62 protein-coding genes and 1 pseudogene (1 of these 63 only partly in view) are annotated in these 57345 nt (G+C 44.8%); 19 read left to right on the top strand and 44 right to left on the bottom strand.

Features of this window, described 5'->3' with window-relative positions; all coding sequences use genetic code 11:
• A protein-coding gene (locus CHL76_RS08635) for a GGDEF domain-containing protein (RefSeq protein WP_158219124.1) crosses the window boundary here: on the top strand, positions 1–464 show its 3' portion. The gene continues 361 nt to the left of window position 1, outside the view; 464 of the gene's 825 nt are visible here — the last part of the coding sequence; the start codon falls outside the window, past its left edge; the stop codon is at positions 462–464.
• A 192-nt stretch (positions 465–656) separates the two neighbouring features.
• Here CHL76_RS08635 and CHL76_RS08630 read toward each other — a convergent pair whose 3' ends face one another.
• From CHL76_RS08630 to fadX, 9 genes are all read right to left on the bottom strand, one after another.
• A complete protein-coding gene (locus CHL76_RS08630; protein ID WP_079476326.1) occupies positions 657–851 on the bottom strand; it encodes a hypothetical protein in 195 nt (64 codons plus the stop codon).
• A gap of 176 nt (positions 852–1027) precedes the next feature.
• On the bottom strand, positions 1028–1552 hold the full coding sequence (locus CHL76_RS08625) for a hypothetical protein (RefSeq protein ID WP_079476325.1): 525 nt from the start codon (positions 1550–1552) through the stop codon (positions 1028–1030).
• 109 nt (positions 1553–1661) lie between these two features.
• The gene (locus CHL76_RS08620; RefSeq protein ID WP_079476324.1) at positions 1662–2105 is read right to left on the bottom strand and encodes an Lrp/AsnC family transcriptional regulator; all 444 of its coding nucleotides are present in this window, start codon (positions 2103–2105) and stop codon (positions 1662–1664) included.
• 452 nt (positions 2106–2557) lie between these two features.
• Positions 2558–2752 (bottom strand): hypothetical protein, encoded by a 195-nt coding sequence (locus CHL76_RS08615; protein WP_079476323.1) that lies wholly within the window; start codon positions 2750–2752, stop codon positions 2558–2560.
• 181 nt (positions 2753–2933) lie between these two features.
• Complete coding sequence (locus tag CHL76_RS08610; protein ID WP_079476322.1) at positions 2934–4121, bottom strand: thiolase family protein; 1188 nt, start codon at positions 4119–4121, stop codon at positions 2934–2936.
• A 32-nt stretch (positions 4122–4153) separates the two neighbouring features.
• Positions 4154–6412 carry a 3-hydroxyacyl-CoA dehydrogenase/crotonase FadB gene (gene fadB / locus CHL76_RS08605; RefSeq protein WP_094908342.1) on the bottom strand — a complete coding sequence of 753 codons (2259 nt, stop codon included), beginning with the start codon at positions 6410–6412 and terminating at the stop codon, positions 4154–4156.
• Positions 6413–6458: 46 nt separating this feature from the next.
• Positions 6459–7664 carry an acyl-CoA dehydrogenase FadE gene (gene fadE / locus CHL76_RS08600; protein WP_094908341.1) on the bottom strand — a complete coding sequence of 402 codons (1206 nt, stop codon included), beginning with the start codon at positions 7662–7664 and terminating at the stop codon, positions 6459–6461.
• A 45-nt stretch (positions 7665–7709) separates the two neighbouring features.
• Positions 7710–9233, bottom strand: a complete 1524-nt coding sequence (gene fadD / locus CHL76_RS08595; RefSeq protein ID WP_094908340.1) for a long-chain-fatty-acid--CoA ligase FadD — start codon at positions 9231–9233, stop codon at positions 7710–7712.
• Complete coding sequence (fadX, locus tag CHL76_RS08590) at positions 9223–10821, bottom strand: fatty acid degradation protein FadX (RefSeq protein ID WP_094908339.1); 1599 nt, start codon at positions 10819–10821, stop codon at positions 9223–9225. Before fadX ends, fadD begins: the two co-directional genes overlap by 11 nt.
• Positions 10822–11100: 279 nt before the next feature.
• Here fadX and CHL76_RS08585 point away from each other — a divergent pair, with 279 nt between their 5' ends.
• The gene (locus tag CHL76_RS08585) at positions 11101–11304 is read left to right on the top strand and encodes a hypothetical protein (protein ID WP_094908338.1); all 204 of its coding nucleotides are present in this window, start codon (positions 11101–11103) and stop codon (positions 11302–11304) included.
• A 386-nt stretch (positions 11305–11690) separates the two neighbouring features.
• On the opposite strand, the gene CHL76_RS08575 is transcribed toward CHL76_RS08585, so the two are convergent.
• Positions 11691–12098, bottom strand: a complete 408-nt coding sequence (locus CHL76_RS08575; RefSeq protein ID WP_079476315.1) for a DUF4181 domain-containing protein — start codon at positions 12096–12098, stop codon at positions 11691–11693.
• Positions 12099–12488: 390 nt separating this feature from the next.
• Here CHL76_RS08575 and CHL76_RS08570 point away from each other — a divergent pair, with 390 nt between their 5' ends.
• Positions 12489–12896 (top strand): hypothetical protein, encoded by a 408-nt coding sequence (locus tag CHL76_RS08570; RefSeq protein WP_094908336.1) that lies wholly within the window; start codon positions 12489–12491, stop codon positions 12894–12896.
• A gap of 725 nt (positions 12897–13621) precedes the next feature.
• On the opposite strand, the gene CHL76_RS17375 is transcribed toward CHL76_RS08570, so the two are convergent.
• From CHL76_RS17375 to CHL76_RS08550, 3 genes are all read right to left on the bottom strand, one after another.
• Positions 13622–13744 (bottom strand): hypothetical protein, encoded by a 123-nt coding sequence (locus CHL76_RS17375; RefSeq protein WP_261763922.1) that lies wholly within the window; start codon positions 13742–13744, stop codon positions 13622–13624.
• 262 nt (positions 13745–14006) lie between these two features.
• A complete protein-coding gene (locus CHL76_RS08560; RefSeq protein WP_233133299.1) occupies positions 14007–14864 on the bottom strand; it encodes an alpha/beta fold hydrolase in 858 nt (285 codons plus the stop codon).
• Positions 14865–15085: 221 nt separating this feature from the next.
• Positions 15086–15634: a dihydrofolate reductase family protein gene (locus CHL76_RS08550; protein WP_094908334.1), complete on the bottom strand. Its 549-nt coding sequence runs from the start codon at positions 15632–15634 to the stop codon at positions 15086–15088.
• 181 nt (positions 15635–15815) lie between these two features.
• Between CHL76_RS08550 and CHL76_RS08545 the strand changes: the two genes are divergently transcribed.
• Both CHL76_RS08545 and CHL76_RS08540 read left to right on the top strand, forming a co-directional pair.
• On the top strand, positions 15816–16379 hold the full coding sequence (locus tag CHL76_RS08545) for a DNA-3-methyladenine glycosylase I (protein WP_094908333.1): 564 nt from the start codon (positions 15816–15818) through the stop codon (positions 16377–16379).
• A gap of 247 nt (positions 16380–16626) precedes the next feature.
• Positions 16627–17490: a hypothetical protein gene (locus CHL76_RS08540; protein WP_158219123.1), complete on the top strand. Its 864-nt coding sequence runs from the start codon at positions 16627–16629 to the stop codon at positions 17488–17490.
• A 617-nt stretch (positions 17491–18107) separates the two neighbouring features.
• On the opposite strand, the gene CHL76_RS08535 is transcribed toward CHL76_RS08540, so the two are convergent.
• The 4 genes from CHL76_RS08535 to CHL76_RS08520 form a co-directional block, all read right to left on the bottom strand.
• The gene (locus CHL76_RS08535; RefSeq protein ID WP_079476307.1) at positions 18108–18401 is read right to left on the bottom strand and encodes a hypothetical protein; all 294 of its coding nucleotides are present in this window, start codon (positions 18399–18401) and stop codon (positions 18108–18110) included.
• Between the two features lie 182 nt (positions 18402–18583).
• A complete protein-coding gene (locus CHL76_RS08530) occupies positions 18584–19633 on the bottom strand; it encodes a homocysteine S-methyltransferase family protein (RefSeq protein WP_094908330.1) in 1050 nt (349 codons plus the stop codon).
• A 268-nt stretch (positions 19634–19901) separates the two neighbouring features.
• Positions 19902–20135, bottom strand: a complete 234-nt coding sequence (locus CHL76_RS08525) for a hypothetical protein (protein WP_094908329.1) — start codon at positions 20133–20135, stop codon at positions 19902–19904.
• Complete coding sequence (locus tag CHL76_RS08520) at positions 20135–20365, bottom strand: hypothetical protein (protein ID WP_079476304.1); 231 nt, start codon at positions 20363–20365, stop codon at positions 20135–20137. Before CHL76_RS08520 ends, CHL76_RS08525 begins: the two co-directional genes overlap by 1 nt.
• Before the next feature lie 203 nt (positions 20366–20568).
• Between CHL76_RS08520 and CHL76_RS17010 the strand changes: the two genes are divergently transcribed.
• A complete protein-coding gene (locus CHL76_RS17010) occupies positions 20569–20721 on the top strand; it encodes a hypothetical protein (protein ID WP_158219122.1) in 153 nt (50 codons plus the stop codon).
• A gap of 334 nt (positions 20722–21055) precedes the next feature.
• On the opposite strand, the gene CHL76_RS08510 is transcribed toward CHL76_RS17010, so the two are convergent.
• From CHL76_RS08510 to CHL76_RS08475, 8 genes are all read right to left on the bottom strand, one after another.
• Positions 21056–21628, bottom strand: a complete 573-nt coding sequence (locus tag CHL76_RS08510) for a DJ-1/PfpI family protein (protein ID WP_094908327.1) — start codon at positions 21626–21628, stop codon at positions 21056–21058.
• Between the two features lie 37 nt (positions 21629–21665).
• Complete coding sequence (locus CHL76_RS08505) at positions 21666–22298, bottom strand: nucleoside/nucleotide kinase family protein (protein ID WP_094908326.1); 633 nt, start codon at positions 22296–22298, stop codon at positions 21666–21668.
• 117 nt (positions 22299–22415) lie between these two features.
• Complete coding sequence (locus CHL76_RS17005) at positions 22416–22721, bottom strand: hypothetical protein (protein ID WP_147041500.1); 306 nt, start codon at positions 22719–22721, stop codon at positions 22416–22418.
• A 54-nt stretch (positions 22722–22775) separates the two neighbouring features.
• Entirely contained in the window at positions 22776–23213 is a 438-nt protein-coding gene (gene fosM / locus CHL76_RS08495; RefSeq protein ID WP_094908324.1) for a FosM family fosfomycin resistance protein, read from the bottom strand.
• Between the two features lie 71 nt (positions 23214–23284).
• The gene (locus CHL76_RS08490; RefSeq protein WP_094908323.1) at positions 23285–23800 is read right to left on the bottom strand and encodes a hypothetical protein; all 516 of its coding nucleotides are present in this window, start codon (positions 23798–23800) and stop codon (positions 23285–23287) included.
• A 92-nt stretch (positions 23801–23892) separates the two neighbouring features.
• Entirely contained in the window at positions 23893–24792 is a 900-nt protein-coding gene (locus CHL76_RS08485; RefSeq protein ID WP_079476298.1) for a M23 family metallopeptidase, read from the bottom strand.
• Positions 24793–25048: 256 nt separating this feature from the next.
• Positions 25049–25306, bottom strand: coding sequence for a DUF3923 family protein (locus tag CHL76_RS08480; RefSeq protein WP_233133296.1), 258 nt, complete (start codon positions 25304–25306; stop codon positions 25049–25051).
• Between the two features lie 229 nt (positions 25307–25535).
• Complete coding sequence (locus CHL76_RS08475) at positions 25536–25793, bottom strand: hypothetical protein (protein ID WP_079476297.1); 258 nt, start codon at positions 25791–25793, stop codon at positions 25536–25538.
• A 49-nt stretch (positions 25794–25842) separates the two neighbouring features.
• On the opposite strand from CHL76_RS08475, the gene CHL76_RS08470 reads away from it, so the two are divergent.
• Positions 25843–26064 (top strand): hypothetical protein, encoded by a 222-nt coding sequence (locus CHL76_RS08470; RefSeq protein WP_079476296.1) that lies wholly within the window; start codon positions 25843–25845, stop codon positions 26062–26064.
• 12 nt (positions 26065–26076) lie between these two features.
• Here the strand turns inward: CHL76_RS08470 and CHL76_RS08465 are convergent, their stop codons facing one another.
• The gene (locus CHL76_RS08465) at positions 26077–26298 is read right to left on the bottom strand and encodes a hypothetical protein (protein ID WP_079476295.1); all 222 of its coding nucleotides are present in this window, start codon (positions 26296–26298) and stop codon (positions 26077–26079) included.
• A 161-nt stretch (positions 26299–26459) separates the two neighbouring features.
• Positions 26460–26684, bottom strand: a complete 225-nt coding sequence (locus CHL76_RS08460; protein WP_094908322.1) for a hypothetical protein — start codon at positions 26682–26684, stop codon at positions 26460–26462.
• 543 nt (positions 26685–27227) lie between these two features.
• Between CHL76_RS08460 and CHL76_RS08455 the strand changes: the two genes are divergently transcribed.
• Entirely contained in the window at positions 27228–27701 is a 474-nt protein-coding gene (locus tag CHL76_RS08455) for an NUDIX hydrolase (RefSeq protein ID WP_158219121.1), read from the top strand.
• A gap of 250 nt (positions 27702–27951) precedes the next feature.
• Here CHL76_RS08455 and CHL76_RS08450 read toward each other — a convergent pair whose 3' ends face one another.
• Positions 27952–28674: a Na-translocating system protein MpsC family protein gene (locus CHL76_RS08450; RefSeq protein ID WP_158219120.1), complete on the bottom strand. Its 723-nt coding sequence runs from the start codon at positions 28672–28674 to the stop codon at positions 27952–27954.
• Between the two features lie 288 nt (positions 28675–28962).
• On the opposite strand from CHL76_RS08450, the gene CHL76_RS08445 reads away from it, so the two are divergent.
• The 3 genes from CHL76_RS08445 (at position 28963) to CHL76_RS08440 (ending at position 30853) form a co-directional block, all read left to right on the top strand.
• A complete protein-coding gene (locus CHL76_RS08445) occupies positions 28963–29283 on the top strand; it encodes a DUF3243 family protein (protein WP_094908320.1) in 321 nt (106 codons plus the stop codon).
• Positions 29284–29948: 665 nt separating this feature from the next.
• Positions 29949–30077 carry a hypothetical protein gene (locus tag CHL76_RS17370; RefSeq protein ID WP_261763921.1) on the top strand — a complete coding sequence of 43 codons (129 nt, stop codon included), beginning with the start codon at positions 29949–29951 and terminating at the stop codon, positions 30075–30077.
• A 98-nt stretch (positions 30078–30175) separates the two neighbouring features.
• A complete protein-coding gene (locus CHL76_RS08440) occupies positions 30176–30853 on the top strand; it encodes a DUF421 domain-containing protein (protein ID WP_158219119.1) in 678 nt (225 codons plus the stop codon).
• A gap of 135 nt (positions 30854–30988) precedes the next feature.
• On the opposite strand, the gene CHL76_RS08435 is transcribed toward CHL76_RS08440, so the two are convergent.
• The 4 genes from CHL76_RS08435 to CHL76_RS08420 form a co-directional block, all read right to left on the bottom strand.
• Positions 30989–31564, bottom strand: a complete 576-nt coding sequence (locus tag CHL76_RS08435; protein ID WP_079476289.1) for a hypothetical protein — start codon at positions 31562–31564, stop codon at positions 30989–30991.
• A 12-nt stretch (positions 31565–31576) separates the two neighbouring features.
• The gene (locus CHL76_RS08430; RefSeq protein WP_094908318.1) at positions 31577–33199 is read right to left on the bottom strand and encodes a sodium:solute symporter family protein; all 1623 of its coding nucleotides are present in this window, start codon (positions 33197–33199) and stop codon (positions 31577–31579) included.
• 45 nt (positions 33200–33244) lie between these two features.
• Positions 33245–34975: an alpha-amylase family glycosyl hydrolase gene (locus CHL76_RS08425; protein ID WP_094908317.1), complete on the bottom strand. Its 1731-nt coding sequence runs from the start codon at positions 34973–34975 to the stop codon at positions 33245–33247.
• A gap of 64 nt (positions 34976–35039) precedes the next feature.
• The gene (locus tag CHL76_RS08420; RefSeq protein ID WP_158219118.1) at positions 35040–36068 is read right to left on the bottom strand and encodes a LacI family DNA-binding transcriptional regulator; all 1029 of its coding nucleotides are present in this window, start codon (positions 36066–36068) and stop codon (positions 35040–35042) included.
• Between the two features lie 314 nt (positions 36069–36382).
• On the opposite strand from CHL76_RS08420, the gene trxA reads away from it, so the two are divergent.
• Positions 36383–36697 (top strand): thioredoxin, encoded by a 315-nt coding sequence (trxA, locus tag CHL76_RS08415; protein ID WP_079476285.1) that lies wholly within the window; start codon positions 36383–36385, stop codon positions 36695–36697.
• A 21-nt stretch (positions 36698–36718) separates the two neighbouring features.
• Here trxA and CHL76_RS08410 read toward each other — a convergent pair whose 3' ends face one another.
• From CHL76_RS08410 to CHL76_RS08395, 4 genes are all read right to left on the bottom strand, one after another.
• Complete coding sequence (locus tag CHL76_RS08410; protein WP_094908315.1) at positions 36719–37093, bottom strand: MFS transporter; 375 nt, start codon at positions 37091–37093, stop codon at positions 36719–36721.
• Between the two features lie 246 nt (positions 37094–37339).
• On the bottom strand, positions 37340–37984 hold the full coding sequence (locus CHL76_RS08405) for a peroxiredoxin-like family protein (RefSeq protein WP_094908314.1): 645 nt from the start codon (positions 37982–37984) through the stop codon (positions 37340–37342).
• A gap of 68 nt (positions 37985–38052) precedes the next feature.
• Positions 38053–38820, bottom strand: a complete 768-nt coding sequence (locus tag CHL76_RS08400; protein ID WP_079476281.1) for an SDR family NAD(P)-dependent oxidoreductase — start codon at positions 38818–38820, stop codon at positions 38053–38055.
• 369 nt (positions 38821–39189) lie between these two features.
• Positions 39190–39993, bottom strand: a complete 804-nt coding sequence (locus CHL76_RS08395) for an alpha/beta fold hydrolase (protein ID WP_158219117.1) — start codon at positions 39991–39993, stop codon at positions 39190–39192.
• A gap of 339 nt (positions 39994–40332) precedes the next feature.
• Between CHL76_RS08395 and CHL76_RS08390 the strand changes: the two genes are divergently transcribed.
• Positions 40333–40530: a hypothetical protein gene (locus CHL76_RS08390; RefSeq protein ID WP_233133290.1), complete on the top strand. Its 198-nt coding sequence runs from the start codon at positions 40333–40335 to the stop codon at positions 40528–40530.
• A 13-nt stretch (positions 40531–40543) separates the two neighbouring features.
• Positions 40544–40849 carry a spore coat protein gene (locus CHL76_RS08385; protein WP_094908312.1) on the top strand — a complete coding sequence of 102 codons (306 nt, stop codon included), beginning with the start codon at positions 40544–40546 and terminating at the stop codon, positions 40847–40849.
• 76 nt (positions 40850–40925) lie between these two features.
• Here CHL76_RS08385 and pruA read toward each other — a convergent pair whose 3' ends face one another.
• The 5 genes from pruA to CHL76_RS08360 form a co-directional block, all read right to left on the bottom strand.
• Complete coding sequence (gene pruA / locus CHL76_RS08380; RefSeq protein WP_094908311.1) at positions 40926–42473, bottom strand: L-glutamate gamma-semialdehyde dehydrogenase; 1548 nt, start codon at positions 42471–42473, stop codon at positions 40926–40928.
• Positions 42474–42487: 14 nt separating this feature from the next.
• A complete protein-coding gene (locus tag CHL76_RS08375) occupies positions 42488–43696 on the bottom strand; it encodes an ornithine--oxo-acid transaminase (RefSeq protein WP_079476276.1) in 1209 nt (402 codons plus the stop codon).
• A gap of 140 nt (positions 43697–43836) precedes the next feature.
• A complete protein-coding gene (locus tag CHL76_RS08370; protein ID WP_094908310.1) occupies positions 43837–45228 on the bottom strand; it encodes a YjiH family protein in 1392 nt (463 codons plus the stop codon).
• A 45-nt stretch (positions 45229–45273) separates the two neighbouring features.
• Positions 45274–46167 (bottom strand): arginase, encoded by an 894-nt coding sequence (gene rocF, locus CHL76_RS08365; RefSeq protein WP_094908309.1) that lies wholly within the window; start codon positions 46165–46167, stop codon positions 45274–45276.
• Positions 46168–46277: 110 nt separating this feature from the next.
• Entirely contained in the window at positions 46278–47690 is a 1413-nt protein-coding gene (locus tag CHL76_RS08360; RefSeq protein WP_094908308.1) for a sigma-54 interaction domain-containing protein, read from the bottom strand.
• Between the two features lie 175 nt (positions 47691–47865).
• Here CHL76_RS08360 and CHL76_RS08355 point away from each other — a divergent pair, with 175 nt between their 5' ends.
• Positions 47866–49134, top strand: coding sequence for a Glu/Leu/Phe/Val family dehydrogenase (locus tag CHL76_RS08355; RefSeq protein WP_094908307.1), 1269 nt, complete (start codon positions 47866–47868; stop codon positions 49132–49134).
• A 274-nt stretch (positions 49135–49408) separates the two neighbouring features.
• On the opposite strand, the gene CHL76_RS08350 is transcribed toward CHL76_RS08355, so the two are convergent.
• Positions 49409–49735, bottom strand: coding sequence for a hypothetical protein (locus tag CHL76_RS08350; protein WP_094908306.1), 327 nt, complete (start codon positions 49733–49735; stop codon positions 49409–49411).
• Between the two features lie 342 nt (positions 49736–50077).
• On the opposite strand from CHL76_RS08350, the gene CHL76_RS08345 reads away from it, so the two are divergent.
• The 3 genes from CHL76_RS08345 (at position 50078) to CHL76_RS08335 (ending at position 54165) form a co-directional block, all read left to right on the top strand.
• Positions 50078–50488 carry a hypothetical protein gene (locus CHL76_RS08345; protein WP_094908305.1) on the top strand — a complete coding sequence of 137 codons (411 nt, stop codon included), beginning with the start codon at positions 50078–50080 and terminating at the stop codon, positions 50486–50488.
• A 641-nt stretch (positions 50489–51129) separates the two neighbouring features.
• Positions 51130–52623 carry a peptide MFS transporter gene (locus tag CHL76_RS08340; RefSeq protein ID WP_094908304.1) on the top strand — a complete coding sequence of 498 codons (1494 nt, stop codon included), beginning with the start codon at positions 51130–51132 and terminating at the stop codon, positions 52621–52623.
• A 186-nt stretch (positions 52624–52809) separates the two neighbouring features.
• Entirely contained in the window at positions 52810–54165 is a 1356-nt protein-coding gene (locus CHL76_RS08335) for a GntP family permease (protein ID WP_094908303.1), read from the top strand.
• Positions 54166–54308: 143 nt separating this feature from the next.
• Here CHL76_RS08335 and CHL76_RS08330 read toward each other — a convergent pair whose 3' ends face one another.
• Both CHL76_RS08330 and CHL76_RS08325 read right to left on the bottom strand, forming a co-directional pair.
• Entirely contained in the window at positions 54309–54749 is a 441-nt protein-coding gene (locus CHL76_RS08330) for a universal stress protein (RefSeq protein WP_158219116.1), read from the bottom strand.
• Between the two features lie 217 nt (positions 54750–54966).
• The gene (locus CHL76_RS08325) at positions 54967–55785 is read right to left on the bottom strand and encodes a hypothetical protein (RefSeq protein WP_094908302.1); all 819 of its coding nucleotides are present in this window, start codon (positions 55783–55785) and stop codon (positions 54967–54969) included.
• Positions 55786–55919: 134 nt separating this feature from the next.
• Here CHL76_RS08325 and CHL76_RS08320 point away from each other — a divergent pair.
• A pseudogene (locus tag CHL76_RS08320) lies at positions 55920–57099 on the top strand (IS701 family transposase).
• Positions 57100–57345: the final 246 nt, after the last annotated feature.

Genomic DNA, 57345 nt, shown 5'->3' with positions numbered 1-57345 from the left:
ACCTGACCCGCCTGCCAAATCGGGTAGCACTGCAGCAGGTGTTCCGGGACCACACATTTCTTCCGACCTCACGCTATGCCCTGTATTTTTTGGATGTTGATCAATTCAAAATTATCAACGATACATATGGTCATCTCACCGGCGATCGTGTACTCCGCTGTGTGGCCGACGCACTGCAGCATACAATTGAGAATGAGCAGACCGCCTACCGATTGAGCGGAGATGAGTTTATTGTCCTGGGGCCGGTTCCCTCACACGATCTGTCGAACGAGGAATGGGCAGAACGATTGCATAACCGTATCGACCAAACCTGTGCAGTAAGCATTGATACCTTTACCGTGCGGGTCAGTGTCGGCCGTTACGATTTCTGCCCACGGGAGACTGATTTTTTAACGGTACTGGCTCAGGCGGATGACACCATGTATCAGGCCAAACAGCAGCGTTCCCCTTCGGTTTTCACTTAAACAGCCGGCCTGTCCACAGCATTGCGGCAACAGTTTCTTTTTAACGAAACAGGCATCCTTTGACTTCGTAAAGCCACGGATGCCTGTTTTCTATTTTTTATGATAATGGCTTAAAAGATGGTTTTCCTTCATGCTGCTGTGAATAATGCATCTTATTGGCATATCTTTTAGCAACTATTTCCAGGAGTGCCTTTACTCTGCTTTTCTACGTTTTTGTGTTAAAAGAATACTGGCAACGATGCCTCCGCATACCCCGCCTATAACAGCTACATCAAAATTATGATCCCACGGCATGCTCGTTATCATGTTTCTAAGAATTCGAAAGCTTAAGCCTACAATGATGGATACAATAATGAGTCCTATAAAAATAGCCAGCGTTTTCATCATTCATATTCTCCTAGTTATAAGGGTAAAGTCAGAAATATTTCAGAGGCATTTGTCCTCTATGCTTTCCAACGGAATGCATCGACTATGTAAAAAATTGAAAAATAAACAAAGCACACATAAAACACAAAAGCCGTCTCCATTTTCACATGGAGACGGCCTTGCTTCGGGAGGTGTGATTATTCTTCCCACTGGCCGGTATTTCTCGCCCACCGGTTGTCTCCAAGGACCATTGGAGAGTCGTATGAAGAAGCGGCGTCTGTTTCGATATACATGTCCTGGACGTAATCAAGACTCTGGTGCAAAATGACTTCGATGTGGCGGTTGTTGCCATTTACTTCATTCGTGTAATTGGAAACGATATAATAATCGCCATTCGGCAAATGGTAAACAAGAGACTGTTCAAATGCATCAAACGTCAGAACATGGTCGGTTCGGTTAAAAATCTCATTCATACGGTCATGGTATTGCTCAAAAATCGTGCGGCATTCGGAGGTGCCACATGGCCGGCGTTGATCCTCCGAAATATAGCTTTCGGTACGCAGGGCGTGTCCGCCGTTAGTTGTTATTTCTTGCATCGATGGTTGATTCAGACTGGCGCCGCCAACAACGGCTACATGTGCGGCTTCGGCTGATGTTTCTAATGTGACCGAAACGACAGATGCAAGTAAGAGACTGGAAATTGTGGTAGTGAGCATCTTCATACGCTCTCTCCCCCCTTTTCGAAAAATGTTGCTTTAGTATAACGAAAAAGAAAGGAAATGAAAACCATATGTTGTAATAAAAGTAAATTTTTTTTACTATTTATCGTTTTTAGTAGGAAAAACTGTCTTTGTACTGCTTCAGTTCCACATTGACATCGACGTCTAATATGCCTTCAAGTGCGGCTAAGTCGGCATTAATGAACGAGACTAAATCATCGTTGGTCGAAAAATAGGCTTGAATCATTAGATCGTGATTACCGGAAAAGGCTCCGACAAAACGTACAGCTTCAAAGGTTTGTAGCTGAAGGGCAACGTGCTGTTGTTGGCCGAGCCGGGTGTTAATACCGATGATAGCCTGCACGTCCAAACCGATTTTTTTCGGATCGGTGTGAACAATAAAGTCAAAAACCCCGGTATCAAGCATTTTTCGAACCCGGGTTCGAATCGTTCCTTCACTTACCTCTAAGGTTCGGGCGATCATGGAATATGATTCTTTGGCGTTTTTCTGCAAGGCACGTAAAATAGCCCGGTCGGTAGCATCGAGTGTTGGCATGGTGGTGGGCCTCCTTATGATCATGTGCCTTCATGGCGGAATGAATTACTATAAAATAACTAAATTATACAAAAGAAAAAGGAAAAAATTCAACGATAAATTTCTAATTTTTCTTTAAATAAGGAATTATTGGTATAAAAAATGATTTAAGGCATATTAAAAACAGGAATGCTTTTCAAGCACTCCCTTAATCCTTTGTATTTTCCTGTTATATGTATTGCATTACCAACCTTTATGACCGGGTTTTTCTATTTGTTTGTTATGGAAGCTAACGTTTCTCCCGGTGGATCTATATCGTAAGAAAGAAAATAGATGTATCATAATGGAGGGAACACTCCTATCGAGGCTACGTTCTTTTCATTTATTACGCTTAATTTTACCTAGATAAAATAAAAAAGTTCCGGTACTTATTAATACCGCTAATACATAAAAAAGCTCCATTAATAATCACCTCAATTTCCATCATCAGTGGAAGCACTTGACTGTTTTCGTTGAAGGTAAAAGAAAACCCCAATCGAAATGGCCAGAATAAGGCATAATAGTATAAATAACCCTCCCGGTATATCAATAATATGGCGCAAGTCCATGAGAATCAAAGCAAATGATATAGTGCCAAATAATTTGTAAGCCAGTCTTAATACCTTCATGTTTCCCTCCCTGAATATTTTTTCTATGATTAAGCAATTTATTTCCTCCTAATGCTCCTGTCAGCGTGAAAACAAAAGTGGGGATGTCCCAAAAATAGGACAGCCCCCCTGGATATTTACGGATGCCTGGTAATTGTTCAGGCGGACAAAGATAACTAACACATTAAAACGCCGGAGTTAACTATCTGATGTATTCAAATATACCTGCAGCCCCCATGCCCCCTCCAATACACATGGTCACCATGCCATACTTGGAATCTGGTCTTTTTTTCATTTCAGCAAGCAGCTTTGCAGTCAGCATCGCTCCCGATGCCCCAAGAGGATGGCCTAATGAGATGGCGCCTCCATTAACATTCGTTTTGGTCATATCTAACCCTGTCTGTCTGATAGAGGCCACCGTTTGTGCTGCGAATGCTTCATTTAGTTCGATTAAATCCATATCATCAACCGACAGGTCAGTTAATTTTAACACATCCGGAATGGCATAAGCCGGACCAATCCCCATGATTTTTGGATCAACACCCGCTGCCTTGAAGCCCACGAATCGTGCAATCGGTGTGACGCCTAATTCTTTAACTTTGTCTCCCGACATTACAACCACAAATCCTGAGCCATCGGTAAGCGGGGCAGATGAACCGGCTGTTACGGTCCCATCGGCTTTGAACACAGTGGGCAGCTTCGCTAGATCCTCCATATTGGTATCAGGGCGCACCAGTTCGTCCGTGTCAAATATATCTTTTGTTACCACTGGGCCGTCATTATTGTACGTGACCTTAGTTACATTAATGGGAATAATCTCGTCATCGAACTTTCTTAAATCCTGGGCATTTTTAGCACGCTGATGACTTTGAACAGCATAAGCATCCTGATCTTCCCGGGAGACATTATATTTTTCGGCCACCATCTCGGCCGTCAGCCCCATTGGATAGGACACTCCGGCCTCTTCCTCCTGGAGTATTGGACTGTTGACCGGCTCATTTCCCCCCATCGGAACGGCACTCATCAGTTCAACTCCGCCGGCTGCTATAATATCTGCCTGGCCAGACACAATCTGATTAGCCGCCATCGCGATCGTTTGAAGTCCTGAAGAACAATAACGATTCACAGTCTGGGCCGGAACGTCTTCCGACAGCCCAGCAAGCAACGCAATCGAACGTGCGATATTTTGTCCCTGCAGCCCTTCAGGAAAAGCATTACCGACGATAACGTCCTGTACCATATTTGGATGGAATTGACCACCTACCCGGTCCAATACTCCTTTTAGTACCTGTGCTGCAACTTCATCAGGTCTTTCGTGAGCCATAGCACCACTTAACTTTCCTTTAGCTGAAGCAGAACGTCCATAAGCTACTATATACGCATCTTGCACTGATTTTCACCCTTTCTTTGCTGCCACAATTTTTAATTTCGTAAAGGCTCGCCTGTAGCCAGCATATGAGTAATTCGCTCGTACGTTTTTTCGTTTTGTAACAGCATCAAGAATTTTTGTTTTTCAAGCTTTTGAAGGTATTTTTGATTAATATAGGTGTTACGCGGAAGGTCTCCTCCGGATAAAACATCGGCAACACTTAAAGTGATTGTATAATCATGAGCACTTATGAAGTTTCCGACACGCTGGGCATCCAGCTGGCCTTGAGCGAGTGCTTTATAATCTCTGCCTAAAGCAAAATAGGTCAATTTCGGCCGGGGAACATAATTTGTCTCTACTTCAAACTGTGCTCGTTTCAATGCTATTTCTACTCTTTTCTCTGTATTCAGTATAATGGAATCGGTTTCTCTTAGATAACCATACCTGAGCGCTTCATAAGCATTCGTTGATACTTTTGCGAACCCTACATTCGTCAGTACCTTCGTCATCGATTCCTGTTTATCGTTGTGCTTATGGTTCGTTCCGAGAATCCGGTCCGCCATTTCAGCAAGGCCGCCACCGCTAGGAAGGAGTCCCACCCCTGCTTCCACAAGTCCCATGTATGTTTCACTTGCAGCTACTACGACCGGTGAATGAAGGACCAATTCACAACCGCCGCCTAAAGCTTTCCCGTGGACGGCTGTCACGACGGGCTTAAGTGCATATTTAAGGCGGCTGAAGCTTTCGTGCAGTTTTTCAATTGCAGGCCCAACGATGTCTTCCACTTTGTTTTCTTCATGTGCTTTTTTCATCAGATATAGGTTGGCACCTACACTGAAATTGTTTCCTTCTGCATAGATGACCATGCTCGAGTAATCTTCGTTTTCTAAAATATCGATAGACTCGATTAAATCATCAGCAAAGCCATCGGTAATAATATTATTATTACTTTGCAGCTTCAGTAACAGCTGGTCTCTATTTGCCACAGAAAGGCTGGAGTCTTCCCTGTTCCACAGTTCACTATCTGTAAACGCTGATACAGGAGTCACACGCTCAATTGACTCACCTTCAGAATAAAATGATGTGCTGCGTTTTTCTATCCATTCCGGTAATGGCCCCAGCTCCCGCTGCATGCGTTCCTTAACGCGTTCGAACCCCATCAGGTCCCATAGCTGGAAGGGCCCTTTTTTCCAGTTGAACCCCCACACCACGGCACGGTCTATATCTTTAAAATCCGTTGCCGCTTTTGGCACATTCAAAGCACAATAGTAGAAATTGTTTCTAAGGGTTTCCCATAAGAACCTGCCCGCTTCATCTTCAGCGTTGTAGATGATGTCCATATTTGACTTCAAGTCTTTACTGAAGCTGTTCAGCAGCTCAAAATCAGGCTGCTTTGGCTGTACATATTCATTGCTTTCAGGATCAAAAACCAGCAGTGATTTCTTGTCCTTCTTATAAAAACCCTGCTTGGTTTTCCTCCCCAACGCACCCTGTTCCATCAGTTTTCCTGCAGTACTTGTCTCGTGGAAAAATTCCTGTTCTTCCGGATCCTGCCGCAGGCCCTTGATGACGGTTGTCGCAATATCAAGCCCTACCAGATCAACAAGCCCGTACGTCCCGAGACTTGGCCTTCCGATACCGCGTCCCGTGAGTGCATCGACTTCTGCAATGGACAGGCCTGTATTCTCTGCACGATACATAACATCGTTCATTGTCTGTGTCCCTATCCGGTTAGCAACAAATGCAGGCACATCGTTTGCTATGATGACACCCTTGCCCAGCACATCTGCAGCAAAGGCCTGGACTTTATTTGTGACTTCAGGGGACGTATTAGATCCAGGGATCACTTCTACTAGCTTCATGACCCGGGGCGGGTTGAAGAAGTGCATGCCGAAAAATCTTTCCTGCTCCGAATCGTTAAAGACCTGGGCTATTGCCTTTATTGGAATACCTGAAGTATTTGTGGCAAATAACGCATCATCTTTGGCAACACGTCTCACCTGATCCCAGATGCTATGCTTTATTTCCACTTCTTCCTTTACAGCTTCAATAAAAATATCCGAGTCATCCTGCCCAGTTAAATCTTCTGTAAAATTGCCATAAGTCAAATTAGAGGCGAAGTTTAAATCAAATAACTGCGGCCGTTTTGGATCAGTAATCATATCATATGATTTTTTGGAAATCTTGTTTGGATCGCTCTCGTCAACTGCTATGTCCAGCAGTTTTACCTTTAAACCTGCATTAACCAAAAGGGCGGCAATTTGACTGCCCATTAACCCCGCGCCTAAAACGGTTGCTTTTCTCATCGTCATGAAATAACCTCCATATTTCTGAAATTTATTTAGCCGCTCCCTGCAGTTATATAAATGCAGAATCCCCTGTTAATGCTCTCCCAATAACTAAGGCATTAATTTCATGAGTGCCCTCGTAGGTGTAAATGGCTTCGGCATCAGAGAAAAACCTCGCGATATCATATTCGGCAAGAATACCGTTGCCACCTGTAACGGCTCGTCCCATTGCAACAGACTCCCTTAATCTTAAGGCGTTCATCATTTTTGCGGTTGAGGTTGCCACTTCATCATATTCCCCGTTCCCCTGCATCCGGGCAAGCTGCGCAGACAGACTCATTGCATGGGATAGATTTCCCTGTATCATTGCCAATTTCTCCTGAATTAACTGATATTTGCTGAGTTCTTTGCCAAATTGTTTACGTTCGGTCACATAATCCAGAGCTGCCCGAAGGGTCCCGGCTATCGCTCCTGTCGCCATATGGGCCACACCAGCACGTGTGGAGTACAGCACTTTCGCAATGTCTTTGAAGCCATTAATATTTTGCAGCCTGTCTTCCTCTTGGACGACAACGTTGTTTAAGTGAATATTAGCATTCGGGACAATTCTCAAAGCGATTTTATTTTCAATAACATCCATATCCACGCCGTCCTGACCAGGCCGAATAATAAATCCCTTTGGTTTACCTGTATCCACATCTGTAGCAAAAACTGGTATAACATCCGAAATATGGGCTCCGCCTATCCATTTTTTCACACCGTTTATTACCCATTTATCACCCTCGCGCTTAGCCGTCGTTGCTAAACCTCCAGCTACATCCGACCCGTGTTCAGGTTCGGTTAAAGCAAAGCAGGTCCTCAGTTCGTGAGATTGTAATTTCGGCACATAATACGCCACTTGTTCTTTGCTTCCGCCAAACAGGAACGCATTGTGTCCTAAACCCTGATGCACGCCCATCAAAGTAACTAATGAAACATCAAACCTTGCCACTGTATATAACATGAAAAACTGAAACAGCTGACTCGTAGCCCGTTCACCCTCCCGGCCTTCAAACAGCAATGGGTTATTGAAATAATTTAGTTTACCCATGTCATTAAAAAAGTCTTCAGGCACTGTTGCATTAGCCCAGTGATCATTAATTGAATCCCGGTATTTTTCTTCCAGCAGATCATTGAGTTGTTTTAAAAACTGAACTTCTCCTTCAGTTAACTCTTTAGAAATATTTAATAAATCTTCAGGATATAATTCTTTTATCAGTGCTTGTTTTTCAGCCATGGTATAGCCTCCAGTATATTCTGATAGCGCTTTCAAAAAAGTCGCTTAAAGCAATTCGTTTCTCTGATTTTCTTCCTGTGCTTTTTGATTCGCCATTTTTTGTAATGCTATTCTGTCAGGCTTCGCGGTTGAGTTTAATGGTATATCCTTCACTTTTAAATACATTCGCGGTATTTTGTAGCCTGCCAGGTGCTCTCTCACATGCTTGTCCAGTTTAGCTTCGAAATCCGGATCGTCCTCTTTTAATTGCACTATTGCAGAAACAGATTCTCCAAATTCAGGACTTTCATACCCCACTACCACCGTTTGCCTCACAAGCGAATGTTCTGATAATACACCTTCCACTTCAGAAGGAAGAACATTTTCACCCCCGGTAATAATGAGCTCCTTTTTCCGGTTGATGATAAAGATATCACCATCTTCATCCTGCCTCGCTAAATCACCTGTTAAGAAATACTTGCCTGCAAACGATTTTTTTGTTTCTTCCGGTTTGTTCCAATAACCCGGAGTAACGTTTTTACCGTTGATTGCCAATTCCCCGATTTCACCAGTTTCAACATCGTTATAATTTTCATCCAGCAGGCGCACATCCATATACATGACAGGCTTGCCAATACTCATTGGTTTTTTTATTGCATTATCAGGTGTATTAACCATAACAAGTGGAGCTTCAGTTAAACCGTAGCCATTGACTAATGTGTAACCCATACTCTCAAATTTTTTCTGTACAGCCGGGAGCGGTGCAGAGCCCCCCTGTATTAAGAACTCAATATTTTTGAAGCCCTGAATATCAAGATTACCAGCTGCCAGCATGCCATAATACATAGTTGGTATGAGCATTAAATAATCGGGCTGGTATTTTACCATCAGATCATTTAATTCCTTTCCGTCAAAATAGCGATGCAGAATCAATGTTCCGCCAGCCATTAATAACGGCAGCGACAAATCATTAAATCCCAGTACATGAAACATCGGAGTTGATACAATTGTTGTATAACCGGCATGTGTTTTATACGTCAATGCGGTATTGATCATGTTATTAACAAACGAATCGTAAGTGAACATAACCCCTTTAGGTAATCCTGTTGTCCCGCTCGTATATATTAAAGATGCAAGGTCATCGCTTTCTACATTGACACTTTTAAATGGGCGGTGGTTTTCAGGATTAACAATGTCATCATATTCCGACGAATCGACATCCATATGGATTAGCTCCTGGGGGATTCCTTTCAGGGACTCCAGATGATTGGAGGCGTAAAAAATCAGCCTGACATTAGAATCCGAAATGATGCTTTCAATCTCTAAAGATTTCAGCCGCCAATTAATAGGCAGGAAAACGGCTCCCAGTTTAAATGAGGCAAACAACACATCCAGTATCGCAACATCATTTGGTGCGAATATACCGATGACATCCCCGCGTTTTACTCCCTGATCCTGCAAATAATTCGCTAAATTCTCCGCACGGATGTTTAAATCCTGATATGACCATTCTGTGCCCTTACCCGGATCGATAATCGCTGCTTTCACTCTGTCAAAATCTGATCTTGTTTTAATCCAATCATAATTCATATTTATCTTCTCCTTTATCAATATGAGTCCGATGTTGGATCGATTGCTTCAATTCCCCCCAATCATTTTGATAAATATGTTGGTCTGTAATTTTCAACTCGTCAGAAATAATAGGATCAAAATCCATCTTTGATAAAACATCCCTCTGCAGATCCAGCCCCGGACTGATTTCAATTAATTTTAAGCCTTCCTCCACCAATTGGAATACAGCGCGTTCAGTTACATAAAAAACCTGTTGATTCAGCTCTCTCGAATACGCTGCGTTGAAATCTACACTTTGTACATTTTTTACAAATTTATGCGAGTGGCCTTCCTGTTCAATGATCAATTGGTTATTTTCACAACAAGACTGGCTGCCCGCAACCAGAGTTCCCGAAAAAATAATAGCCTTCACAGTTTGACTTATGTCTATAAACCCGCCACTTCCGCTCCTTTTATTGCCAAAACAGGAGACATTTACGTTTCCCAGCTGGTCGATTTCCGCAAAACTGAGATAGGCTATGTCATGGCCGCCATGATATATAAAGTCCCATGTCAGCTCATGGCGCATTCTTGCGTCGAGATTATAGTTCATTCCAAAGCGGTCTTTACTGCCAATAATTCCTCCGAATATGCCGGTATCAATATTAAGCTGAACCAAATTCTCCGCCTGCTCTTCTATTAATACATTTGGCAGCTCATTATTTATACCGAATCCAATACTGACTACATCCCCTTCACTTAAAAACTGGGCAGCCCGTCTTAGAATAATTTTACGGGAGCTAAGTTTCATAGGCTGCTCCTGTATATTGCTCACCCGGTAATGACCTGATAAAGCAGGATCATAATAAGTCTGCATCACCTGCTTATGATATTCAGGGTTTTCGTTTATAACAACGTAATCCACAAGTTCACCGGGAATAAACACATCATGAGGGGGAAAGCTGCCGCTTTGAACAATTTCTTTAACCTGAACAATCACCTTCCCGCCATTTTGATGGGTGGCAGCCGCTACACTGTATCCTTCTCCCAAATGGGACTCATGAGTCATAAAAATATTCCCTTTTTCGTCAGCGTAGGTCCCCCGTAAAAGAGCTGTATCAATGCCAGGAAAGTCATAGTGTAAATATTCTTCTCCCTTGATTTCTAATACAGAGACTAAGCGCTCGGTGGTGACATCATTAACCATTCCGCCTGAATTTCTAGGGTCAACACTTGTATTTAAACCTATTTTTGTAATCATCCCCGGGGAGGAAACGGACTGATTCCGATATTGTACGGCGAGAATTCCCTGTGGGAAAAAATACGCTTCAATTGCATTATTTTTAATCGCCTCAATAGTAGCTGGTGAGGCTGTGAGTAGACTCGTTATTAACCGTTTAATCATCCCCCGTTGAACGAAAGCATCAAGATCAATCCCGCCCTCGTAATCACTTATATCATTTGCCATGATAAACGTAAGGTTATCCGGGCTTCCCGTTTCATCGTATTCTTCAACTATATGTTTTAATATTTCTGCTGGTAAATTTCCGACAGATAAAGCTGCGACGGAAATAATATCTCCAGTGGTAATAATGTTTTTTAAATCATTGTATAAAATAACCTGCATGTCCCAACCTCCCTACAGTATTTACCCTGCTAAATCCTCACCATAATGTACCCCCTTCTTTATCCTCGTCCTACAGTTCTAAATTTATCATTTTATACAATAAATGTAAACGTTTTCAAAATATGCTTTATGGAAATAATTCAAAATTTGCTGTCTGATATGTCCATTTTGAGAAATAGTAGTGATCGAAAGATAACGATGGATAACCCCACCAAAGATTGGGTATGAAGACATTGAGGAATTTTTAGGAATTATGCCCATTAAAAAGGAGAAGTAACCATGGCCATGTCTCGAAGCGCTTTACCGAAACGAAAATTATACCCGCTTGTGACAACCGGGACGTTGCTGATGGCTGTCGTTCTTCTGCTAATAGCTCTTGATTATACCAGCCTTGGATTGCTGTTGTTAGGCTATAGCATAGGCATTCATGCTCTTATTCGAGGGGTTTTGGAATGGACGGAAAGCATTCGTACCTTCTACTGATGGTGGTTGGCAGGAGGTATTATTCTTTTGGTGATGATCTTTTTCCACTTGTTTCCCTGACAAGGCTGGGAAGAAGCATATGTAAGGAGGTGCAGAAATGAAAGTTTTCTGTATGATCATCGGGATCTGTGTACTGACGATGATCCTTCAAGTAGGGATTAATGGCATAAATAATCTGTTGGATGGCCAGAACTTTTGGACGCAATGGACCGATCGAATCGAAATAGCATCGGGGCTGGGAGTGATCCTCGGGATCGGGGCATGGGTTCGTCGAACATTTCCCCTGAAGGAACAATAGAAAACGTATTTCATATGTTCCAATTACTTTTATCTACAAGTAAAGAAGCAATATTATATTCTTTATTACTCTTCGTTCGTAAAGACTGCTACGTCATCCACCATTGATACGCTATCATGACAGGTGCCAGACATATGAACGTTCCTCCTGCGACCCTCCAGTCGTACCAATAATCATCTTTATTATCGCTTTCTTTCTTCCATAAGTACGTTCCGAACGTCATATACAACAAGAAAAGAGGAACAACAACGAATAGAAGGGTCAAATGAATCGGAACTCCTCCAAGGTTAGTAATGGAGAGCAAAAGAAAAACGATAATAATGGCAAACCACCGCGTTACTTTTTGATGAGTATTATTCGCATAGTGTTTGGAGCGCTCCTGCCCATTGCGTTTCACATACCATCGCCGTGTCATATTCATCATTAAGGACATAACGGCCCCTATCAACAATAAGCTCGAGAACAGTTCCACGATAAACCATAGGTTTTCATCCATTAGGCTTCTCCCCTGCTGTTTTTTTATAATAACAATTAATAATATGATCTCAAGGTGCTTTTACACCTAACAGAACATCTAAAGATTATTCCAAAATTAAAATCGTCTGAAAATCTTTAATTATGGACCACACACCAAACACCCCATTTTGCCTCTGGAAATGGAGTGGTATGGTGGTGCCCTCTCCTCCCTGTTAAAAATATGTAAAATAACCCTAAAAGTGATTGGAGACTAACCCCGTAAAGCTAAAGGGTGCCTTTTCCCTATATTTCAAAATAGTAATTTTTAAGTAACGTTCTATGCTAAACTGGATAGCATAAAGACAATAAGCTATTCAAATTAAAAGGAGTACTTCCGAATATATTCAGTCGTATTAGGAGGTTGAATTCATTGGACAGTTCATCAGATGAAATGAAGATAATCATTCCCGAAGGGTGCGGTAATGCCCCAAGAAAACAAATAGTGATCGATTTTACAGTGGCAGTATTAAAACAGCGGATTGAAATTATTAAGCAATATTCGGATGAATCTATTACATGGTACCAGTTAAAAGACAAACAAAAAATAGAAGGCCGGGGTTCATTAATTGCTGCTTTGCAGAATGAAAATAGAGCAGGCATTGACTCTATCGAAATTTATCAAGTAATCACACACGGGAAATTCGCTTCAATAAACGGGTTAATTTCATTAACAGATGACTCAAAAATTGATTTTTGCGAGGTATACGTATTTAGCAGCACGGCAAAGTCTGGAAAAATAAGAGAAATAAAATCATATAGATTGGAATCATTGAATTAAAAGGTTTAATAATTCACAAATAGTTATAGAATCGCAAAGATAAACGCTCTATACGAAAGGAGAGACATATGCGGTGTTCCCCATTCGATGATTTATGCTAAACGATAACGAGCTGAGGCATAGCTCGGTGCTGCGTTCCTTTCTCTGAAGGATTTGATACTTATGACTTCACCCAATCGAATCGCTCCCCCCATTCACGCAGGAGGGTTCTTTTTCTCTCTACCAGAGCATCTCCGGGATCTTACTTGTGATGATTCTTCTCACCCTGCCAGGTTTGGCTGCGGCGCTCCTTTCCCTAAAGCGGAAGAACCATGTTTTTCTTGATCTTTTATATCATTCCATTTATAGAATAAGTAATAGGTTTGCTTCTGCTCCTCAAAAAAGTTAGAGAAGATTGCTCACCAGGAGACCCGGAAAAAGATACCCACGCCAGGTTTTTTTGTGTGGTTATATCTATGGACGTGGCGGAAAAAATACATAATACATGCCCATAAAAGGACTAACCATTAAAACGAGACCAAAAACATAAACAAAAAAATTCCAGTCTCCCGTTTTTATGCTATAAGCCACATACACAATGGTATAGACAGTAAGTACAACGTATATAGTTCTTTTCATGAATGTCTTCAGGTGCATGGTTTACCCAGCTCCTTATAAACTAGTCGCTTAGAAAAAAAGCGTTTACCCCAGGCCTCTAAAAAACATGTCCGCAAGAATTAAAATGCCTATAAAATAGGGGTGCTGATCGCTAATAAAACGCCCAGCCCCATTAATAAACAGCTCTCGATGGCAAAGGCAGCCAGAGCCGCTACCAGACCGGTGAAGAATGTTACGCTTACAGTAACCATAAATGCCTCTTCCATGAATGTAAAATAATAGGAAGCTAAGTCTGGAAATAAATAATACTAAAAAGTAAAAAATCGTTTTAATTCTTCTAATATTATTCTCTGACAAGACCAATATGCCGGTTAACTTTAAAGAAAAAAGGTGCAAATGCTTGCAGTACTACCACATATTAAATGCACCCAGATGTTTTTCAGTAAAAAGAGGCCAGCTTGCCCGACTGGCCTCTTAGTTATTTATTTTTAATAAGTGGGAACAACACTTAGATTAAATAAACTTTTTAATTTCTGTGGCGAACTCCCTCGGCGCTTCCTGAGGCACCCAGTGGGCTGACTGGTTTATTCTGACCAGCCGGCTGTTTGGCAGGTCCTTCTCCAGCATCTCTCCTGTTTCCATCGGCTGCCACGGGTCCTGGGTCCCCCACAGCATAAGCACAGAATGCTTGATCTCGGAAAGCCTATGAGTAATAGAAGTAGTATGATTTGTGTTCAGGGCCGCCGCATTACGTACAAGGCTGAGCTTGCCTTCTTCATGTAAATACGGAGCCATGATTCCCTGTAAGAAGGTGTCCGTCAGCTGATCCTGCTGGGCAAATACGCCTTTATACCCCTTCGAGAGAAAGTCTTCCATGTCCTGAAGAGATTTGTTCTTCCACGACGGGTGTCCGACCATCAGCATTTCTTCAATCGGCCAGGAGTCGTAAGCGACGGTGTTGGAAAGCACCAATTTATCGATTCGTTCCGGCTCTTCAAGAGCAAGAATTAACCCGACACCTCCCCCGATATCATGAGCCGCTACATGCGCCTGCTCAATCTCCAGATGTTCCATAAGCCTGATAACCAATTTCGCCTGCACATGAAGCGAGCGGTCAAAGCGGTCTCGCTGGTCGGAATAGCCGTAGCCCAGAAGGTCCGGGACGATCACCCGGTAATTATCCTCCAGCTCCGGAATGACAGCCTGATACAAATACGACCAGGTCGGTATGCCGTGCAGCAGCACGAGCGGCGGGCCTGAGCCTGTATCTGTATAATTCACTTTCACTGCTTCGTCCACGATGCCTTCCAGCATGACAGATTGTTGATGTTGTTTAAATTCCTCTTCTGTTGTAGTTTGATTTGGCTTCATGTTTTTGCCTCCTTAAGCATTTCTTTACATAACCCTAATTTCAGAGTAATTAATAACACGGTATTATTCAGTAAGGCATAAGCAAAAATAACCTCCTTTAAAAGATTTTCTCCTTTGTTCTTCCCGTATACTCCTATTCTTAAATATAAGTCGGTTACATTTTTAACTGCGGGCACTCACGAAAAAGCCTTCACGCTGTACTTTAGCCTTTAAATTTTCCATTATTTCTTTATGACCTTATACCAGATTTCCACCTGCTGGGCGGTCTCAATGGTGCGCAGCTTCTCGAGATGAATTTCATGGCCCTCCAGATGCTCAAACAGCCGCAGTCCCTGACCGAGTATGATAGGCGCAAACGCGACCTGCAGTTCATCCACAAGCTTTGCCTTTAACAGCTGCTGACCGATATCCGCCCCGAGCACCACGACGTCTTTTTCTCCGGCTGCTTCTCTGGCCTGTTGGACCGCGCTTTCAATGCCGTCTGTCACGAAGGTAATTGTAAGGTTCTGATTTTCCCTGGGATGCTTCGCCGGCGGACGGTGCGTCAGCACAAACAACGGCACCTGAAATTCATAATCATCCGCGTAGGCATCCGGGTCCGGGCTTTCATCAAAGCTGTTCCGCCCCATCACTACAGCTCCCGTGTTAGCCATCGCCGTTTCAATCGCTTCATTCGGCTCAAAGCTGGCATAAATCTTTCCCATATCTCCGTGGCGGTCGTTAACATACCCATCCAGCGATAAAATCATGCCCAGACATACCTTTGCCACGATCTTCCCTCCGTTTCTTTCTTTATTCTTTTCTCCCTTACCTTCCTGGAATCCTTTCAAATTATTAATATAGAAGCTGAAATAATAACTTTACCGAATGGCACAATTTTTAATATGACACGCAGTTGTCCTGTTTTGCATGGTACAGTAAATTCAACAGGAGGAAAGGAGAACATAGTCGATGGAACAATGTTTATGGCCGCAAAACAGTGAACTCTTGCAAACGTACCATGATGAAGAATGGTGCAGACCGAGCCGGGATGACCGGTACATCTTCGAGATGCTTACGCTGGAGGGGGCACAGGCCGGCTTATCGTGGAGTATTGTATTAGCGAGACGGGAAGCGTACCGCTCCGCCTTCAACAACTATGACCTCGAATACTGCGCCGGGCTTACAGACACAGACCTGGAAGCCATCAAAGAGAATTATCAAGTCATCAAGCATTTTTCGAAGCTTCAATCGGTCCGTTCCAATGCAGAGGCGGTATTAAAAATACAAAACGAATTCGGAAGCTTAGCCGATTTCCTATGGAGCTATGTAGATTTTAAACCGATGATAAATAGCTGGACAGCTGACACGGAAATCCCTGCCCAGTCCCCTTTATCCGTCAGGATCAGTAAGAATCTAAAAAAAAGAGGATTTAAATTCATAGGCCCGGTGATCACTTATTCTTTTCTGCAGGCGATCGGCATGGTGGATGACCATATTACGTCCTGCAGATTCCACACGTCGAATATTGACTAAAGCGGCGCTCGTCGGGCGTTTCACAATGCCTTATGAAATGATGACCCGCAGGCAGCCACCTTAAAGCAGCCTGCTGTCACTATAAATAAATGTATTCAGGCCAGCCAGGAGCAACCTGTCAATATAACCGGTTTTATTGCATTCTCTGCGGGGAATTCCCAAAACAAATATGGTAGCAATGGATGGATACTACCACCACTCCATAAGCCAGAAAAAGAGCATCAGCCTTTTTCTGGCTTATTTTATTTTGGGAAAAATTTCAACCCAGTCTTATACTACTTCCATTCAGAAAGAAGGGACCAGTTTGAAAAAGCTGTTGCTGTGGGTTCTGTCAGGGCCCTTGCTTGCTAGTGCTGTTTTGGGGTGTACAAGTGAAAAAGATGCCCCGCAAACTTCAGATGCTGAAGAGCTGGCCGGGCAGCAGGAGGAGTTATCCAAAGATGACGTGGAGGAAGATCCCTTTCCCCAGCCGGAGCCTCAACGGGAAAACTCCTTCTCTCCTACGCCGGCGGGGCAGGAGGCTGAAAGGATTCGCGGCGAGCTTTTAATGAATAGCGCCCAGATCAGGCTTCCTGCCCGTTTCCCGGACCAGCAGGCCCGCTATGTCCAGGGATCTGTGGCTTCCAATAATTCCACTACTTACAGTATCCAGTATCATACCAATAGCGGGAAGCCTCTCGCCCACGTAACAGCCGCCCAGTACTTGGACGCAGAAGAAGCCTCCAGAGAGATTGAAGCTTTCCGGGAAGGCAAAAACGTTGATCCCGCCAGTCCGGGGGTTAAGGCGCTTCAGGATGGATTATCCGGACACGCGCAGGAGGGCGTCGATCAGTATCATTACAGCGGGAAGCAGGGGCCGTGGCTGGTGAGCCTGTCTTCCTCATCTTCGGATAACCTCAACCATACAGAGGTGCTCCGTCAAATAGCAGAATACCTCAAGCATCATCCCCTCCCCGACTCTGCCGAGCAGGGAGTCGTCGATATCTATTACGCCCCGTCCCGTGATGATGTAACCGTAGATATCCGCTGGCGGGAAGGAAAAACTGTTTATGCTGTACGCGGCAGTCTTCCTCCCGTGGAGGCTCTACAGCTCGTAAATTCCATGAAATAAACATGTTTCACTCTGCCAGTGCCCAATAAAGTAATCGTATAAAAAAGGGACTGCGCCGTATGTGGCCCAGTCCCTTTCCGTATTTCATGCTTTTTTGTTTTTAGCTTTTTGGCTTCTGAGCGGCTGACGGACGGGCCAGTATGGCACAGCAAAAGGCACCGTAACCGAGAATTGTCAGTGTAGTTATCATGCTTTCTCTCCTTTTCCCAGGCTTCCACTTTTTACAATAATTAAAAGCGAGGAAGCAAATTCAACGCCTCCATTAAAAGGAGAGTCAGAATTATATATTTGGTTAATCGAATAAAATGTAAAGTCTAAAATAAATAAGTACAATGCATTTCTATACTACACTTTCCCCAATTATTATATTTTAAACTTTACGCTAACCCCTCAACAGCTGCCGCCAAATAAAAAAAAGCTCTGCCTTTCAGGAGAGCTCCAGGGAAAAAGGAATACTTCCGTTACATACCGTATTCCCCGAGGGAAAGAAAAAGGGTTGCATCTTTAATATTAAAGCGTTTGCACAGTGCGTGCATGAGGCAAAAGCATGCTTATAAAAACTGCGACGTTGTTCATAATGCTGCTCAGGAGGTCTATGCGGCCCTTCTTCACAAACCTCATATTTCCTCTATGACCAGAGGGCCTGTACCGGACAATTTGACGAAGCGGCCTTTCATCGATACGGATTCAATCATGCACGGTCCCTTATACATCTGGCCGCCGCTGTCTGTTGAGTCCAGCCAAAACCGAAAACGGTTATTATTTTGGCCAAACAATTCATGATCTGCTTCTTCTATATCTACGTTCCACCGCACCACCACCCCATCTTCTTCCACCATCGTTAACACCGCCTCACGGTAAGACACCGGTAGTCGATCCAACCGTACCGATGTGAGCATAATATTTTGCACATGGCCACTCCTTCTCAGCTTGATTACTGTTAGGATTCTTGGTTCGGCAAATAAATTCCTGCCCGTTACCCTTTTTATCTAACTATTACCGAATACTCATTCATGTGAACGCACTTTTCTGTTATTGAAACGCAAACACAAGAAGCTCTCCTGAATAGACACCAGGAGAGCTTCTTTCGTTATTATGCTTTTGTCCGGTAGCTCGTATTGTGCTTCTGAAGAGTATCGTCCTGGCCGAACAGGAAGTGCTTCTCCATATTCGGCGAATACTCCGAACTCAAGGTCTCCAGGCCAGCAGCTTCCGCCACCGCCCGCAGCATAGCTGGAGAAGCCCCGCAGCACAGGCCGATGTAATTCACCCCGGCATTGGTCGCTTCCCTTGCCCACTCTGCCAGTTCATAGCGGTTGTGGTACAGCGGGTCCAGGGCAGTAGGGAACGTTGTTTCCAGCGGCGTATGGCAGCTGCATCCGGCGTCCGGCAGATTAAAGAAGGTTGGATGCTCTTCCGTCGTGCGGTACGGCACCGGCAGTCCTGCCACATACCCGTCCACCGATTCCCGGATTTTGTTTAAATACGGCTGCATCGTATCCGGGCCGCGGAAGCAGTTCATACCGACCACTAAGGCGCCGCTCTCGGATAAAATGCGGGAGGATTCCTCTACGGTATATCCATCCCGGAGAATATTTTCCCCCATCAACCCGAGAGTGATAACAGCCGGCAGCCCCTGCTTCTGAATTTCTTCGAGCGCAATTAGTGCTTCTTCGTGGTAATAGAAGGTTTCGCCTTTAATGTAGTCGACGCCCTCTTCGCTGCACCATCCGATCATTTCGGCAAACATGTCACGGACAGCCGTTTTAGAAGACTCATCGTCCGGATTAAAAATATTAGTATTGGAAATATTGCCTGCTACGAGCGCTTCTTCCTCCGGATGTTCCTGGGCCACCTCTTTAGCCAGACGAATCGCCTGGCGGTTCAGCGGCTCAAGCAGATCCTCTTTTCCAATGATTCTCATTTTTTCCCGGTGGGCGTTGTACGTGAACGCCAGTATCACGTCCGAACCGGCACGCATATAATCCCGGTACGTCTGCTTTAACGCTTCAGGGTTTTCAAGTGCCACTTCCGGCACGAATGTGCCTGCCTGTAAATACCCCCGACGTTCAAGTTCAAATAAGTATCCTTCTCCCGCGATAACCGGCCCTGCTTCTAAACGCTCCTGTAAACTGCGCTTCATTTTTTCTCCACCCTTCTCTCTGTTGAACTACTCTCTCTGGCAGCCTATTTTTCTTTCTGCTTTTTTTGTATTTTCAGTCATTTATATGAAAATTACGCCCGCATTTTCCAAAGAGTTGAACCTAATATACGCAGGACTTCTTTCATTGTCAAGCGTCCATGAAAAACTTTTCTCATTTTCAGAAAAAGTTCCTATTTCTTTAACTCTCTTGAAGTTATTTATTATTCTTTAATAAACCGGTACCAGAGTTCCACTTGCCTGGCCATTCCTATGGTTTATTATTTTTCAGGTGAATCTCAAGGTCCTCCAGATGGTCAAATAAACGCCAGCCGCTACCAAGAACACAGGCCGCAAGCACGCCCTGCAGTTCGTCCGCAAGCTTCGCTCTCAGCAGCTGCTGGCCGACGTCCGCCCCGAGGCACGAAGAAATTTTTTCTCCGGCCGCCTCATTGACCTGATGGATCGCGTTTTCGCTGCCATCTGTCTCAAAAGATATATGCATTATTCAAGGACGTCCATGATACGGTCCAAAGGTTCGGTACTATAGCCAAATACAGCTGCTCCAACCAGGTAAAGAACAATTAATGCAAAAATGGTGAGCATAGCTGGACCTGCTTGTTTTCTTTTTTCCTGCTTTTTCTCTCTTCTTTCCACAAGATAATCATCCAGCTTATCTTTTTTCGTTTTAGGATTTGTGTCGTGTTTATATAATTGTCTGTTTTTCCAGCGCATCTTTACCTCCCTGGAGAATATGTAAATAAATAGGTTCCATATAGAATGTTAAATAGACTATCGCTTTTTTTAAAGGCAAAAATTTGTTCACTTTTAATAACTACGGTATACCAAAATAAATCCAAACTTTAGCTCTCTTTGAATAAAATGGTAATATAAGGAACAGGAAGAATTCATTGAAAAATACAAAGGAGAGTGCTTGCATGGATTGGACGATCATCTTTCCATTCGCCGGTTTGATGTTAGTTATTATTGCTGAAATGTACCGGACTAACGTTAAATTACAACGTTCGGAGCAACGGGCGCAAGCGCTGGAAAAGTCCTCGTCAGGCCGGGACGTGGACAAAACCGGATGAGGACACTCCAGGTAATTAAAGGAATACTGATAGCATGGGTATTGATTCATGGCACGACTACAGTAATTCTATCTTTGTTGTTTATGGTTGGCGTCTCAGGCATTCATAGTCCTTTTAGTTTTATGTGGGCAGCAGTAGCAGGTTCATTTGGGCATATCGCCATCGATCATAAGATAAAAAAAAGAGCGTCTGAAGGTGGGTAGTTGGAAGAGGCTGGTTTTGCAGTCGCATGTAAAGGTGGTGGTAAACATGAAAAACAGGTATTTACGAATTTTGATGTATTTTCTTCTCGGTATGCTTATTGGGGCCTTACTGCTTCCTTTGGTAAATTGATTTAGAAGTAATACGGGTAATCCATTTTATCTGCAATAACTAAGGCGGTTTGACGATCGGATAAAAATTCGCATACATATAACCCCAGATCAATGGAAGCCGCTACGCCGCCGCCCGTGATAATGGTATCGCTTTTCACGTCCTGCACGATTCTTTTCGCCTGTGCTTTCTCTGTATACTCTCCCAGTAAGTCCAATGCGGAAGGGTTCGTTGTAGCCTGGCGATCGTGCAAAAACCCGGCACCTCCAAACAGTAAAGAACCTGTACATACAGATACTTTTATAGGCACGGCCTGGGCGGTTGAAAGCCAATCGGTAAATGTTTTATCATCTTTAAGCTTTCTTGTGCCTATGCCACCCGGAACAAACACCATATCATACGCTGCTAAAGGGGGCTGCACCGTTTCAATATGGTAGTGGATCCCACGATCATCAGAGACATTTTCTTCAAGTGCGCAAATGTCCCACGATAAATCGGGGCAATACCCCATGGTTTGCAAGCGGGTGACACTGTCATAAAAACCAACAAAATCTAACGAAGTCATCTGGTTAAAAAGCAAAAAAGCGATTTTCATTAACAGTCTCCTCTTCCTATGCGTCTGAATGCGGAAATTATGCTTTGTTTTCCTTTAACCACCTGGTTATATTTTGAAGAAGTATTTCCGGGTTTAGGTCTTTAGCAGCAAGCGGTCGCTGATGAAAGACAACTTTTGCGGCTTCCTTACTACTTGCTGCTTCCAATAGCTTCACATAACCCGGCCGGAATTGGTTTAACGCCTCATAGTAACGCTGATGGGATTGTGAAATTCCTGTATGCTTTTCGAAATTTTTTCTTGTCCGCGTTTGGTCGTTTTCTTTTCTCCACCTTAAATTTGTTTCATTTGCATACAAATAAAAATACTTGTGTGGAAACTGTATTCTGCCAGCCTGAATCGCTTTTTGATAGAATTCAGAAATAAAATCCAGGCTCTGGTTGTATATCTGAAAATCAAAGCACCAGTTGTAGCTGAGCGGCTGAAAAACGTCTCCATCAAGAATCACAGTTTCATAATCCTTTAGTTTTTCTTCAGCTAAACACCAACGCTCAACCTGGCGTTCTAAATACCATGTATTCGATGATTTTCGGGGGCGTTCGAATAACAAATTGACTTCAGGAATCACACAAACATTCGTTGTGTGTGCCAATTCTTCCGCTGTCGTGGTTTTCCCCACTGCGCTGATCCCTTCTAAGCAAATAATACTCATCATTTTTTCCTCTTTTGCGAAATATACAGGTTATTAATCTCCTAGCTTGCTTTATCGGCTCTTCCTTGTCGACTTTTATTGACGTTTACATTTTTCATTAATTTTCACTATTTATTATTAATACCACCACAAAGTGAATGCGATGATGATAAAAGGAAGAAAAAATAGGATTAGGGACAGTATAATTAAATGTCTAATTTGTAAAGCAAGCGATAAAGCTAATCCAAATACTCCAAATATAAAAACAAATAAAGAAATAGCTATAGGGCCATAAAAGTCGTACTCATAAACCCAAAAATCTCCTATAATGCTGGCTGGGAGAAGTAATGGTATAAAAAGCAAATATCCAAGAATAATAATTAACCAATTAGTGAAATAAGCAATTTTTTGAAGAAGCATCATTACCTCTAGGAGTTTTGACATGAACAACTGCACTATTATTCATTTTGTCGCTTCCCACACCGCCCATCTGTATTTTCAATAATGATCATATAAATCAGAAAACTTCATATGTTTTTTATCCTGCTTGTAATAGTTCATTCTGTCTTCCAGTGTTCCCGTATGAAATTCAAATTTGTGGCCGTCTGGATCTGTGAAATAAATCGATCTTTTATCTTTTTCATCCCGCGGGCGCCCTGTCAAAATGTTGACGTTCCATTTTACTAACCTATCATATGCGTTCTGGAAATCAGCTTCTTCAATAGAAAAAGCAATATGCGTATACGACTGATTTATTTCATTACGAGGTATATTCTGTTCGAGATTAAGAGCCAACCATATGCCGTGTAGATCAAAATAGGCAGTGCTCTTTCCCTTTACCAGCAGCTTGGCTTCAAATACTTTTTCATAAAATTGAATGGAAGTTTCCAGGTCGGAAACCGAAAACAAAAAATGATTAAGTCCTTTAACTAACAATGATAAAGACCACCCTGTTTGTAATTTTTCTTATCCCTATAAATTCATTTCTATCACGTTTCTTTTTTTAATTAATTTCTTTTCATTCCACACCAAAACGTATGAATTACGCCGTAAAATAAAATATCCGGTTCCGGCAGCACCAATGCTGAAATCTCCCCCTGATAAACTTTATTTACACTGTTAGTACTTGAGGTTTCCCCGATCTTATTTTCGTTTTCATCGAGAATAAGATGCTTCCCTCTCGTTTTCGCCTTAATCGAAATGCCGGGATAATCGTTTACCCTGACATCAATCCGGTGGTTTTTAAACAGGCCGCGAGGGCTTTTGATTTTTCCTATTTCTGCATCATTTTTATAGACGCCCCAGGTGTATCCTCTTACCATTCCGAAATCCAGCTGCTCAATCACGTATTTATCGTCGCCCGCAGCATCGTACATATAAACGTTCACATCATAGATTGGGCTGCCCCTAAAATTTTTTGAAAAATAGCGTCTCATCGTGCCAAGATATTTATGGCCGTCTTCGATTTCTAATAATTTTTCTGACTTTCCCACCGCTGGAGCTGAATAGCTAAAAACCGGCATGGTCAACCTCCTTACTGTATAGGCGGATTCCCTTCACTTTAGGTTATTCCCAGGTAGAGAGAAAATCATCCGTGAATGTCTCAGCCGCCTGTTTACCAGACAAGACTATTTCTGACTAAAAAGCGCTCCTGAAATGTTATAGGAATTCCTTTCCCGTTGTGTTCCGCGTGAATGTGCAAATGCGGCTCTGTTGTGTTCCCAGAATTTCCTATACGGCCAAGCACCTGGTCTTTCTGTACCTCATCTCCTTCGCTCGCTGCGACACTCCCTTCCCGCATGTGCGACAGGTAAACGGTGGCCTCCGTGTTGTTACAGGCAAGACGGACATAATTGCCGTTAGGATTTTCCGGATCGGACTGAGGCGGTGTTTGATCAGCCTGGCCCCTTCCGGCTTCCACTACTTTTCCGGTGCACGGGCTATGCAAAGCGGCTCCGTAAATCGCGTAGCGGCCAAGCTGTTTCGGATATAACCCCGAAGCCCTCGTGCCCAATGCATTTAGCTCCACTATATCCAGCGCGTATTGCTGTTCCGTTACGGACTGATGATAATTAATCTGCTCCTCGTCCCCGCCATGCGCTATGTAATACGTTCCGCTTTTCAGGGGAAAGGTAAGCTCTGCCGCCGGTTCCTCGGCCGTATACCCTGAAATAATCGACACATTGTACCAGGCGAAAACCGCACCGAGCAGCACGAATATTCCGATCGACCATTTCTGTTTTCTTTCCAAAGCCCTGCGCCACGGCAAATTACTATGTTTTCGGTACGAACGATAGACGGCTATGATTAACAATACTAACAGCAGCGCACGCAGATAGTAGCTGAACATATCCCATCGCCCGGATAACACGGCCCAAACTACCAGCATGATGGTACAGAGTGTTTGAACCGCCCATTCCGTTTTTGTCTGGAAACGCCCCTTCCATAGCATCCAAATAAAAATGACAGGAAGCAGCAATTGAATGACAGCCAGCTGTATAATACTAAACAACATCCCGCACACTCCTTTCGCAGATTGGATGAACTTATTTTATAAAACTAATAAGCATTCCTCCAGCCCCCGCTGGTGAAAAAATCTATTTATCTGGGGTGTTTCCTTTGTTACAAAGAGGGCCAGATACCCCAATCAATACAACACATTTAAATGCCGGCATGGTATGTGAATGTTTAAAACTATTATTAACTTAATAAATAGACCGTTTTAGTGAACGGTTCTTTTTTATGAACAACTATGTTTACAATCATTCATGTTATTTGAATGAGGAAAGGGACCGAAACACCAGTAGTACTACCAAAAATGAAAGAAGCTTTATTTCCGGTGTTTGAACAGCTCCAGCTCCATCCACTTCCCTTGTCCATACGAACACAGAGCTTGGAATAAACAAAAGCAGCCAAAACACATTCACGATTGACCAGCCAATCCACGACCACTTGATAGTATCACCTTCTACATGAGACTTTGTGCCACAGCAATAATAAAAGCTATTACCAATCCAATGAAGCGACATAGCCGGCCACACCTAAATAAAACAGCTGATTATCGCTTTCCTGGTCTGTAAAAGGCCCACTGGCTAAAAATCGGTTAAACCTGCCGCTAGAAAATAGCTTAAAACTGCATTAATAATAAGCATTCGCTTATGGGCCTTATCCAATTTCAACTCCTCCTGTATTTTCCTTCTCCCTCCATGCTTCTAAATCTCCAAAGACATCAGATTTTCATCTTAATAACAATCTTCACTATTTTTGAGTTTGAGCCAATACGGTTTCAACTACTATACCTATAACAGCCATCGTTCCTACACCAAGCATAAAATAGGTTACTGGAGTGATAGGCCTGCCGTTGAAAAAAATCATTGCCATCAGGTTCATAACCAAAAAAGCCATCGCAAGTGAGCGGATTGTCCGGCTGATGGGCCTGTGCCCGGCTGAAGATTCTCTTTTTAAATAAAAGTAGCATAAAAGCCCACCCAATAATAAAATCGCCCATACTATCATTCATAACACCACCAAAGACAAAATGATTTTTACATAGGAAAGGGATAAGATGTGGCTTGAATTAAATGAAGAGCAGATCATTGTCTTTGAAGCTGCTAAATTGTCTTCGAAAACGTATGGATATGCGCGTGGCGGAACAGTGACAGAAGCCCATACTGAATTTTTCAGCCCGGTTTCGGAGCATGAAATTGATACAAGTTCCAAAGAGCGTCATGGCATGCTACTTGAGGTGTTCCAAACATTTTTTACTATCCTGGAGATTTTTAAATAATATCTACTAATATCATTCCTGCACGTTTTCCTGCTTCTTTTCATTTTTCTTCCTTATTTTATACTCCACCGCCACATATCCCATTATCCCAGCAACCAACGACCTGATAGAACTGAGAGGAAAATCGGTGCCCGGAACCGCAAATATAAATAACGTAAATAAAATCATGGCGCTTAAGCCATGAATAGCAATCCATATCGTTAATATCCCTTTCATTACCTGGAGAAATTTCATTTAGTTCCCTCCTGCATCCCTGTTAGCAACAGCCCCTTATATTCTTTCTCCCGGAACATTCTTATGTAAAATTATTCCTATTCACTTAAATTGTACTACTCCCCAATTCACAACGACAACCTTAACCAAGCCTTCTGCTATTATTATGCTTGATTTTTTACCTAAATATCCGAATTCTTCTTTTCCCTTCGTTTTTCGTTAATCGCGTCTATCAGGTTTATAGACGTCGATACAAATGTTACAGCCACTGATGCATAAATCAGCCAAACCGGCATATGTATTATTTCTGTTCCCTCCATCAGCATTAAAAGGATAAAAATTACAATGATGCCCCGGTGCATAGCTTTAATCCATCCCATCTTCATCACCTTGATCATCTCCAGCATGTTCTTTCTGCTTTTCCCTAATCACTCACAGAACGGCTTCCCCCGAATACTATTACGCCGGCACCGATCGTAACGGCCCCATCCGGAACATGTATTACCCCTGACAAATCCGTTTCCCTAACATAAATTATGAACATTATTCCTTTTTTCCAAATGTTCCGTTTCTCAAAACTTTTGCTATTTGCTTCGTTTGCAATTTTTCTCTAAATACCTGAAAATGACATTCACTTATATTAGTACGTCACAAATGGACGGGAGGGGAGCCTGCATGCGCCAACGCACTCTTTTGTTACGGTGTGTTTAATGTTTGCTGCTAATCCTTGCTTCGCGGCTGCTTCTTCCAACGTTTTTGATGGCCAGCAGTTTTTCCCTCCTTATAGCCGTCGGTTATTATTTTCAGTTTTAGAAGCGGTAAGTTTGCAGAGAAACCAAGCATTTAGGCTTTCTTTAAACAACATGAAAAGCCTTATATTTTTAGAGCGCGCATAATATGTAAACTTACAAATTCATTTCTGGTTCTACTTCATTAAGGAGAGGATGGCTTTGACAAACAAAATCCCGGACACTTCGGGGCGAAAATACATTGCACTGGACAAGCCGGAGGCTGTTGTGGTGCTGGCTAAAATGGGCGGCTTCCTGCTGTTCATTGAACAATACCGCCCGCCTGTGGAATCTTTTGTCATGCAGCTGCCAGGCGGCGGCGCTGAGCCTCATGAAGCATTAGCTGATGCCGCCCGCAGAGAATTTACAGAGGAGACCGGCTATACCTGCGGCCAGGTGAACTATTTAGGAGACATGCTCCCCGCTCCCTGGCGGAGCAATGACCGCACCCATCTTTTCTTCACAGATGACGTGCAGGACTGGCAGGAACAGCAGCTTGAAGATCATGAAACTATTCAAGTTTATCTCCTCCCCCTTAGCGAATGCGTTGAAAGAGTGACAAACAATACTTTTACCGATGGAGAGTTGAACACTGCGATTTTCCGCTCCTGGCTCCATGGATATTTGGAGTTATAATAATATATTTCGGCTATCAGTAAATCTTTCATGCACTATACCTTAAATTTACCACCAATGCTTCTTATGTTCCTGTTATTGCGGCAAAAAAATAAATGGTGCTTGTGTTTATAAAACAATGCAGTTAAGAATCATCGCACCTACGTRAAATTCATTAAACTTATTAACTCTTATTTTCCATTTAACACATAAAAACATGCCGGACTCTTTCGAGCACCGGCATGTTTTATATTAATGCTGCTTTACACATTTAATTGTTTGTGGGCAGCGGATCAGTAAGAAGAACGACGACGCTGGTATCCTGCTCAAAATCCCAGTCAACGAAAATATCGCGAATCTCTACGCCCAGCCGCCGGTCGAACTGCTCCTCGTAAAGCAATCTCTTCTCCAGCTGACGCTTCACAGTTTTGAGCGTTTTTCCGTAACCCGTACGGATTAGTTCTTTTTCAATCATGATCAACACGTCAGAGCGAACGACAATGAAGGTCCGGTCGTTAATCTGATGGGCATAAACCGTGCCGGGAACCTTTTCGGTGCGCACGCTTACCTGGCGAACTCCCTCCTGAAGGCTCGACTGATGAGGTGAATCCTCAAGTGAAGGATGATTCTGAAAGGAAGGTTCATGCAAGGCGGTAATCATGCCGGAACGGTTTGTCATGTTCCAATCTACGAAAAATGTCCATCCCTCCCTTTCCATCAGCTGAGACAAAGCGTGGGAAACTTCCGGCAGCATTTTTGCCATCATCGTTTCCCTGAGTTCTTCGACCGCTTCCTGGCCGTGCTGATCCAAAAGAACTTCCTCCATCGGGGCCAGAAACTTCCGGATATGGATAACCACACTGTGCGGGTCAAGACTGACATATACAGACTCCGGCCCGCGGCCAAAGTGTTCGCGCAGCACCCGGCTTACATGGCTTCCCAATTCTTTTTGCTGTTCCTGGCGGGACCGCTGCTGAATATCTGCAGGCAACATTATATTTCTCCTTTCCTTCGTGTTCAGGAGCATAAAAAAGCCGAAGACACCGATAATATTCCGGTTAGTCTTCGGCTTACACGATAGGCGCTTTATGTCCTCGTATTGCGGCCATTATAAGTTATAGCTTATAACCATGGTTTAGCCATTCCCGCTTATTTAAAAACGAAACATTTGAAAGTGGCCCTTTATGCTTTAAATAAATTTGGCCTTTTGGGGAAAAAGATGTTTGTACCCAATGGAGAAAAGGAAAGGCCTTTACATACCAACTTGAAGGAGGCTTCATAGATGAGCAGCGAAGATCCGAAAAAAGCCGACAAAGAAGTTCAAGCGATGGACCAAGAAAACAAAGACGAGATTTTACAACATTTTTCCACTTTTAAAGATTATCTGGGAGACCAGGTTCGTAAAGGAGAAAAATTAAATCTCAGCGAAAAAGGATTAGCCCAGGGCGCCAAACGTGTCTCCGATTATTTAAATAAACACGAAGAACCGCGAAACCGCGAAGAAAAAGTATTGCATGAATTATGGCAGGAAACCGAAAATGACAAGGAAAAAGACACCTTCGCGAGATTGCTGGTGCGCCTTGCCCAGCAAACCAATGATTAAACTTAACTCTCATTATAAAGCAAGTGCCTGCAGGCATTTGCTTTTTTTGGTTCACTAGCATTTATTTCAATACCCTCCCAAGCTTTTAGACGACGGCATTTATTCCATCTTCGGCTCTCTTCTGCAGCCGATGGTCTTTAACATAAATATAAGCCTTGCGCATCTCAAAGGAATACTTTTGGAATTTATACTGATTTCTTTTCACAAACGCTTTGTTGGGATCAAAAATTTCCAGCTTTAACATATAGTAACCGAGAGCAGGAGCCAGTTATCATAACATGCCCTCTGCTTCAGTACATGCGCTCTAAAACGTGCATACTGCTTATTTTTGAGGTTCTAATCTTTATAATTCCGCTTTGCTTCTTCGCTCGTGTGGGAAAAGCAAGTTCTGCCAACAACATCGATACGATTTTCTTATGTGCTGCATATACTCAAGCGAATTTATGTAGAAATGCATTGCTAAGGATAAGTTTTAAAATTTCAAGTAAATAGTTTAATTTAACTTTAATTTGGATACAGAGTATTAATTATTAAAACAACAAATACTCTGGCCAACAGAAATGACAGGACTATGGCGCCTGGAGCATAAGTTGAGGACCACCTGTATCCTTCAGGCAGTTCTTCAGCTTTTTTATATGCATGGCGATAGAAAAGGAGGTTTTTTATTGGCTGCGCATCAATTTAAAACAAGAAAGCAGGGCCGGGCAGGCGGCACTTATGAATTTGATGGTACACCGAAAACAAGTGGAATCATGTTCCCACCACTTCCTTCCATTAAAGATACTATTTATTAGGAAAAATTTAATAAACATTGTTCCAATAATTTTTCCCACGCTGGCTAAGGCGCTCGCTCGGCGCGGCCTTCTAAAAGAAAGGAGCTTCTATAATGTTCATGTCCATTATTATTTCTCTGGGTATCGGAATCGTTGGCGTCATCATTATTACCAGAATGCTTGGAAAAAAGCAGTTGGCGCAGGTCACCCCCTTAGATTTTGTTTACGTCCTGATTCTTGGAGGCATTGTTGAAGAAGGATTATATTCCACCCAGACTCAGTGGTACCATATTGTTTTCACTTTTGTGGTTTGGGGACTGTTAATTTATATTTTAGAAACACTGGCTCAAAAATACGATGCTTTCCGCTGGTTTATTAAAGGAGGCAATGCTGTTCTTGTTCAGGATGGAAAGGTTCATTATAAAAATTTAAAGAAAAATAAATTGGAATTGGAGCAGCTGCGTACGCTGCTCCGCATGCAGGGTATATTCTCCTTGCGTGAAGTTGAATACGCTGTACTTGAAACGAGCGGGACTGTTAGTGTATTAGAAAAAGCAGAAGAAGAACCTCTCTCTAAAGGTGACTATTTTGAGCGAGTGTCAAGAAACGAACCTACGTTTTTAATAGTTGAAAATGGTGCTATTCATCAGTCGAATTTAACAGCTTCCGGTTTAGAACCGACTCGTTTAAATGAAGAATTACAACGCCGGGGCCATCAGTTGAATGATCTTTATCTTGTGGAGTGGAGCAACAAAGACGGCTTTTTTATTCAGACAAAACAAGAAGCTTCCTATTAATAGAAGCCTCTTAAGCTGACACACTGATATATTCTTTAAAGAAAAACCCCGAGGTCTATTAAAACGTCGGGGTTTTACTATGTTGTTGCAATCGATTACAAAAATCCCATCATTTTTTGGAATCAATAGAATATTTTATCGTTGGGGATTTTTCTTTCCCTCCTTATGTGCAGCACTGGCCATTATCGCTTCGAGCATGGCGTCTTTCAGGCCAAGATCAATTTTCCCAGTGGTCGCATCCGCAATGATAATATCCCACTCTTGCCCGCTTACGTATCCTACCCAGTAAGGAACATATAAAAGAGCTGTATCGATAATGTCGATTTTAATATCTTTTCGTTTCTTTTCTCTCCCAAACGCTTCCCAGTAAATTTCATTCCGGGCTGCTTCAGGCACTGGCTTCCCTTTCACCGGCAGTACTGGAAGACCTTCTTCAAAATCAAGAAAAGTGGTGCTGTCCGGCAAAATGGCGGTATGGTGCCTGTAGGTTTCTATCGCTACTTGACCTTCAATTTTGCTTTTAAGCTGCTTGCTGCTGTATTCATATTTAAAGCACCAGAATGGAAGATACAGTTTTTCAATCGAAATAAGCTTGCTCTTTTCTTTTTTAAATAAACGTCGCCACTTTTCGATAAAATTCTGTCGATGTTCTTTCATATTTCTGACTGCCTCTTGTTGATCTAACGCTGCGTTCAGGACATATTTGTTCATTTTTCCCCCGCCCTATGCTACTTGGAATAAGTAAAGAATTATCAGCGTAACGAAAAAATAAGCAATAAGAATATATGGCCATTTTTTCATCGAGCGTTCCTCTTCTAATTCTTTTACCTTTTCTGCCTGCGATTGGCGTTTTTCCAGTTCTTCCTGCAGCGGTTCCTTATCGCCAAAGATCAAGCCTTGGGTTTTCTCTTTTTTAGGAGCTGGAGCGAGCAGACTTACACCATACCCGACAAGGACCGAAACAACAGCGCCAACCGCGTTGTTATATAACCACGAAATTTCTGCAAATGTAATAACAAGCCAGACAGCTGCCATACCTGCGATCACGCCGGCAAAAGCTCCTGTGCCGTTCGCCCGCCGGACAAAAATCGCCAACAAAAACACCCCAAGCAAGGCCCCGTAAAAGTAAGAGCCAATCTGGTTGACCGTTTCAATTACCGGACCCAGATTCCCGGCAAAAAAAGCAAAAATGGTAGCGTAGATACCCCAGAAAATAGTTGCCCAGCGTGACGCTTTTAAATAATGGGCCTCTGATCCGTTTTTCTTCAGGAATTTCGCATAAAAATCACGAACGGTTACGGCAGACAAAGAGTTTAAAGCAGAGTCCAGACTCGACATCGCTGCGGCAAATACTCCGGCAATAATCAGGCCCGTAATTCCTACTGGTAAATTGTTTACTACAAACAGCGGGAACAGTTCATTCAGGTTTTCTATATCAGGCTGGCCTACGTATTGATAGTAAGCATACAGCAAAATCCCGATAAATAAAAACAGCAGCATTTGCGGAAAAATAAACAAACCGCTGATTAATAAAGACATTTTACTTTCTTTGATTGATTTACTCGTCAGGACACGCTGAATCTGGCTCTGATCGGCTCCAAAGTAAGCAACGTGAAGGAAAAAACCGCCAATCACGCCAGCCCAGATGCTATACTCTGCGGAAAGATCAAACTGGAAATTCAGTGATTCCAGCATCCCCTCCTGTGCGCCTAAGGAAACCGCTCCCGAAAAACCGTCCGGGAGTGTGCCGACTATGGTAATTATCGCTAAAATGGCCCCAAGCCATAAAACAAACATTTGAATCACGTCAGTCCAAATTACAGCAGAAATCCCGCCCAGTACCGTGTAAGCGATAGCAATTATGGCCATAAGAGCGATTGTCAGATTGACATTCCACCCGGTGACCACTGAGAGCACAAGAGCCGGGGCGTACAGGACTACCCCAGTCGCAAGGCCCCTGGATACCAGAAACAGAGCTGCCGTCAGCGACCTTGTTTTCGTGTCAAACCTTCTTTCCAGGTATTCATAAGCTGTATACACTTCTGTCCGGTAAAAAAACGGTACAAGGGTCACCATTAAAAAAGCCATAACAAGCGGAAGGTTAATATACGTGTTAATCCGGTCAAGCCCGCCTTCGTACCCCCACCCCGGAGCACCTATAAACGTAATCGCACTTGCCTGGGTAGCCATCACCGAAAGTCCGATGGCCCACCACGGCACGTTCCGCCCGCCCAGGAAATAATCTTTTGTTGATTTCTGGCCTTTGCCAAAAAAAGCTCCAAATAGCGCAATTCCGATAACATAGACAATCAGGACTATAAAATCTATCGTCGTAAAATTGTTCACTTTATGCTCCTCCTTTAATATGTTCCATCTTCAACTGCCCGGGTTTTATTTAATCCAGGCAGCTTCGTATGGCTTCAATCTCATTTTGATTTTGTTGTTATTTACTTCCAGGTGCTGTCCCGTTATGAGATTTTTCACGGCGGCTTGAGCAGCAGGAGCATCCGTAACAATCTCCTGTTCTTCATCGGATACGTTCACTAATGCGAGAATTTGTTCGTTTGGATGATCTTTGTTAGTTCTCCGTAAGGCAAAGACCTGATCGTTTAAAAACAGTACTTCCTGTGGACTATTCGGGTGAAAGGCTGTTTCGTTGGTTCTCAGGTCTATGAGTCGTTTGAATTGAGAAAAGACCTGGTAACGAAGTGACTCTGAATCATGTAGCTCCTTCTCCAACGTCTGCCGATCCATCTTTTCTCTGTTGATTGTACGGAAACGCCCAGTCTCTTCCACTCCCTGATGATAGTTACGGGAGCCAAATAAGCTGTGTATATAGATACCGGGAACCCCGGCCATCGATAGAAGTATCGTCTGGGCTGCCAGGAAACGTGCTGCTTTCAACTCTTGTTCATCCTCAGGGTGAGAAAGCGCATCCAGATAATTGATGTTTAGCTCATAAGGACTTTTCCTGCCATTCCCGTTGTCTTTATAGGAGACCTTGCCCCCATGTTCATAAACAGTTTCAATCATTTTTTCTACTTCTTCACTCTCAAGAATGCCTTCTACCGGACGAACTCCTATACCGTCATGAGAAGCTAAAAAGTTAAAAAAAGTTGTCTCTTCTGTAGTTTCTTCCAGACTGTCTGCCCATTCAGAAAGCTGCTTTGCGTTCCCCGTTAAAAATGCATGCAATGTTAACGGAGGAAGAGGAAACTGATACACCATCGCCGCTTCGTTATAACCGGAGCCAAAATAACTAATATTATCCTTGTGCGGAACGTTCGTTTCTGTAATTAAAATAACTTCAGGAGCGATGGATTCAATGATAATTTTAAAGGCCTGAATCATCTTATGTGTCTGATCCAGATGAATAGAAGTGGTCCCCATTTCTTTCCACAAAAACCCTATAGCATCCAGCCGGATCATTTTTGCCCCTTTACTAATGTAAAAAAGAAGCAGTTCTAAAATTTTTACTGTTACGTCCGGGTTTTTATAGTTTAAGTCAATTTGATCCTCACTAAACGTAGTCCATATATGTTTGGGTCCATGGGCCGTTTCAAATTTTGTCAAAAGCGGCAGTGCTCTTGGCCTCGTTACTTTACTGTAATCCGCTTCAGGATCTGCTTCGATAAAATAGTCCCTGTATGCCAAATCGCCTTTCAAGTATCCTTGAAACCAGTCGCTCCCAGCAGAAATGTGATTGATCACTGCGTCAAACATTAAGTCATAATTTGCGGACATCGCTTCAATATCTTTCCATTCACCGAGCTCTGGGTCCACCTGAAAATAATCTATTACCGAGAAGCCATCATCCGAGCTGTACGGATAAAAAGGCAGAATATGGACGCCGTTCACCACCGGCTTAATGTGATCGTTCAAAAAATCATGCAGCGTCTGTAAAGGAGCTTCACCTGATTCCTGTACAGAATCACCATAAGTGATCAAAACAGTATCCTTTTCCGAAACAAATGATTCCTTTTTATAAAAATTCGGTACCTGATCTTTGTACCTGTCTACTAAATTCAACAACTCCGTCATTAAATAAGACGCGTTTTTGCTTTCATATATTGACTGTAGTTTTGCTTCTACCTCGTGAATTTGATGATCATTTAAAGCCATTTTATTTCCTCCCAGGATAAATTCTTGTTTCCAAAAACGTTTTTGGAAACATCTAAAAAAATTATTATGTTTTCTTTGGCGCTTCGGCAGCAGATTGTCTAACAATCAGTTCACACGGGATCATAATAGGCGACGGGGAAAGAGCCGGATCTTCAATAATTTTCAGTAATTGTTCGGTTGCTGCACGCCCGATTTCTTCTTTATTCTGCTTTACCGTTGTTAATGGGATATGATAACCCGCAGCCTCGTTAACATCGTCAAATCCTATAACGGACGCCTCTCCAGGCACTGAACACCCCTCTTCTTGCAGTGTTTCTATGGCAGCAAAAGCCATCACATCACTCGCACAAACAAAGGCCGTCACTTTTTTATTCTTTTTCAATATATTTTTAACAGCCAGTTCTGCGTATTCTTTGGCATAGTATCCCATTTCTATCAAGTCCGGGTCATAACTAATTCCTGCATCGTTCAGTCCGGAGCGATAACCATTTAACCGGTCCAGACTTATTTTGGATACTTCATCGCCCCCGATAAAAGCAATCTGACGGTGTCCAAGTCCAGCTAAATATGATACCGCTTTCTTCATTCCTAAAAAATTGTCTGATTCTACGTAGGTACACCGGTCGCCCTCGAGGGGCACATCAATGGCCACGCAAGGAATTCCACTGTTTTGCAGATCCGTCAATTGACTGTTCACCTGCTTCTCCCTGCCGGTTAATATCAATATGGTGCCGTCCACTCCGCGTTCCCTGCAGAGAGTGGTGTATGTCGCTCTCTCTTTGTTTTTGTTTGTGAAAACAAGCAGGTCATATCCCGCATCACCAACCAGCTCTCTAATCGCCGATAGTACTTTTTGAAAAAATGGATCCTCAAAGCCTGAATTAACATTGTCCCCAAAAAAAAGACCAATCATATAGGTGCGTTTCGTTACGAGACTCCGGGCTGCAGAACTGGGAAAGTAGTTGAGATTGCGAGCTGCTTCAATTACTTTTTCCCGCGTTTTCGGATTTACATCGTGATAGCCATTCAAAGCACGCGATACCGTGGATACTGACGCCCCGACTTCTTTTGCAATTTGTTTAATGGAAGTCATCTTCATTCTCCTGTTTGTGTTGTTTTCCAAAAACGTTTTTGTAATAAACCGCTTTCATTATAACAAAACTCATTTAATAATCAAGGGGTAAATTTAATTTATCCATCATCAGCTAAACAGCTGTGCCTGCATGGTGCGTGCTTGAAACGCTGAAAAATTGAAATAAATATTTTCTTACGAACAACACAATGGCTTATGGAAAGCTAAAGTCTTTTACTTATCGAAACTAATAAAGCCTATAGCTTGCATTAAGAGGATTCTTAGTATTACGATTGGCGTTATCACTCATATCACTGAATAAGGAGAGATTGTAAATGGCTATTGTACATGTTACAGACAATGATTTTCATCAGGAAATATCTGAAGGTGTTGTATTAACTGACTTTTGGGCTCCGTGGTGCGGCCCTTGTAAAATGATCGCCCCTGTTTTAGAAGAAATTAATGAAGAAATTGGCGATCAAGTGACCATCGCTAAACTAAATGTCGATGACAACCAAGCCACGGCCGGCGAATTCGGCATCATGAGCATCCCGACTATGCTTTTATTTAAAGATGGTGAAGTGGTGGAGCAGATTGTTGGTTTTCAGCCAAAAGAACAGCTGATGGAACAAATTCAAAAATACACCTAAACAATTTCTAATTTCCCCCGCTCATTCCAATGCTTTCGGAATAAGCGGGGCACTTTTTTGTTTCATTTGCCTTTTTTCCAAGCTCACTCCCTTATTATCGTCAAACCATAAAGATACTAACTTTACCGCTATAGGATACACTCCCGCTAAAGAAACACCTGTGAAAAAACGAAGAGCTAAGCCTATTTCAAATAAAGGGGAAAAAATAAATAGGGCATTCAAAAAAGCTCCCAAAATACTCGAAACAATAAATATTGTACATGGCTTGTACTTGTCTGCAAAACCAATAAAAGCAGAAGTAAGAGCTCCAGCAATAAACCCCAGCTGCAAAAATGTGGTGATAAAGGGCCCCTGAATCATATTAATATTCCATTTTTGCTCTAATGAATAATTCATATTTATAAATCATCATTTGCTTTCGGAAGCAGAATAACTTTACCCTTTCCTACGTTGTTTGAAGTAATCCTAGGCTTCTCTAGCTTTTTCCAAATGTTTATCTCCACCTTTCATGTTCCTGCATTCATAACTATTACAGAATCGGTAAATCGAATACAAATATTCTGCTGAAAACTGAACCGACAACATAAAAAAGTTTGCGGGGAGACCCGCAAACTTTCATCTAACACTAAAACACGCCTGCCTTTAATAGTTAGACGCTATTTCAACTACCTTCGAAGGCTCGGTCCGCTTCGTATAATCAGAATCCACCTCGGCAAACACAATCTTACCGGAGGGATCAATGACAAACGTAGCAGGTTTGGGAAGCTCCCAGTCTTCGTTCCCGTTATGCCCTGCTACATCCAGGCCGGACTGCTGATAGACCTCGATCAAATAATCCGGCATCGGGAAAACCAGGTCGAATCGTTTCGCTGCATGATTGCCCTCATCACTCAGCACGGTAAATTCAAGCTCGTTTTTTTCCTTTGTCGATAATGAAGCATCCGGTGTTTCCGGGGAAACCGCTATTAAGGTGGCTCCTGCCTCCTGGACAGCCTTCAGCTCCCGCTGGTAAGCGTTCAGCTCCAGATTGCAATACGGGCACCAGCCTCCACGATAGAAAGTGAGAATAACCAGGCCTTCCGACAGTTTATCCGACAGGGAAACGGTCGTTCCTGTAGCGTCCGGAAGCTCAAGTTCGGGCACTTCATCCCCTACCTGTAATCCCTGGGCCACGCCGGAAGCTTCAAGCTCCTTAGTAGCCTGGGCCATCAGGCGCTGCTTTTCTTCCGGGGCGTTCTGCTTAAATTGTTCTTTGTATTTGCTGATATCCTCTTGTAATGATGCCATCACTATCTCTCCTCTTCCAATCATGTCTTAATCTATTCCGAAGGTTTTTTCCTCCACTGGGCTTACTTTTATAAACCGTAGACGGTCAGGGCGCCATCGACAAAGACGTTCTGGCCGCTGACATAACTCGATCCTGCGGAAGCAAAGAAGAGATACGATGTTTTTAATTCTTCCAGCTGGCCGAGCCGTTTCATTGGGGTCCGATTCTCGACCGCGGAGCGGAAGCTATCGTCCGCCAGTTCGCTTTCATTCATGTCCGTCTGGAAGAACCACGGGCTGATCGCGTTCACGGTGATATTATACGGCGCCAGCTCTAGCGAGAGCTGCTTGGTCTGATGGATCGCAGCAGCTTTACTGGTGCCATACACCGAACTAAAGGACAGGCTGATGTCGCCGGCCACCGATGCCGTGTTAATCACGCGGCCATAATCCTGTTCTTTCATGTAAGGCACGACGGCCTGGGTCGTAAAGAAGATGGACTTCGCGTTCGTATCCATCACCTGGTCCCACTCCTCTTCGCTCAGGCTGTCGATCGTGCCCGGAGCGAGGGTGCCAGCGTTATTAACCAGAATATCAATGGATCCAAGATCGTCATACACGGCGCGCACAAAGCGCTGCAGATCTTCCGTTTTTGTTACGTCTCCCTGGTAGCCTTTAACCGTGCCGCCGGTTTTTTGCTGGATGTCCGCAGCCGCATCCTCGACTTTTTGCAGCGTGCGGCCTACCAGCGCTACGGTCGCTCCGCTTTCCGATAGTGCTTCGGCCGCTGTTTTGCCAATACCGCTGCCTCCGCCGGTGATCAATGCGACTTTTCCGGTGTTATTAAATAGTTCCATGTGTAGACACTCCTTCATGTTTGGTTCCGGGAAGACTCCCTCTGATTCAATTCACTTGAATGGGCATCATTGTACCGACCCTTATCAGACTTAGCAAATGTTAAGTCTTGTCTTTCAAAATGCTTCCACGGTTTCTCTAACTCCATCGAGGAATGAATGTCATAATAAAAAAAGCATTTGTCATGCATGCAGAAAAGAAAGAGCCTTGACATACCAGCCTTGAAGGAGGCTTTACTAGATGAGCAATAAGGATTCGAAAAAAGCCAATAAAGAATTGTCTTTTTTCATTCTAAAACAGCTGTTGCTTTTATTAAGCAAAAAAAGCCGGCTTTACTGCCGGCAGCCATGAAGCAATGTATCCATATCCCGTTACGTTGATTCTGCCGGCTGGCTGCTGGAAGCGCTTTGGCTTTCCGCAACAAACTTCCGGATAATAGCGTTCATTTCCTCGGCAGCCCTCGTTGGCAGCTGGTGGGCTTTGCCTTGAATGTGCACATTGTGCATCCCTGGCAGGTATGTACGAAAGTCATGCTGGTTTTTTTTCACAAACACATCGTTGGTGCCAAAAATCGTCATCACCGGGCATGTGATCGCTGGAAGCAGGCTCCTATTATCCTGAGACCTTCCGTTTTGGTACATACGCTCCAACACATCCGGGCTGCTGTTTTCAATATTCCAGTCAATACGTTTCTGTTGCTCCTGGTCGCTTGTGTGAGAAAAAGCAAGCGCTTTGCCAATGGTGCCGATAAGGTTTTCGTACGTACTCCATATGCCAAGGCGGAATTTCCCTGCCAGCATCCAGGTCCGCACCCTTGGAAAACTGCTGATCATTATTAGCGCTGCCGTCTTTTCCGGGTAGCGGTAAGCAAACAACTGGCTCGGCAATCCGCCATACGAATAGCCGCACAGGGTGACTTGGCCCGCCTGAAGATGGCTGGCCAGCGCGTATATATCCTCTGTCCACTGCTCGATGATGTTTTCGCTTATGTTTCCCCGCTCGCTTCTGCCGTTGCCTCGCGGATCAAACGTTACCACCTGGAAATCATCTGCAAGGGGGTGCTGCTGTTCAAAAGCCGCGCAGCCGAGCCCGGGCGGGGATACAAATATCAGCACCGGCCCTTCTCCCCGGCTTTCATAGTAAATTGATGTATCATCTGAAGTAAAATATGGCATAGTTCTCTCCTCCAACTGTTCAGCCTGCATAATATGAGTTTATCTTTATCTTTTACCAATTCCGGCCCCGGATAAACCCGTAATACCTTTACCATCACATTGAAAAAGCGATGAGTTTTTTTATTACTATTACTTAAACAAATCTTACGTTTCGATTTATAAGAAGAAAGGTATAGATGTAACATGCAATAGCAAAAACCGGTATGGTAGCAACAGACAGTAATAGCTGTCCTGTAAGCCAGAGAAGAATCCTACTCTTCTCCTGGCTTTTTTTATTGCTTTAAAAGCGGGGATACTCTGCTTGGTGTTTATCATTTTTAACAGAAAGGAGGAAACATGATGGCTGATAATTATGCTTCCCATGAAATCATTGAAATCCATGAGCTTCTGCAGGTAAAAGCCGCAGCAACAGCTAAAGCTTCTATGATGCAGGGGCTTGCTACTGACAAACAATTAAAGCAGCTGCTTGAAGAAAGCGCCGTAACTTCCCAGCAAGCCGTTCAAGAATTACGGGAGCTTCTTGAACAATCAAAATAAAAGGAGGAATAGCATGAGCAGTATTTTAGACAAAATCGCCAACAAAGACTTGATTAACGATGAAGTGATCGCCACCGATCTGTTAGTCACCTCTAAATCAGCGGTACGCACCTATGCGGTTGCCATCACCGAAACTGCCAGCCCGGAAGTACTTGAAGTACTAAAAAAACAACTAAATGAAGCGATCGACCTTCATCATAAAGTTGCTTCCTTTATGATTGAAAATGAAATGTACCATGCTTATGATATGAAAGAACAAGTCGATCATGATTTGAAAAAAGCAGACCTGGCGTTAAAGATGCCTACAAAAAGTGATTAATGAAAAAGTACGCGCAGCTGGCTAATCCGCCTCTGCGCGTACTTTTTTCAGTATATGGAAATAGCCTCCTTACATATTAAAGCGCATGGCTGATGGTCTTCGGATGCATATGCTGAATCAGGTAATCCGGACCGCCGGCCTTGGCATCGGTGCCGGACATTTTAAAGCCGCCAAAGGGATGATAGCCGACGATGGCGCCGGTGCAGTTGCGGTTGAAATACAGGTTGCCGACGTGAAAATGCAGCTTCGCGTACTCCAGATGGTCGATGGTATTGGAGATGACGGCCCCGGTTAAGCCGTACTCCGTATTGTTGGCAATGTCGATGGCTTCTTCGTAGGAAGAGGCTTTCGTAAACGCCACGACCGGGCCGAAGATCTCCTCCTGCATCAGACGTGCGTTCGGGTCCACGTCGGCAAAGATGGTCGGATCAATGAAGTATCCGTTGGAGTCGTCGCTCGTTCCGCCGGCCACCAGCCGGCCCTCCTGTTTACCGATCTCGATATAGCCGGTGATTTTGTCAAAGGCCTTCTGGTTGATGACCGGGCCCATGTAGGTGTCATAGGACGCCGGGTCCCCGACCGCCAATGCTTTCGCCTTTTGTTCCACTTTGCTTAGAACCTCGTCGTACACATCCTCGTGAGCGACGACCCGGGACCCGGCCGAGCATTTCTGGCCGGAAAAGCCGTAAGCAGAGTTAATAATCGCCTCCGCGGCCGTATCAAGATCTGCGTCGCTGTCGACGACCACCGTATCCTTGCCGCCCATTTCCACGATCGTCCGCTTCAGGTGCTGCTGGCCCTCCTGAATGGCGGCGGCTTTTTGATACAGGCGTGTGCCGGTGGCCCGGGAGCCGGTGAAGCTGATCAGCGCGGTTTGGGGATGATCCACGAGGTGATCGCCGATGGCTTCGGGGTCCCCGGGGACGAAGTTAATGACGCCGTCCGGCACGCCGGATTCGATCAAAATATCGACAAACTTCGCCGCGATCACCGGGGTCGGCTCGGCCGGCTTTAACAGCACGGTATTGCCCGTCACCAGCGGGGCGACCGTGGTGCCCACCATGATCGCGCAGGCGAAATTCCACGGGGGAATGGTCACAGCCACCCCGAGCGGCTGGTAGATGTACTGGTTGTATTCTCCCTCGCGGCTGTTGATAGGCTTGCCGTTTTTCAGCTCGAGCATCTGGCGGGCATAATATTCCACGAAATCAATGGCTTCGGCCACATCCGCATCGGCTTCCTTCCAGGGCTTGCCGCCCTCTTTGACGAGCGTGGCCGAGAGTTCATGCTTCCGGCGGCGCATGGTGGCAGCAGCCCGGAACATCACTTCCGCCCGGGCATCGGCACTGGTCGTCCGCCAGGATCGAAACGCTTTGCTGGCCGCATCGAAGGCCTGATTAATCAGGGCGGGATTGGCTTTGGAGACCCGGCCGACCACTTTCTTTTTATTGGCCGGGTTGGTGGACACCAGCTTTTCGCCCGTGATGATCCGCTCACCGCCAATAATCAGCGGGTAGTCCTGGCCAAGATTTTTTTCGACGTCCTTGATCGCGTCCGCAAATGCCTGGCGGTTCTGTTCATCGGTGAAATCGGTGAAGGGTTCATGATGGTAGGTGGTATACATGGGAATTCCTCCTCTTATTGTTCTTTCGTAAAAATTTTATTGATTTGCTCAATCGCCCAATCCAATTCTTCCTGCTGGATCGTAAGCGGCGGAGAAAAGCGGATGACATTTTCATGTGTCTCCTTGCATAACAGCCCAAGTTCTTTTAGTTGTTCACAATAAGAGCGGGCTGGAACGGTGAGCTCCATGCCAATAAATAAACCGCGCCCCCGTACTTCTTTGATATGAGAATGATGGATAGCAGCTAATTTATCTTTAAAATAACCCCCGAGCTCCAGGGAACGTTCCACCAGCTGCTCCTCCTGAATGACTTCGAGCGAGGCTACCGAAACCGCACAGGCCATAGGGTTGCCGCCAAAGGTGGAACCATGGGACCCCGGGGTAAACACGCCGAGAATATCTTCATGGGCCGCTACGCAGGAAACGGGAAAAACACCGCCGCCAAGGGCTTTGCCGATAATGTACATGTCGGGTACAACATCTTCCCAGTCGCAGGCAAATACTTTGCCTGCCCGTCCCAGTCCGGACTGGATTTCATCGGCTACAAACAAAACATTTTCCTTCTCGCAAATCGCCTGTGCTTCTTTTAAAAAGCCTTCCGGCGGAATAATTACTCCAGCTTCTCCTTGAATGGGTTCAAAAATAAAACCGGCCGTATTCGATGTGATGGCCTGCTGAAGAGCCTCCGCATCTCCGTAAGGAATCACTTTTATTCCCGGCAAAAGAGGGGCAAATCCTCGTTGATATTCTGACTCAGAAGAAAGGGAAACCGCACTCATGGTCCGGCCATGGAAGTTCCCTTCACATGCGATAATTTCTGCCTGTCCTTCCGGAATCCCTTTCCTTTCATAGCCCCAGCGGCGGATCGCTTTGACGGCCGTTTCCACTGCTTCTGTGCCTGTATTCATCGGGAGCACCATTTCTTTTCCTGTCCATGTTGAAACCATTTCATAGAAAGACGCCAACTGGTCATTATGGAAGGCCCTGGACGTTAACGTAACCCGGTCGGCCTGGTCTTTCAGAGCCTGAATAATTTTAGGATGGCGGTGGCCCTGATTGACTGCAGAGTAGGCACTTAACATATCCATATATTCATTTCCCTCGGGATCCTTTACCCATACGCCCGAGGCTTCAGCAATAACCACCGGCAATGGTTTATAGTTTTTGGCTCCGTGAGCGCTTGTTCGTTCAATGATATTCTCAGATGAAATTTTTGTTTTCATCTTGAACAACCTCCTTCTTCTTTCTTTACTATTTATATGCAATATCCATGCCAAAAAACTCATTATAATTACCGGTTATAATTTATCGGATTTTGTCATAAGACAAATAATTTTTCAGCGCTTTGCAAAAATATTTGTCTTTAAAATAAGAGATGTGCCATTCCTACAGCTACTGGCAGCACAATCACCGTGCGCTGCAAAAAGATGATGATGAGATCACTCATTTTCACTGGAATTTTAGAGCCCAAAAGCAGCCCGCCGACTTCAGACATGTAAATAAGCTGGCTGACAGAAACCACCGCGATCACGAAACGGGTTAATTCGCTCTCAATGCCGCTTCCAATAACTGCCGGCAGGAACATGTCGGCAAACCCTATCACCATTGTCGGCGCTGCCTGTACAGCTTCAGGCACCTGCATTAGTGATAATAAAGGGATAAAAGGCGCTCCCAGGTAATTAAAGAAAGGCGTATACTCGGCAATTATTAGTGTAATGACACCAAAGGCCATAACGACCGGAAGAACGCCGAGCCACATATCTAAAACGTTTTTTGCCCCGCCCCGAAAGACAGATGAAAACACTTTTGTCTTGGCAGCCTTTCCCGCAGCCTTCATAACGCCCCATTGAAATATATTAAGATGTGCCGGCTTTTCCTCGTCTGCTTTCTGATAGCTTCCGTTCGATAACTTATGTGATTTTCTCGAAAGCGGCGGCACCCGGGGAATAATCAAAGCGCAGGCCCCTCCAGCGAGTACGATGGAAAAATAGTAAGGCCCAAACATGTGCAAAAGATCCAGATAAGTGATGATTACAATGCTGAACGTAATGGATACTAACGAAAACGTCGTGCCGATTACCGCAGCTTCTCGCTCGGAATAATATCCCTCTTCGTATTGTTTATTGGTTAATAATACGCCTACCGTGCCGTCCCCCAGCCACGAAGCCAGGCAGTCAATCGACGAACGTCCCGGAAGCGTAAACAGCGGGCGCATCACTTTCGTAAAAAAAGCACTGCACAATTCCAGTAACCCAAAATTAAGCAGCAAGGGTAAAAACAGGCCTGCAAACAAGAAAACTGTAAACAAAATAGGAAGCAGATCGTACATCAACAGGCCCCCGGTGTTTTCGGACCAAATAAATTCCGGCCCGATTTCCCACACCGTCATAACGGCAGCAATCACGGCTATTCCCCGTATGACGGTCCAGGGCGTGTTGACATGAAATAGCCTGTAAAAAAAACTGTCTTCAGCGACGAAAGAAGCCCGGGTCCACTTCATGAGAACTGTACAAACGAATGTTAACGCAATGGCTGCAGTGATAATAAAAGGCAAAGCGCTACTCAGGGCGCCCTGCAGGGCACCTGCCAGCAGTGCTACCGGAATAGTGACGCTCCCATCATAAGAAAGGGGGGTCATAAACAAGAACACGCCTAATATGGAAGGAAACACAAATTTGCTTATATTTTTTTTCGATAAGGAGGCCGTCTCTTCGATTTCTCCCCTTGGATTTAAACGGGACAGATCATCTTTCATGCGTATCGCCCTCTTCCCTTGTAAGATGATGAAATCATAAGCTTTCTACAGCAGTTTCTCCCCGAACAGGGAGCCCATCAATTCGACTGCGATTTGCGCTGTCCTGTTCTTTTCATCAAGAATAGGATTTACTTCCACAAAATCTGCGGAGGTGATAATATCCGCCTCTGCAAGCATTTCCATTGCCAAATGACTTTCCCGGTAGCTCATTCCGCCTACAACAGGTGTTCCGACTCCTGGCGCTTCTTCCGGGTCCAGGCCATCCAGATCGAGACTGAGGTGAATGCCATCCGTCTTAGAGCTTAAGTAAGCGATTGCATCTTTGATTACATGGGACATGCCCGAGTGGTCAATCTCATGCATCGTATAAACCCGTATACCCAGCTCATGAATGAGCTTTTTCTCCCCTTCATCCAACGAGCGCGCGCCAATGATAACGATATTTTCCGGCTGTACTTTCCGGTCTGCATGCTGAATATTCGTTAACTGCTGATTCCCAAGCCCTAATGCTACAGCTAAAGGCATGCCGTGGATATTGCCGGAAGGAGAGGTATCATCCGTATTCAGATCTCCGTGAGCGTCATACCATATCAGCCCCAGATTTTCATAATGCGCGGACACGCCCGCAATAGAGCCAATAGAAATGCTGTGGTCTCCCCCGATCGTCAGCGGGAAATAACCTTTTTCAATATTCGTCGAAATACGTTCTGCAAGCTCCTGGTTTACCCTGGTGATTTCCTGTAAATTCTTCGAGCGGTCCTCCTCCGCTTTCTGCCTCGTATCTACGTAAATGTCACCAAAATCCTCCACCTCACAGCCTAACCTGTTCAATCGGTCAAACATCCCCGCATAACGTATGGCGCTCGGGCCCATGTTCACTCCTCTGCGCCCCTGGCCTAAATCCATCGGTACTCCATGAATAGCTATTTTAGTTTTCATTTTGCGTCCTCCCATTTATGTATTCGCTTACACGACCAATTAATGCAATTTTTGTGCCAATAAAGGCAAAATAATATAAATTCTCCAAAGAAATTCTTTGGAGAACTAGTCTACAGCCGTAACTTCTGGATATTCAGCTTGTTTAACCGGTAATGCAGGCTCTGACGGCTCAAGCCCAGCTGGGCCGCTGAATCCTTCACATGATAATTGTTTTCTTCCAGCACTTTTAAAATGAATTGTTTTTCCTGATAGTATAGAAAGTCATGTAACCCCATTTGTCCAGTGGAAGCTGCTGGTTTTTCTTCGGCGGGCTCCTCCTGGTGAAAATCTGGCGCAGCTGACTTTGAACCATCTGAAGCTGCTTTTATCCTTTTATGTATATGCATGGGAAGATGCGAAGCCCGTATAGCTGTTTCATGATCAGTTATATTCATAGCCCCTTCAATTAGATGCTCCAGTTCCCTTACATTTCCCGGCCATTCATAATTCATAAAAAATTGCATGACATTTTCGTCAACTTTTTCAATGTTCATACGGAACAAAGCATTATATTTCTGGATAAAATAATCACTTAACATCTTAATGTCGTCTTTACGGTCTTTTAAAGGAGGGATAAATAAAGAAACAACTCCAAGGCGGTAATAAAGATCCTTCCGAAGGTGCTGGTTTGTAATAGCCTCAATAGGATCTTCGTTACTGGTGGCGATAATACGGACGTCAACACTAATGTCCCTGGTGTCCCCAATCCGCCGGACGCTGCGCTCCTGGAGCACTCTCAGCAGCTTGGACTGCAGATGCATACTTAACGAGTTGATTTCATCCAGTAGAAGTGTGCCTCCTTCGGCTTGCTCAAACAATCCGGGCCGGTCAGCTGAACCTGTAAAAGCTCCTTTTTTTGTGCCAAACAGGATGCTTTCAATGAGACTATCAGGCAAAGCAGCACAGTTCTGGCTGATAAAAGGCTTGGAAGACCGATCGCTGCCATTATGAATACTCTGGGCAAAAATTTCTTTGCCGGTCCCGGTTTCTCCGATAATCAGCACTGAAGAACTGGTTCTTGTCGCACGCTTGGCATACTCAATAATCTCCTTAATTTCAGTGCTTTGGCCGATCACGTCCTCAAAGGAATAACTTCTCTGGGCCCGGTCCATATTTTCCTGAATAAGCTTTTCGAGCATAGTCACATCTTTGGCCAATTCCACTGCCCCAATGATCGTATCCCTTTTCCACACCGGGAATGTATGATTGACCGAGGTAATCTCATTTCCTTTATTATTTAAATATGTTTGTTTAATATTTTTAAACTCTGCGCCTTCCTGCAGGGCACGCTCCAATGTACTTGGTTCTCCGGATTTAAATTTAAACACCTGGTCTATTGAACGGTTTATTACTTCTTCTTTATCCATGCTCTCAATGGATGCCATTTTCGTGTTGTAAATAACTGTATTGCCATTCATGTCCACAGCATGCACTCCTATATCCACTTCCTCCATTAACTTTTCGTACATTTCATGTTCCATCATGCAACCACCTCATTAATTTTTCTTTAGAAAAAATTTTTTTCGTCCGGGAATATTAATTTAAAAACAACGACAAATAATTTTTCTTCTCTATACTATAATCCTCTTTTCCAGCTTCTTCAAGTTGGCATGATTCTTGAATATAGTTAGGTTAATACCAAGAAAGGCGGCCGATAAAATGGTTACCACGCACTCAGGCACTATTCCTTCTTCCACTACTCTTTATACGCATACCCAGGAATTAATCAAAGAGGCCTTAAATACCCTGGGCTATTCGGAGCATATGTACGACCTGCTTAAAGAACCGCTTCGTACGATGATTGTCCGCATCCCTGTCCGCATGGATGACGGAAAAACCAAAATGTTCACCGGCTACCGGGCCCAGCACAATGATGCGGTCGGGCCTACCAAAGGAGGAATCCGGTTCCACCCGGACGTTACTATCGAAGAAGTGAACACCCTTTCGTTATGGATGACTTTAAAATGCGGACTTGTGAACCTCCCGTATGGAGGCGGAAAAGGCGGCATCGTCTGTGACCCGCGCCAGATGTCTTTAGGCGAGCTGGAACGGCTCAGCAGAGGATATGTGCAGGCTATCAGCCAAATTGTAGGTCCCACGAAGGATATCCCCGCTCCGGATGTTTATACCAATGCCCAGGTGATGGCCTGGATGATGGATGAGTACAGCCGCATCCGGGAATTTGACTCCCCGGGGTTCATAACCGGAAAGCCTCTGGAGCTGGGCGGCTCGCTGGGAAGAGAATCAGCGACAGCCCAGGGAGTCGTGGTAGCTGTGGAAGAGGCGTTACAGTTAAAAAATATGAGCTGGGACCAGAGCAAGGTTATTATTCAGGGGTTTGGGAACGCAGGCAGCTACCTGGCCAAGCTTCTTTACGATAAAGGGGCGTCCATCGTAGGGATCAGTGATGTTTTGGGCGGGATTTATGACGAGCAGGGGCTTCCGGTGTATGAGATTGCAGAGCAAAGAGACAGCTTCGGAATGGTGACCAATCGATTCGAAAACACTATTTCCAATGAAGAATTACTGGAGCAGAAGTGCGATATCCTAATTCCTGCTGCCGTCTCCAACCAGATTACTTATGCCAACGCCCATCGCATACAGGCCAAAATTGTCGCAGAAGCAGCCAACGGCCCGACGACCTTTGAAGCAACCAAAATCCTGCACAGCAGAGATATTTTACTTGTCCCGGATGTGCTCGCAAGTGCCGGCGGTGTGACCGTCTCTTACTTTGAGTGGGTGCAGAACAATCAAGGATATTACTGGGCACTCGATGAAATTGAAACCCGCCTGAATCATAAATTAAGAAACGCTTTCCGTTCCGTTTATCACATGGCTCAGGAAAAGGAAATTGATATGCGTACTGCTGCCTACATTGTAGGTATACGAAGAATAGCCGCAGCCTCTGAATTCCGCGGGTGGGTATAATATTTTCTCTCGTTATAATAAGCAGCCCTTGAAGGAATCGACATTCCAGGGCTGTTTATTTTGAACAGAGAAATTAAAGAAAGATAATAAACAAATGAATTGCGGTTATCGGTAGTCTCTTATTTAAAAAACAAGCACCCCGAACCCTGTAGGCGAGATGTCTGGAAAATACGGAAGTTTTATCGCTTCATTTTTTTGAAATAAGATACCAGCTAAACATCACAGTTAATAACTCTAAAACAGCCGGTGCTATGACCCGCTCATAACTTTTTCATCAGCATGGCCCGTACCCGCAGTGCGTCATGCCGGATAAAAGCATGAGCATTCCTATAATAATTCCACTAAATAAATAAACAGTTAACAACAAAAAGATCAACCATGGAAAAAATACTTCCTGCTTGAGATGTTGATAGGCGCGGACGCTGAACACGATGGAGCACCCCGCACATCCCAGAAGCACCCCCATCGGAAGAAAAAATCGCCCCCAATAACCGATAGCGCTAAGAAAAGGAGCCAGGCCATAAAGATACAGAAAAAAGAAAATGATGGGGATAAAGCTCACAGCTAAAGCTATTAGTCCCCAGCGTTTGGCTAAACTCATTGTAACCCTCCCTTGGTTTACTGCCTATCAGACAATCAAAATCAGCACGAGTATAACATACATATTTTTCCATTTTCAGAACGAAATCTATTTGTCTCATCTTAAGTAAGCAAGATAAAATAAGTATGTGCCGTTTATTACTTTCGCATGTGGAGAGGGTTTTCCATGAGTTTCATTTGGAAACTGGCTTTATGTTTCATTTTTAATAGACCCATTATTCTTAAACTCGTTATGGTTTATTGATATTATCGCCAATGAAATTATAGCTGCTGTCGCTGCTTTCACCGTGCAGAAAATACTAACCAGGAAAGAAAACTCATAGCTACACAATAAGGAGCAAAAATGAAAAAGACGATATTATTAACAGTCACCTTTATGCTGGGCTTGATCCTAATAGGCTGCGGTCCCGAAAAAATGGCTACCTCCGCTCAACCCATTCAGGGCGTTGCCGTATCTGATTCCGAGGGTTTTGGGGGCGGTAGTCAGGAATTTATTTGGACCTCAGAAAAACAGGAAGAGATAGAGGCATTTGAACAGTTAATCAGCAGCGCGAGCAGAGAAAGCATTCAAGCAAAACCACCTATTTATGATATGACTATCGACTACGGGGAAGGCGAAACAGGTGGAGAACGCATAATTCATTTAACGGAAACCGCGGACGGGCATTTTGCTTTAATGTATGCCGGGCATGAAAATGAAACCTATTTGGCCAATAAAAGCAGTACGGACAAGGTTAAAAAACTTTTGCCCTAACGTATTGATATCCATACCAACCCTGGATCGTTTTTTATTTTTCAAATCTGTCTTTCTATGCTGTTTTTCCTTCAAAGGTATTCGCGTGGTCTCACGAAATACAATTGTAATCATTATTCAATTACATTTTCCTTTCACTCCAACAAGTGGATTCCTATGCTCACTAAAACAACGGTGCCATTCCCCTTAAAAAGGGTAAAAATAGATATGAACAGCAATGCAATGGCGGCAGCCGAAATATAATTATTTTTTCAATACTTATGCAAAAAGATTTTTTATTTACATTAAATGAACAAAAAATAATGAATATACAAGGATGCATGCTTATGCTGTTGATAGAAAATAATTCCCTGCACAAAAAGCCACAATGTTTCTTCAAGACATCGTGGCTTTTTCGGGCGAATAGATTTATTTGCTGAAAGGATTCGTTTTTATACAACGGAGCTCTATTCCACCGACTCTATTACTCTGAATCAAAAAACAGTCTTTTCGTTTCTTTCTTTTTTTACTACGATAGAGTGTATGATTTCACCTGCCCTTCTGTTGGAGTGAGCGTTGTTATCAAAAGTTTGGTGTGGAAGCATATTACATAAGTCAGCAGCACTATGTTTCCCGGACATCATTAAGGAGGCTTTTACATCATGAATGGGAAAAGCAAGCAGGAAATTCTGGAAAGTGTGCCCCAAAAAGGTTTTTTTGGCCATCCTAAAGGGCTGTTTACGTTATTTTTCACGGAGTTCTGGGAACGGTTCTCCTACTACGGGATGCGGGCCATCCTGTTATTTTACATGTATAACGAAGTCTCCAACGGGGGCCTCGGCCTGGATGAAGGGACCGCGGCTTCGATTATGGCGATCTACGGCTCCCTGGTTTACATGTCGGGGATTATTGGAGGCTGGATCGCCGATAGGCTGCTTGGCAGCACGGGCACTGTATTTTACGGCGGCATACTCATTATGCTCGGCCACGTAGCCCTTTCCTTCCCCGGGGGCGTCCAGGCTTTATTTGTCAGCATGTTTCTGATCGTGATCGGCACCGGGCTGTTGAAGCCGAACGTGTCGAGTGTCGTCGGCGATCTGTACAGCCCGACAGATAACCGGAGAGATTCAGGATTCAGCATTTTCTACATGGGTATCAACCTCGGCGCATTTATTGCTCCGTTAATTGTCGGCACCGTCGGCCAGAGCTACAATTTTCATCTCGGCTTCGGCATCGCTGCTGTCGGCATGCTCGCTGGCCTGTTGGTTTTTGTGGCGACCAAAAGGAAATACCTCGGGCTCGCCGGAACCAATGTGCCGAATCCGTTATCGAAAACGGAAAGAAAAATTGTCGCCGGCCGCGTGGGCATTGGCGCCATTATCGTTGGGCTGCTCGGTGCCGCTTCCAGCTACTTAGGAATTTTAACCATCGCAAATTTTGTTTTCCTTATCAGCATCCTCGGGGTCGTCATCCCCACCATTTACTTTATCGTCATGTATAAAAGCCCGAAAACGACGGAAACGGAGCAGTCCCGTCTGCTCGCCTACATTCCCTTGTTTGTGGCTGCCATGATGTTTTGGGCCATCCAGGAGCAGGGATCGGTGATTCTTGCACGGTATGCCGATCAGCGTACGGAGCTCAGCTCCTTCGGCATTGAGCTGCAGTCTTCCTGGTTTCAGTCGCTCAACCCGCTGTTTATCATCTTCCTGGCACCGCTGTTTGCCTGGATTTGGCTTAAATGGGGCGACCGCCAGCCTTCCACGCCCAAGAAGTTTGCCTTCGGCTTATTTTTTGCTGGACTATCGTTTTTAGTTATGATTGTGCCGGCAGTGATCAATGGCACCGCCTCACTCGTCAGCCCGTGGTGGCTCGTGCTCAGCTTTTTCCTGGTTGTTCTCGGGGAGCTTTGTTTATCCCCGGTCGGCCTCTCATCCACCACAAAGCTGGCACCGGTCGCCTTCTCCGCCCAGACGATGAGCTTATGGTTTTTAACGAATGCCTCTGCGCAGGCGATTAATGCGCAAATTGTGAAGTTTTATTCCCCCGACTCGGAGATCGTTTATTTTGGGATAATCGGAGGCGCTTCTATTCTATTGGGTGTCCTTCTCTTAGCCCTATCCCCGCTGATTCAACGGTTGATGCGGGGCGTTAATTAAAGATAATAAATAAGACGCGCTAAACCTTTGAGGGTTTAGCGCGTCTGTTTTTTATAGGTACAGAGTCATAATTACACTGATTTCCTTTTTTACCCTTCTTTGCCTGTAGTCTTTCCCATATAATGAAGGCACACTGGTATAGGTGTTTTCGGCTTTAATAATATAACTATACAGAGGAGTGTTTGAATGGAAGGTTTCGGTCTGATTGTAGTAATTACGCTGGGAGTGCTGTTTGTTATTTTTGCCACGGCAAAATTGAAGCTGCATCCGTTCTTGTCCTTGTTGATCGCTGCATTTGGTCTCGGTATTGCTGCAGGGCTGCCGCTGCCGGATGTGGTGGAGGCTGTAAACAGCGGCTTCGGAAACCTGATGGGCGGCATCGGGCTGGTTATTGTATTCGGTACAATTATTGGGGTGATTCTGGAGAAATCCGGGGCGGCGCTGCGCATGGCGGAAGTCGTTCTGCGCCTCGTGGGGGAACGCCGTCCCCAGCTTGCCATGAGCGTGATCGGAAGCATCGTCAGTATTCCGGTCTTCTGTGACTCTGGCTACGTTATTTTGTCGTCTTTGAAAAAAGCATTGGCACGAAGAGCGAAGGTCACCGTCGCCTCTATGGCCATCGCCCTGTCCACAGGACTGTTTGCCACTCATACCCTCGTGCCTCCCACGCCCGGACCAATTGCAGCTGCCGGAAATATTGGCGCGGAGGATTATCTGGGCACAATCATTTTAATCGGTATTGTGGTAGCCATCCCGACTATCATTGCCGGCTACCTGTGGGCGATGAAAGCAGGAACTAACATACATATCGAAGGTGAGGATGACCACTCCTTCGACTATAATGCCATCGTAAACGAATTTGGGGCGATGCCGTCGGCCCTCAAATCCTTTGCCCCTATTGTGGTGCCGATTCTTCTGATTGGATTCAGCTCGGTGATTACGTTTGCCGGCTGGCAGGGCCCGGTATTTGACCTGTTTCTTTTCCTTGGCGCGCCGGCAGTAGCGCTTCTGATCGGCCTTTTGGCCGCCTTTTTATTAATGCCCAAATACGATGAGGAAACCTTGACCGAATGGGTGGGCACCGGTATTAAAGAAGCCGCGCCAATCCTGCTGATTACCGGCGCAGGCGGCGCTTTCGGCTCGGTCATTACGGCAACGCCCGTGGCCCAGTTCATCGAAGGCGTCGCCGCCAATGAAGCCTTCGCCGGTGCCATCTTTGTCTTCATTCCGTTTTTGATTGCGGCCGCCCTGAAAACAGCCCAGGGCTCGTCCACTGCGGCGCTCGTCATCACATCGTCATTGGTGGCACCGCTTTTGGGCGAATTGGGCATCGAGGGAGCCCTGCCGCTGGCGCTCGTCGTCATGGCTGTCGGCGCGGGGGCAATGGTCGTCTCCCACGTGAACGACAGCTACTTCTGGGTCGTCAAAGAGTTCAGCGGCATGTCGGTCACCCAGGCGTATAAGGCACAGACCACAGGGACGCTGATTCAGGGCGCGACAGCCATTTTTGTCACGTTTGCTTTATGGTTGATTTTTGTTTAACGGCTTGGATATCAAGAATAATATAGAAAAAGACAGAGACCTGCTGGTTTTCAGCAAAACCACCCCTAAAGTACTTACTGCGTGCATGGAAACAGTAAAGGACTTATGAGCTTCCCTTTAGTCGTATACCTAAGCAGTTGCTCTCAGCTGTTTTGCACCACATGCACATCGCAGTTTGCTTTTCGGCGGATGGCCTTAGACGTGTGACCAAATATCAGGCGTTCAAACCGGTTACCGCCACTTTCGCCTATAATAATAGCATCTGCCTGGTAGCGTTTGGCTAAATCGACCGCTAATCGTTTCTTCGGGGCCCCTGAATCCATCACCGTTTCAACGTTCTCAATTCCATACGCCCATGCGGCCTGCTGACACGCTTCGAGATACAGGGCGGCTTTCGTCCGCAACCGTTCAATGCCTTTGGGGTCCATACGCTGGAGCGTCGCATATCTCTTTTGGTCGAATACAAAAGCGATGATTAATGTGGCACCGTGTTCGGCCGCCATTGTCTTTGCCTCGTCGAACACAGTGTAGGTTGGTATCTCGACAGCATCAATTCCTACTAAAATCCGTTGATAATGGGCCATAATTTTCCTCCTCATCCTTCAAGTGATCATGGTTTTCATTATTTTCTGTATACTTATGAAGGGGGCGCGACCTTTTTGTGGGAGCGTTGGTTCAGGTTCCTGTAAAGATAGTATTTTTCCATTCCCACTTTTCTTTTTATATAACCTTTTTTACCAAAGACCGTCCCTTGACCCGGTTTCCTCCAACTATTATACTTCCTGTCTTCGAGGCAATCATCTATTCTTCCATGGACGTCGCCATCTGCATTGCTTCCAACGGATCACGCCCGGTTCTTAATTCATACACCATGCTGCCGTCCTGCCAGCGAATATCGACGTTAACTTCTTCGCTTCCCCGTTCATAATGGATATCCACTACGCCTAATTCACCTGGAGCCGGGAGGGTGTGGCTCTCAAGATATTCTACGATTTCCCGGGCGACAGCCGGGTGATCAATTTCGTCTTCAGTCGCAGAGGAGAGGCTTAAAAGCCAATTCCCTTCCTCCCAGCTGAAGTACTGGCTTCCTGTTGCCCCTTCCCCGTATCCGGTAATTCCATAGCCAAGATCTTCTCCTCCCTGCTCGAACGGTCCCACCTTTTTCCCGTTTTGAAAAGACTCCAGCTCCGCTACCGCTTCCTGCTTACTGGCAAACCGGGACCCTGTAACATGCGCCAATGCCTCTCCCTCGCTGGTCTGGTATTGCACGCTGTAGGTTTGGTCATTGTTGGAAGCTACAGAAACCAGCACATTTTCAATTGCTTGGCCGGGGAAACTGGACGGCAGAAAGATCTGGTCTTCTTCCATTACCAATTCCTGCCGGACACCTTCAGGGGACTGTTCTGATGAGGTTTCGGACGATTCCGGTTCGTCTTGGGATTTCGTCTCTCCTTCATGATCAGCCGAATTATCGACATTATCTTCTTCCTGGCTGTCACTATTCATAGACGCTTCCTGGGTCCCGGCACTTTCAGACGAAGATTCCCCGTCGCTGCATCCGATTAGCCCTGTGCTGAGTACCAGTCCTACGAATGAGAGAATGATTTTCGGTTTTTTCATGGTACTTCCTTCTTTCCTCTTAAGTTGCAGGTTTACTAGAAATTATTTCCATTAACGACAAAAAGAAGACAGAATCCCCGTTGATACGGTACGATGACATCGACCAAAACACCATCGAGAAAGGATTCTGCCTCATGTCTACCGTATCATATTCCTCCTGCATCGCCAATGCCTTTGATCAATGGAACCTCCGGTTCTTTATGTCCATCCCAGCCGCCCGGCATATGAAAAAGCTGTTGGAAGGCTTCACCCAGGAGCACCACAATGGGAGTGTGAAAGCTCTCCAGGATGCCGCGAATCATGCTGTGCACCATTCATCGGTGACCCGATTTTTTCGCACGTCCCGGGTAGATGACCATGCCCTGGAGCGTAAGCTCCAGCGGTCCGTGCTGCAGCATGTCCGGCGGCAGGCGTCCTCCGCCAACCCGGTGCTGATCGCCATCGATGATACCGTGGTTCCCAAATCGAAGCCTTCGTCACAGGCGCACCACCCGATCGACGACGGCGGATATCATTTTGATCATCAGACCGGGACGACCGTTTATGGGCATCAATGGTTGACGGTCATGGTGGGGACGAAAAAGCGTCTGTATCCTTATCATATCGAACGATATGATAAGGAAGGGCCCAGCAAAATCGATCTGGCCCTTCAGCAGCTTCGGACTATCGATGTGGGTAATCGGCCCGTCTATGTCCTGGCCGACAGCTGGTATGCATCGGAAAAACTGATCCGTGCCGTTCGGGACCGGGGCTGGCATTTCATCGGTGCCCTCAAAAGCAATCGCGTGCTCGACACGGCCCCCATGCCGTTACCGGCCAGAGACTGGGCCCACCGGGCCCGGGAGGTGGAAAAGCCGGACCTTGTGACCGTCCGGACCACCACCTATGAAACGGTTCGGTTTCAGGGGCGGTTGAAAGGAGGCTTGTCCGGCGTGGTCGTTGGTTCCCGGGCTTCTGCTTCCCACGAAGCGTACCGGTTTTTCTTTTCCACCGATCCCTTGATGACCGCGGAGGACGTCTTATCCTGGTACCAGCACCGATGGGCGATTGAAACCTTTTTCCAGGAAGCCAAAGGCAAGCTGTCGATGGGCCGGTACCGGCTGCGAAGCGCTTCCGCCATCCGACGCTACCTGCTTCTCCTCCAAACCGCCTGGCTCCTGCTTGCTTGGGCATTTACCGGCACCATTAGCGAAGCCTTTCATGCCAGTCATCAGGATCACCGGCGACGAGAGATCGCGGATATTTATCAGCGCGCCCGGGCGGGCGCGACCCGCGACCCTGGAAAGCGTGTATGACGCCTACCGCGTGGCCTGACCCGCAAAACCATCAGATGGATGATATTTGATATAATTTCCAATATTTAAATCCATGACCAACATTTGTTTTCAAACCTGCAACTTAAGAGTTCTTTCCTTTTATGTTGCGGGTTTATTAACAATTATTTCCATTATCAATAAAAAAGAGACAGAATCCCCGTTGATACGGTACGATGACATCGACCAAAACACCATCGAGAAAGGATTCTGCCTCATGTCTACCGTATCATATTCCTCCTGCATC

This window comes from Marinococcus halophilus (assembly GCF_002265875.1).
Lineage (GTDB): Bacteria > Bacillota > Bacilli > Bacillales > Marinococcaceae > Marinococcus > Marinococcus halophilus.
The sequence above is the reverse complement of the archived record's forward strand: the minus strand, read 5'-3'. Positions and strand labels throughout refer to the sequence as shown.

Bases quoted from the DNA above. Each gene is read 5' to 3' on its own strand.
- CHL76_RS08630 (WP_079476326.1), bottom strand. From the start codon at position 851: ATGATGAAAACGCTGGCTATTTTTATAGGACTCATTATTGTATCCATC.
- CHL76_RS08625 (WP_079476325.1), bottom strand. From the start codon at position 1,552: ATGAAGATGCTCACTACCACAATTTCCAGTCTCTTACTTGCATCTGTC.
- CHL76_RS08620 (WP_079476324.1), bottom strand. From the start codon at position 2,105: ATGCCAACACTCGATGCTACCGACCGGGCTATTTTACGTGCCTTGCAG.
- CHL76_RS08615 (WP_079476323.1), bottom strand. From the start codon at position 2,752: ATGAAGGTATTAAGACTGGCTTACAAATTATTTGGCACTATATCATTT.
- fadB (WP_094908342.1), bottom strand. From the start codon at position 6,412: ATGACGATGAGAAAAGCAACCGTTTTAGGCGCGGGGTTAATGGGCAGT.
- fadE (WP_094908341.1), bottom strand. From the start codon at position 7,664: ATGGCTGAAAAACAAGCACTGATAAAAGAATTATATCCTGAAGATTTA.
- fadD (WP_094908340.1), bottom strand. From the start codon at position 9,233: ATGAATTATGATTGGATTAAAACAAGATCAGATTTTGACAGAGTGAAA.
- fadX (WP_094908339.1), bottom strand. From the start codon at position 10,821: ATGCAGGTTATTTTATACAATGATTTAAAAAACATTATTACCACTGGA.
- CHL76_RS08585 (WP_094908338.1), top strand. From the start codon at position 11,101: ATGGCCATGTCTCGAAGCGCTTTACCGAAACGAAAATTATACCCGCTT.
- CHL76_RS08575 (WP_079476315.1), bottom strand. From the start codon at position 12,098: ATGGATGAAAACCTATGGTTTATCGTGGAACTGTTCTCGAGCTTATTG.
- CHL76_RS17375 (WP_261763922.1), bottom strand. From the start codon at position 13,744: ATGGTTACTGTAAGCGTAACATTCTTCACCGGTCTGGTAGCGGCTCTG.
- CHL76_RS08560 (WP_233133299.1), bottom strand. From the start codon at position 14,864: ATGAAGCCAAATCAAACTACAACAGAAGAGGAATTTAAACAACATCAA.
- CHL76_RS08545 (WP_094908333.1), top strand. From the start codon at position 15,816: ATGGAACAATGTTTATGGCCGCAAAACAGTGAACTCTTGCAAACGTAC.
- CHL76_RS08530 (WP_094908330.1), bottom strand. From the start codon at position 19,633: ATGAAGCGCAGTTTACAGGAGCGTTTAGAAGCAGGGCCGGTTATCGCG.
- CHL76_RS08525 (WP_094908329.1), bottom strand. From the start codon at position 20,135: ATGCATATATCTTTTGAGACAGATGGCAGCGAAAACGCGATCCATCAG.
- CHL76_RS08520 (WP_079476304.1), bottom strand. From the start codon at position 20,365: ATGCGCTGGAAAAACAGACAATTATATAAACACGACACAAATCCTAAA.
- CHL76_RS17010 (WP_158219122.1), top strand. From the start codon at position 20,569: ATGGATTGGACGATCATCTTTCCATTCGCCGGTTTGATGTTAGTTATT.
- CHL76_RS08510 (WP_094908327.1), bottom strand. From the start codon at position 21,628: ATGAAAATCGCTTTTTTGCTTTTTAACCAGATGACTTCGTTAGATTTT.
- CHL76_RS08505 (WP_094908326.1), bottom strand. From the start codon at position 22,298: ATGAGTATTATTTGCTTAGAAGGGATCAGCGCAGTGGGGAAAACCACG.
- CHL76_RS17005 (WP_147041500.1), bottom strand. From the start codon at position 22,721: ATGTCAAAACTCCTAGAGGTAATGATGCTTCTTCAAAAAATTGCTTAT.
- CHL76_RS08490 (WP_094908323.1), bottom strand. From the start codon at position 23,800: ATGCCGGTTTTTAGCTATTCAGCTCCAGCGGTGGGAAAGTCAGAAAAA.
- CHL76_RS08485 (WP_079476298.1), bottom strand. From the start codon at position 24,792: ATGTTGTTTAGTATTATACAGCTGGCTGTCATTCAATTGCTGCTTCCT.
- CHL76_RS08480 (WP_233133296.1), bottom strand. From the start codon at position 25,306: ATGTCGCTTCATTGGATTGGTAATAGCTTTTATTATTGCTGTGGCACA.
- CHL76_RS08475 (WP_079476297.1), bottom strand. From the start codon at position 25,793: ATGATAGTATGGGCGATTTTATTATTGGGTGGGCTTTTATGCTACTTT.
- CHL76_RS08470 (WP_079476296.1), top strand. From the start codon at position 25,843: ATGTGGCTTGAATTAAATGAAGAGCAGATCATTGTCTTTGAAGCTGCT.
- CHL76_RS08465 (WP_079476295.1), bottom strand. From the start codon at position 26,298: ATGAAATTTCTCCAGGTAATGAAAGGGATATTAACGATATGGATTGCT.
- CHL76_RS08460 (WP_094908322.1), bottom strand. From the start codon at position 26,684: ATGCTGGAGATGATCAAGGTGATGAAGATGGGATGGATTAAAGCTATG.
- CHL76_RS08450 (WP_158219120.1), bottom strand. From the start codon at position 28,674: ATGTTGCCTGCAGATATTCAGCAGCGGTCCCGCCAGGAACAGCAAAAA.
- CHL76_RS08445 (WP_094908320.1), top strand. From the start codon at position 28,963: ATGAGCAGCGAAGATCCGAAAAAAGCCGACAAAGAAGTTCAAGCGATG.
- CHL76_RS08440 (WP_158219119.1), top strand. From the start codon at position 30,176: ATGTCCATTATTATTTCTCTGGGTATCGGAATCGTTGGCGTCATCATT.
- CHL76_RS08435 (WP_079476289.1), bottom strand. From the start codon at position 31,564: ATGAACAAATATGTCCTGAACGCAGCGTTAGATCAACAAGAGGCAGTC.
- CHL76_RS08425 (WP_094908317.1), bottom strand. From the start codon at position 34,975: ATGGCTTTAAATGATCATCAAATTCACGAGGTAGAAGCAAAACTACAG.
- CHL76_RS08420 (WP_158219118.1), bottom strand. From the start codon at position 36,068: ATGACTTCCATTAAACAAATTGCAAAAGAAGTCGGGGCGTCAGTATCC.
- trxA (WP_079476285.1), top strand. From the start codon at position 36,383: ATGGCTATTGTACATGTTACAGACAATGATTTTCATCAGGAAATATCT.
- CHL76_RS08410 (WP_094908315.1), bottom strand. From the start codon at position 37,093: ATGAATTATTCATTAGAGCAAAAATGGAATATTAATATGATTCAGGGG.
- CHL76_RS08405 (WP_094908314.1), bottom strand. From the start codon at position 37,984: ATGGCATCATTACAAGAGGATATCAGCAAATACAAAGAACAATTTAAG.
- CHL76_RS08400 (WP_079476281.1), bottom strand. From the start codon at position 38,820: ATGGAACTATTTAATAACACCGGAAAAGTCGCATTGATCACCGGCGGA.
- CHL76_RS08395 (WP_158219117.1), bottom strand. From the start codon at position 39,993: ATGCCATATTTTACTTCAGATGATACATCAATTTACTATGAAAGCCGG.
- CHL76_RS08390 (WP_233133290.1), top strand. From the start codon at position 40,333: ATGGCTGATAATTATGCTTCCCATGAAATCATTGAAATCCATGAGCTT.
- CHL76_RS08385 (WP_094908312.1), top strand. From the start codon at position 40,544: ATGAGCAGTATTTTAGACAAAATCGCCAACAAAGACTTGATTAACGAT.
- pruA (WP_094908311.1), bottom strand. From the start codon at position 42,473: ATGTATACCACCTACCATCATGAACCCTTCACCGATTTCACCGATGAA.
- CHL76_RS08375 (WP_079476276.1), bottom strand. From the start codon at position 43,696: ATGAAAACAAAAATTTCATCTGAGAATATCATTGAACGAACAAGCGCT.
- CHL76_RS08370 (WP_094908310.1), bottom strand. From the start codon at position 45,228: ATGAAAGATGATCTGTCCCGTTTAAATCCAAGGGGAGAAATCGAAGAG.
- rocF (WP_094908309.1), bottom strand. From the start codon at position 46,167: ATGAAAACTAAAATAGCTATTCATGGAGTACCGATGGATTTAGGCCAG.
- CHL76_RS08360 (WP_094908308.1), bottom strand. From the start codon at position 47,690: ATGATGGAACATGAAATGTACGAAAAGTTAATGGAGGAAGTGGATATA.
- CHL76_RS08355 (WP_094908307.1), top strand. From the start codon at position 47,866: ATGGTTACCACGCACTCAGGCACTATTCCTTCTTCCACTACTCTTTAT.
- CHL76_RS08350 (WP_094908306.1), bottom strand. From the start codon at position 49,735: ATGAGTTTAGCCAAACGCTGGGGACTAATAGCTTTAGCTGTGAGCTTT.
- CHL76_RS08345 (WP_094908305.1), top strand. From the start codon at position 50,078: ATGAAAAAGACGATATTATTAACAGTCACCTTTATGCTGGGCTTGATC.
- CHL76_RS08340 (WP_094908304.1), top strand. From the start codon at position 51,130: ATGAATGGGAAAAGCAAGCAGGAAATTCTGGAAAGTGTGCCCCAAAAA.
- CHL76_RS08335 (WP_094908303.1), top strand. From the start codon at position 52,810: ATGGAAGGTTTCGGTCTGATTGTAGTAATTACGCTGGGAGTGCTGTTT.
- CHL76_RS08330 (WP_158219116.1), bottom strand. From the start codon at position 54,749: ATGGCCCATTATCAACGGATTTTAGTAGGAATTGATGCTGTCGAGATA.
- CHL76_RS08325 (WP_094908302.1), bottom strand. From the start codon at position 55,785: ATGAAAAAACCGAAAATCATTCTCTCATTCGTAGGACTGGTACTCAGC.